We start from the raw sequence: 57,334 nt of genomic DNA, 5'->3' as shown, positions 1-57,334 counted from the left end.
TCAATATCGGCCAGCTTCACGTCGTGCTGAAAGTCCACAAACGCCTTGCCGGGAGTGCTGCCATCTACCTTGGTGATGACGGCCACCGGCACAAGATTGCGACCCCAGAAGTCAGCGTGGCCAAATAGTGCGGGTTCCTTTCCGGTGCTTCCACCAGCTTTGTGGCCCTGCGATAGAGAATCCCTGAGCGATGGGGAACCGACGAGCGAGCCGATGCATGTGAAGGCTCCTTTCTCTGCCGGCGGGAGAAAGGCGTCCAGTTCCTTCTCATATTGTGGCTTTCCAAAGCGCTGGCTCCACAGGTGCAGCGTTGGTGACCAGCCACCGGATACGGTGACGAGATCGCAAGCAATCCGTATGCTCTTGCCTGCTGCTTTACCTTCCAAGGTAACGGGAACAACATGTGCAGCTTTTACGCGTTTGCCACCAACCGCCTTTAAGACTGCATGTCCGAGTCGCAAGTCAATTCCCGCATTCGTCACCTTGTTATTGAGTTGTGCTGGGATTTCCCGACGCAGGTCGCAGATTGTGACCTTCGAACCCGAATTCGCGAGTTCGATGGCAGCGGTATAGGCGCTGTCATTGTTTGTTGCCATGACGATCCGCTCGCCGGCAAGCACAGCATGTCGGTTCAGGTAGCTGCGCACAGCTGAGGTGAGCATGACCCCGGGCAAATCATTGCCGGCGAAAACCATGGGTCGTTCGATCGCTCCGGTCGCCAGGACAACCCGTTTGGTTCGAACAACCCAATAGCGCTGGCGCGGTCTTCCCTCCTCAGGCGCGAGGACATGGTCCTGCACCCGCTCCACAAGGCCGAACACCTCACAGTCATAGGCACCGAACACCGTCGTGCGCGTCAGAACACGAACGTTGGGAAGATCGTCAAGTTCGCCATGGGACTGAGCGAGCCAGGCATCGGTGGGCGCACCGGCCGGTTCGCTGAGAAGCGAACCGCCAAGAGCGTGGTCCTGCTCGACCAGTATGACGTTGTCGCCCTTGCGGCCCGCTGCAAGAGCAGCGGCAATTCCCGCGGGGCCGGCGCCAACGATCAGGACATCGCAGAATGCATTGATCTTCTCATAGTGGTCGGGATCAGGGAGCGTCGTCGCCCGGCCCATGCCGGCCGCCTTTCGGATGAAACCCTCGCAAAACATCCAGAACTTCGTTCCGCTGAAGGGGCCGATGAAAGTCTTGTAGTAGAAGCCTGCGCCGAAGAAGCGGGACATGACCCCGGTGACCGCTCCAATATCGAAGTGGAGACCGGGCCAAGCGTTTTGCGGCGTCGACGTCAGACCGTCGAAGACTTCCACCATCGTCGCCTGTGCATTGGGTTCATGGCGATCATCATCTCGAAGGTGGACGAGAGCGTTTGTCTCTTCGACACCCGCTGCAACTAAACCGCGAGGCCGGTGATATTTGAAGCTGCGCCCGAAAATCTGCTGGCCGCCGGCAAGCAGGGCTGATGCCAAAGTATCGCCGGGATGTGCCGGGAAAGACCGACCGTCAAATTGAACGCCCACCCTGCGAGAGCGATCGATCCGTCCACCGGTCGGGAGGCGCCGCGCTGTCATGCTGCCACTTCACGGGCCAGGGAAGAACCAAACATCTCGTGGGTCAGGGTATCGCGCTCGACCACGATCCATTGCCTGCACCCGGCGACGTGATGCCAGTATTCCTTGTGCGGACCGCGAGGGTTATCGCGGATGAAAACGTAGTCGTGCCAAATCTTAAAATCCGCTTCGTTCAGATCCGGGCGGCGAACGGTTGCGTCTTCGCCGTAAGTGAACTCTGTTTCGTCCCGCAGCCCGCAAACCGGGCAATGAATTCTCAGCATGATTGAACCTCAATGCGCCTTCGGATACGGGCCGGCGCCCGTCTCGTCGATCTGGTACCCACGCTCGAAGCGTTCCAGCGTGAACTCAGCAATGTCTGGGTGCGGTTCTCCCCTGGCGATAGTCCAGGCGAAGCAATATCCGGAGGCGGGTATCGCCTTGAAGCCACCGTAGCACCAGCCGCCGTTCAGCCAAAGCCCCTCAATGGGCATCTTGCCGATGATCGGAGAGCCATCCATTGTCATATCCATGGCGCCCGCCCAATGGCGCAGAAGCCTCAGTCGCGACAGCGACGGCATCAGTGCCTTTGCGCTTTGCAGCGTGTGCTCGATGATCGGGAGCCCACCGCGCTGCGCATATGAATTGAAACCGTCAAGGTCGCCCCCCAGCACGAGCCCGCCCTTGTCAGACTGGCTGATGTAGAAGTGCTCCGCTCCGAAAATGATCACGTGATCAACAAGCGGCTTCAACGGTTCCGTGACAAACGCCTGAAGGACGTGGGTTTCAATCGGCAAACGGAGCCCTGCTTTGGCTGCAAGGTGGCTGGTGTGGCCGGCAACGGCGAGCACCACCTTGTTTGCTCGGATCGAGCCGCGAGTTGTCTCAACCCCGACGATCGTTCCCTCGTCCCAAAGATAGCCAGTTACTTCGCACTGCTGGATAAGATCGACCCCTTGTTTGTCGGCGCCACGCGCGTAGCCCCACGCAACCGCGTCATGGCGCGCGGTGCCAGCACGCCCCTGGAATGCTGCGCCGTATATCGGAAAGCGCGCATTTTCTGAGTAATCCAGGTAAGGGAGCCGCCTCATGACCTCGGAACGATCGAACAGTTCCGCGTCGATGCCGTTGGCGCGCATGATGTTGGTGCGGCGACGCGCGGTGTCTCCTTGCCCCGGTGAGTGGAATAGATAGTAGTAACCACGCCGAGACATCATAACGTTATAGTTCAGTTCCTGGCTTAGGTTCTCCCACAGCTGCATGGAGCGTTCATAGAACATCGTGTTGCCAGGCATCATGTAGTTCGAACGAACAATAGTCGTGTTACGGCCCGTATTGCCGCCGCCTAGCCAACCCTTCTCAAGGACGGCAACGTTTCGTATCCCATGCTCCTTGGCGAGGTAATATGCGGTAGCAAGGCCATGACCGCCGCCACCCACGATGACGACGTCGTAACCTGGCTTCGGGGCCGGGTCGCGCCAAGCGCGCGACCAGTGTTTGTTGCCCGTTAGGCCATTGCGCAGAATCGAGAAGGCGGAATAGTGACTCATGCAACTCCTCGCAATGGTCGGGCTCTTGGCGGATCCCAAAAGTATTTGGCGTGCTGCCTGGGATGCCGTCGGATCGAGTCGCGCCTGACCCTGCCCGAGCGCTTACCGACAGCTCAAGCGAATGAACCAGATTTGCTTGTCAAAAGTCGGTTCCCCGAAGCGTTGGTCTTCAAGATCCTATTCTGGCGCCATGCATAGCGTAAAGCTTCACTTCGCTCATGAATTGCTAGTATTGTGTGGCAGATTGCGGTATTAAAATGGGCAGATTGCGCGGTGAGTGATGCGATGGACGATTTTGATAGGCGGCTAATTGCGCTCCTTCGCCTAGATGGGCGAATGCCGATTGCGGCCCTTGCTGAGAAGCTGCAGGTCTCGAGAGGGACGATACAGAAACGTCTAGATCGGTTGATATCTTCCGGCGCGATACGCGGGTTCACGGTGCGTACTCGACAAGAATTGGACGAGACGGTTTTGCGCGCAATGATGGGCGTAAGGACCACTAGCAAGAAGCCCGCCGCGCTCATTAAGGCCCTCAACGGAATTCCAGAAGTTGTTTCTCTTTATACGACGAATGGGGTCTGGGACTACATCGCCGAACTTCGCGCTGAAAGCCTTGCGGATCTAGACCGTGCACTACGAGAAATACGGAGCATTGACGGAGTTGCCTCGACAGAAACCAGTATTTTGCTTGGGGCAGTATGAACGTTTGTCCGCATCCTTCTTTAGTTGCCCATCGCCTGTTCGCCTGACGTCTAGGGTTCATCCCAGTGCGAGTTACGCCCGTCCCCGACACGACGCGAGCCCGATTCCATCGGTCTACGTCTAGTAATCCGAACGCTTTGCTGGTGCATGCCCTCGACAAAAGCACCCTCTAGGCCGGGGTCTGTGGCTGGCGTGCGCCGCCGCGAAGCGTGACGAGCCCGAATTGCCATCGTCTGTGCCCCCGCCGTGATACCACAGTGCCTATTTCTTCATAGCATTGTGCGCAAGAAATCTGCCATTTGGCTGGCAAACGTTAGCTTTACGCTGCGCATAGGGCAGAGATACATCATGTTAAAGGATTCAGGAGAGCAAACGTGAACGAACCGAGTTCTGTGCGGCATCCCGCTGTTGATATTGCATTCGACAAATCTCCGTTGGCGCCCGCGGATATCGAGCGCATCATCAAGGCGGTTGAGGACCGCTTCGATGAGCAGGTCGAGTTTTTGGCGCAGTTGGTGCGTGCCCCCTCGCTTCGAGGCAATGAAGCTGGTGTTCAAAAAATCGTCTCCACCTCGCTCGAAAAACGTGGCTATGACGTTCACAGCTTCGCGATCGATCCAGATCGCATCGGCAGGGATCCGGCTTTCTCACCGACGAGGTTTGACCTCAAAGACTCTACCATTGTTGTTGGCTCGAGGCGGCCGCCGCGAGAAGGCGGTAGGTCTCTGGCACTCAACGCGCATGTTGATGTTGTGCCGGTCGGCACAAGCGCCCGTTGGAGATATGAGCCGTTCTCGGCCACTCGCGACGGGGACTGGCTCTATGGCCGTGGAGCGGGTGATATGAAAGCTGGCCTGACTGCAAACCTGTTTGCCCTCGATGCGCTGTCGGCCGCAGGCTTCGACCTGAAAGGCCCGGTTCAGTTTCAGTCAGTCATTGAAGAAGAGACCACAGGCAATGGAGCGGCAATGGTTCTCGCGGAGGGTTTCCACGCCGATGCAGTTCTGATTTCGGAGCCGACCGATGAAAAGCTTGTCAGCGCGAATACCGGCGTCATGAAATTTGCTGTCACGGTCCAAGGGGTTCCCGCTCACCCGTTCGAGGTCGCCACCGGCAGGAGCGCAATCGACATCGCAATTCGGACTATCGAACATCTGCGCCAACTCGAACAAGAGTGGATCGCGGAGCGGCCCATATCTCAGCCCGGTTTCGCCGGCGTCGACAACCCAATAGCTTTGACAATCGGCACGATATCGGGAGGCGAGTGGCTCGCCTCGGTACCAAGCGAGTGCCATTTTGAAGGCCGCATTGGCTTCTACCCCGGCGAGATGCCAGAGGCGCGCGCCGTAAGGTTTGAGAATTTCCTCAAAAATACATTTCTGAACGACCCCCAACTGAAGGGATGCCCCGAGCCTGAGATCGAATGGGTAGGCGTCAAGCAGGGTGGGTATGTTCTTGCTCCAGGAAGCGACGCAGAGGCGCTGCTGGCAAAGGCGCACTCCCTCGCTGACAATTCCGAACGGGAACTTCAACGCTTCGTAATGCCTTGCTATCTCGACGCAACAGTCTTTGCGTTGCACGGCGGCATGACCAGCCTGGTTTACGGGCCAGTTGCCGAACACATCCATGCTGTTGATGAGCGAGTGAACTTGCCGTCCCTGTTGCGGGTTACAAAGGCCATCGCTTTGTTTGCCGCAGCCTGGTGTGGAGTGGAGGCCCGAACCGGGCAACTCAAGCCCTAGTACGAGAGCATGTTTCCGACCGAAGTGTTTCGTATCCACGCTTCCTGATCCACCGTACGGCTCGGTCGCAGAGACCAAAATATTCGTCGCAGATGCGGCAGCCCGGGAAGCTACGCTTCTGAGCGCATGGGCTGAGCGATGACGCACACCATCGACGGCAAACAGGTGGCGGCATCCGTTATTGAAGCGGTGGCAAGCAGCTTCTGATCTCGAGCGAACAAAGCTACCTAAAGTCCTAGAAATTCGAAAGAGTTCAAATGACAGCGCAGCGGTATGCCTATCAAGATCTTCTCACCTTCTCCTCGCAGCTTCTGACCCGCGCCGGTCTGCCTCAAGTGCGCGCTGAAGTGGTAGCACGGCAATTTCTTGAAGCCGATCTGCTTGGTTATTCAACTCATGGCGTCCAGCGTCTGCCGAGCAACTGCGATTGGTTGCTGAAGGGAGAGACTAATGCCGACGGCCGACATATTGTGTTGCAAGCGACCCGATCTTGCGAAACTTGGGACGCGGATTTTCTCCCTGGGCCATGGGTCGCTGTTCAGGCGGTCGACCGCGCATGTGAAATGGCCGCCGATAACGGTTTGGGTGCGGTTGTGGTGCGGAGAACGCAGCACGTTGCATGCCTCGCCTCCTATCTCGAGCGCGCGACCGATCGGCACATGATGGTCATAGTCACCGTGAGCACTCCGGCCGAAGCCGTCGTAGCTGCACATGGCGGCCTGACCCCAATCTTTTCGTGCAATCCGTTAGCCGCTGGCATTCCAACTGGGCAAGCACCAATCCTGATTGACACCACCTTGGCGATGTCGGCTCAGGGTCCGATAAACCGAGCCCACCGTCAGGGAACGATCCTGCCCTACCCGATGATCGTGCGGCCGGACGGCGACGTCAGTGCGAATCCGGCCGATTTTGCGGCTGGCGGTGCGATCTTGCCGCTCGGCGGCATCGAGCAGGGTTACAAAGGTACTGGCCTGGCTTTCTTGACAGAGGCGCTGACAGCAGCGCTGGGCGGATATGGGCGGGCCGATGGAGCTGAAACTGGAGAAGCGAACGCCCTCTTAGTCCAGGTTCTCGACCCCGCCCATTTCGCCGGACGCGCAGCCTTCGAACATGAGATGCGATTTCTGGCTGAACGCTGCCGAGCAAGTCGAGTTGCGCCGGGTAGCGATCCGGTGCGCGTTCCAGGTGATCGAGCTCTGATGTTCAAGCGCGATCAGTTGCGGGATGGCGTCCGTCTTCTAGACTTGATCGTCGATGATATTCGCCCATGGGCAGAGCGGTACGATTGCAGCTTTCCGGTGCCGGTTGCCCGGTATGGATGAACAGCTGGGAATCTGATTGCCCTGAATGAGGAGGGTGGCCCTCGGCCCGTGGCTCAGGCGCAGCATCATCAGAGTTGCTGTTACTTTGACGTGCCCAAAGCCGCGCTGCGCGGTTGCTGTTCTTTTCTGCCTAGTAAAGGGGACCCGGCAGAAACCTAATCTTGGCAGGGCGCTCTCCAAAAAAGGTGCGGATCGGCGGTTTGCGCGATGAGATCCTCCGAAAGGTCCGGCTGCAACGCCAGGACTTCGCGAATAGTTTTGCCGGAGGCCAAGACCTCCTTCGCAAGCTCTGCCGCCCGCTCGTAGCCTATGCTCACAGGACCAAGCGGGTCTTTCTCAATGCGCTCAACTGGTGGAGCGTTCGTCACGATGATACCTCGTGTGTAAACCGCATTGTTGCAAGGACTGAGCCGTCCAACTGATGATAGGCCGAACACGGGCCAACTCGTGCACTTCACCAGCCCGCAAATGACGAGATCAAGTCGATCGGAACCTTCCCAGCGGCGACATCTTGAAGAGCTTGACCAATGATAGCGATGCCTTCGTCGGCTTCACTTTTACTCAATGTAAGGGGCGGTGTAAGTTCTAAGACGTTCGAATTCGAGCCGACATAATACAATACGAGCCCAAGCTGAAACGCTCTATAAACGGTAAGAGCCGTTTCGATTTTGGCTGGAGTGCGACGCACACGATCGCTCACAAGCTCAATTCCAATGGCAAGTCCTCTGCCGCGCACGTCACCGACCAACTCCCACGCGTTGGCCCGCTTAGCAAGTGACTCCAACATATGAGAGCCGACCTCTGCAGAATGGCCCACCAGCCTATCCCTTTCGATTGTCTCAAGGACCGCCAATGCTGCCGCCGCGCAGATAGGATTGCCGTGTAACGTCTGGTAAGAAAACGTTGGAGAGTGATTCATGATGGGCTCTGGACCCACGATCGCGGACATGGGTAGGCCTCCGCCCAATCCTTTACCGAAGACCACAATATCTGGCTCGATGCCGGAATGTTCGAAGGCGTGCAGAAGTCCGGTGCGTGCCAGGCCAAACTTGACTTCGTCACACACCAGAAGGATCCCGTGCCGACGACAAAACCGTTCGATCTCGATAAAGAAACCGACAGGCGGAACCAGCAATCCTCCATCGCCCTGGATCGGTTCTATAAAGAAGGCAGCAACTTCTTCTGGCCGGACGTCCGTCGAGAATACCTCGTCCAGATAGAACAGCGTCGCGGCACTTGCAGCTTCCGGATCACCCGCCGCATAGCTGTCCGGATACGGCACCAGGATCAGACCGCCGAATTTCTCCACACCTTTGAGCGCTGGATGACCCGAAACGGCCATGGAGCCGCTGGTGCCACCATGATAGGCGCCCTTGAATGCCAATATTCGGCGGCGTCCGGTGGCTGCGAGAACCATTCGAGCAACTGTTTCATTAGCATCCGAGCCGGAGTGCCCCAACCATACCCTGCCGCGGCAGCGCTCGGGAACTAGCGACAAGAGTTTCTCTGCAAGGAGCACGCTGGGTTCGTTTGCGGACGAAAGGTAGCTTGCACCAGCTTGATCTGCAGCCGCCCGCGTAATTGCCTCGCGTACGGAAGGGTGAGCATGCCCCAAGCTGGCAGCGCCCCAAGATGCCGAAAAATCGAGAAACTGGCGACCATCATCCCCCCGCAAATACGATCCTTTTCCTCCGACAATTGCCTGGGGAAAGAACCGAAGCTGGGCCATGTTCGAGATTGAATTGCTTTCGCGTCGATAAAGATCAATCACGGTCGTCCTTTTCGAAACGGACCGCGGCTGTCCAGAGGCAGCCACGATATACTCGGAACCGCGCTTTGCTTTGGCACCTAAAACAGCATTTCTTCCAAGATCATCTGTACGTCGGCCGGTCGACGTATCAGCTCAACGAATTCCATCGGCTTGTGGTATCGGCGGCCTTGCCAAAGCAGGGAATTGTGGGAATCGCCTTCCCCAAGCTGCACGTCGGTGACGACGCCGATCAAGATACTGTGCGAAAAACCATCGTGGGTGTGGCTAAGTTTGCAATCGAGCGCCATCGGCGCGCCAAGAAGGAGCGGCGCCCCGGTTTTGCCAGCGACCCAATATTTCTTCTCGAATCGATCTGAACCTTTTTGAGATTGAAATCGACGCGCCACATTGGACAGCGCAGGAGATAGCAGATTTACGGCGAAGATGCCGCGCCGTAAAATCGTGTCGTGCGAACTGGCCGACTTGTTGATGCAAACCAGAACAGACGGCGGATCGAAGGATAAACTGCAAACCGCAGTGGCGATGAGACCGCTGGGAAGGCCACCTTCTTCAGTGGTGATGATATTGACGGCCCCGGCGAAACGGCCCATTGCTTCCCTGAAGGCATCGTTCGTGTCCACATCTGTCCTCCGTAGCTATGACTATCTGAACTGATCGCAGACTGAGTTTTCAGAAGCCTGCACTCACCTGGTCAAGCTTCAGCAGCGCCCGGGCGTATATCTCGCGCCCAATGTCGCCATTGATGTAGGCATGTCGCGTGCAGGTCTCTATGTCACGCCAAATCCGCTGGACGGGATTAGTGAGCATGAAAACCGATGCTCCGCCTATGTTCAGCAGCAGGTCTACGGCCTCGCGCACGCGTTTTTGCGCAACCGCCGCGTCAAGTCGGACGCGCGCTCGCTCGAGATCGGTCATGGTCTTACCGTCGCTGACGGAGCGATCGATATCGCTGGCCGCGCGCATGGTATGCAACCGTGCGGAGTCGATAAGGCCACGAGCATCTGCCAGGTTTAGCTGGTAGCTTGGGGACTGCCTCGCATCTGTATACAGGGACGTCACGATGGGCTTGCCGCGTTCAAGGTTCTCCAACGTGAAATCGAACGCTGCCTCCGCCATCCCGATGGCCGCAGAACATATGCCCAATGGAAGCGCGGTTATGAGCGGGGCCCGATAGAGCGGTTCGTCAGAATGGTCCGAGCGACTGAAACCGGTAATCATTTCGCTAATGAGCATCGTCCGGTGCGCCGGTACGAAGATATCTTTGCCCACAAAGGTATTGCTCCCCGTCCCTGCCATCCCGGCGACATGCCATGTGTCTTCAATCGTCAGCTCGGACGTCGGCACCATTGCAAGCCGTACGTCGATCAGAGCCCCGCTGGCATCAAGGACAGGGGAGCCCACGAAGCTCCACTGCGCTTCGAAACACCCGGACGCCCAGGGCCATTTGCCCGTCAACATCCAGCCACCCTCAACCGCAGCGGCCTTACCGGTCGGGGCCCATTGACCGATGATGACCGCGCGAGGATCCGAACTGAAGACATCGTCGCGCGTCTTGTCGGGCATGAGGCCCATCAAAGATGCGCTGCTATTGGCGACCATGGCGAGCCAACCAGCCGCACTGTCGCCGCGGGCCAATTCCTCACAAATTTCGCAGTATGTCTGGATATCAATCTCGTGACCACCGCAGCGGCGCGGCACCAAACCCTGCAAGAATCCCCCGCTTCGCACAGCCGCTGCACTCTCCTGTGCAAGCCGTCTGTTTTTTGCCGATTCCTCAGCATTTGCTCGCAAAAGCGGGCGGAGTGCCCGTGCATTACGCACCAGCTCGGCGCTAGTCAGTGTCAAATCCATCACTGGTTTCCTCCCTTGATCCTACAGGTCGCTACACATTGATAATGTTGCTCAAAGGGCTGAAGCCCATAGCGGCGTCAGTGCTTGCTCGTTTGCCGTCCGTATTTGTTGCATCCGGGCTGATTCCCAGCTTTCTTCAAACGGTGCGTATTCACGAGCGAACACCGCGTAAGGCTGGCAGCAGGCCGTCCGGCTTGACAAGCAACAAAAGGACTACAGCCAGAAGGACAATCGCGTCCCGGTATGGGGCGGTTCCAGTGCTCAGGAACGGTTCTGAACCGACCTCCAACGCCCCGAGCACAAACCCGCCTAGCACGGCTCCCCGCAAAGAGCCCAGTCCACCGATGATCGCAGCGATGAAGGCCTTCAGAACCGGAGTAAAGCCCATGAGCGGATCTACCGAGCCACGCTGCGAAATCCACAATACCGCTGCAATACCGGCAAGAAGGCCCGATATCGCGAAGGACGTCGCAATGACTGTGTTTGCGCGCAAACCAAGCAAACTGACCATGACGAAGTCTTCTGATGCGGCGCGCATGGCAACGCCCAAAGTGGTCTTGCGCAAGAAAATGTCGAGCCCGATCAGCGCTAGTGCCGTCAGAACGATGGATGTCAGTGGAACCATCCCGATTTGAAAGCCTCCGAACGTAAGAGTTCCTGACATCCATTCCGGCAAAGCGACCGCTCTTCCGCGAGCGGAAACTCCGTTCTGAAAAAGAACCTTGCAAATGGTGCTCACGCCAAAGCTTGTAATCATGAGCGTCGTCACGGATGCAGACCGCATAGGACGGAAGGCTATTCGATCCATCAGCACCGCTGAGAGCGCCGCCCCCAGACAGGCCACTAGAAGAACGATTGGCAAAGGCAAGCCAAATGAAAGCGAGAGTACGATAAGGTACCCTGCAATCGTCATCAGTTCGCCGTGTGCAAAATTAATGAGTCCAACGATCGAAAAGACGATCGCCAGCCCTAGTGCCAGGAGAGCGTATATTCCACCCAGGCTAAGAATATTAACCAAGTACTGGACGAATTCCATGACGACCTCCTAGATTGCCAAATATGCCTGCCGCACAAGGTCAGAACTGGCGAGTTCAGATGCGGTACCACTTAGAGCAATACGACCGTTGGCTACCACGTAACCTCGATCGGCCACCGATAGAGCCAACTCCACATTTTGTTCAACGAGCAGAATTGTAAGCCCTTCCTTCCGCAGGTCATCAATCAGCTCGTAGACCCTGTCTATCGTCTGAGGTGCGAGGCCTAAGGAAGGTTCGTCCAGCAGCAAGAGGTTGGGCTGACTCATTAAAGATCGGGCGATCGCCAGCATTTGCTGTTCACCGCCTGACAGGCTCCCAGCCTTTTGATCGATGCGCTCGGCAAGGATGGGAAAGCGGGAAAGCATGCCATCGCGGCGAGCCCGAAGCTTGTCACCTTTCGCGAACGCGGCTCCCCCCAAATGCAGGTTTTCGCCTACTGTAAGATGAGCGAAAACGCGGCGGCCTTCCGGCGTTAGCGATATTCCCTTTCGGCTGATGACGTCAGCGGGCAGTCCGGTGAGTGGCTGTCCTTCCAGAAAGACCTGGCCCTCGGCAGGTGGGATAGAGCCGGCGATGCCGGCAAGAATCGAACTCTTGCCGGCGCCATTAGCGCCAATGAGCGTGACAATTTCTCCATTTCCAACGTTTAGATCGACGCCATGGACAGCCTCGACGGCGCCGTAGCGTATTTTCATTCCCTCGACACGAAGCATTGGCGTTCCTACCAGCTTAAGGATTGGGGATTTCATCCTTCGTTGGTCGATACAGCTTCACAAAGGTCGGCTTCCCGCCTTCGATGCGGATCATCGCAACGTCCCGCAGGGCAACACGCTCGGTACCAGCATACGTCACTTTGCCGAGAACGGTCTCCACATCTTCCAGGCTAGCTAATGCGTCTCTAATCTTTGCCGGCTCGAGCGATCCGGCTTTGCGAGCTGCGGCATCGAGCAATTGTGCCCATTCGTATCCTGCAGCCTCATACGAGGTTTCCGCGTCATGTCCGGTCTCCTCCTTGAAGTGCTTGTTGAATGCTTCCATCCCGCTGCCCGGGGTTGGAAACCCCGCTGAGGACTGGACAACGCCATCGACCACCGAGCCGAGCCCATAAACCGTCGGAGTGCCGATGGCATCCGATTCGATGACCGGAATCTTAACCCCAGCACCGCGCAACTGCTTGATGAAGGCTGGGAAGTCAGGCTCATACGCCGTCGTCATGATAACGTCAGGCTGCGGCGCCAATCCCTTGATTTGAGAGACCACGGCAGAAAAATCCGGCTGCCCCATCGAGTAGGACGCTTCGCCGACAACGCTCCCCCCCTTTTTCTTAAACGTCTCGCCAAAATAGTCCGGGAATTTGGACGTATAGGCGGAGTCTGGCGACTTCAGAAGAAAGGCCGTTTTGTAGCCGGTCTCTGCTGCGTAGCTGGCCAGCGCGGCGGATTGAACCGTGTCAGAAGGATAGGAAATAAACATATAGTCGCCGACAGCAGGTGTCAGGCTGGGCGAACCCGCGAGGTTGAGCATCGGAATGCCCGCTGCCTGTCCGATCTGGCCCGCTGCGATTGAAGGATCCGCATCGCCCGGGGTAATGAGAAACTGAACTCCGTCTTCGATCAATTTTTGGGCTGCGTTCACGGTAGCGGCTGTATCGGAGCGGGTGTCGATGACTTCGAGGGTGACTGTCGCCATGCCCCCGATGCCGCCCTTGGCATTCAAATCCTTGATGCCCAATTTGAAGCCGGCCAGACCAGGTTGATCATAAGGTGCCAGGGCTCCGGTCAGGGCCATTGCAGCCCCGATCTTGTATTCAGCCGCCGAGGAGTATCCCACAGTTGACGAGAGCGCGATCGCGGCGACACCAGCGAGCGCAGTTGCATATCTTAGCTTGTTCATTTTTGAGTTCCCATGTGAGGTTGATCGATGCTTCGTTTTCCGAAGTCTTATCTAGTTGTTCTGTCCGCAACTCCTTCTTCCTTTTGTACCCATTCGATATCCACCATACCAAGCAAGTCAGAGATACGATCTCTAGGACGCGCTGGCCCCAATGACCTGCGCCGCCGAGCCTGGTTCGACCTGAGCTTTTTTCTCGCCCATCCTTTTGCTTCCAAGATAGGCCGAGATCACGGCAGGGTCGGTTCTGACGGCGTCGGCCGTGCCCACGGCGATGCGCTTGCCCCTGTCGATAACGACGATGGTGTCACTCAGCGACATGATGAGGTGCAGGTCGTGCTCAACCACGAGAATGCCTACGCCTGTGTCCTTACGCAGTGCGGCCAACCTGCCCATCAGTTCTTTGGTCTCCGCCGGATTCATCCCCGCCGCAGGCTCATCGAGAAGGAGGAACCGGGGTCCCGTCGCAAGCGCGCGGGCGATTTCTACGAGACGCCTTTGTCCGTACGGAAGACTGCCGGCAAGCCGGTCTCCCAATGTTTCCAGGCCGAAGCGCGCCAGGGCGTCATTGGTGCGCCACACAGCTAGAGCCGTGTCGGTGGCACATGCCTCAGCGGCAACTAGAACGTTCTCCCGAACGGTCATGTCAGCAAACACACGAAGATTTTGGAACGTTCGCGCCAGACCTGCGTGGGCAATTAGATGAGGCTGCCTATTTTCGATCAGGTCCGAGCCAAGCGCCACATGACCTGCACTGGGTCGTAGCTGGCCAGTCAACAGATTGATCAAGGTGCTCTTCCCGGCGCCATTCGGACCGATCAATCCGGTGATAAGCCCGGCTTCCGCTTTGAAGGACACCCCGTCGACCGCCCGCACACCGCCGAAATGCCGAGACAGTTGATTTGCCTCTAAGGCGTGTGCACCCTTTGGTGCCTGAAAATTTCGCGCTCCTGGAAGGAGCTTGTCATCGCGCCCTTTCAAAGGGTCCCATGCGTTTGCAAGCTCCAGTTCCCGGCCACCAACGAGACCAGTCGGCCTGAAAAAGAGAACCAGGATCATGGCCAGCGAGGCGCCAACGAGGGGCATTCCGTACAAGGCTGGAACAGAGAACCCGAGGATATTGCCACCGCCCTCTAGCCCCCTCAAAAGCTCCGTCACTGCGGTGATTATTATCACCCCCACCAGAGCGCCCGAAACAGAACCGACCCCTCCGACGATCAGCATCGAAATCAGTAGAAAACAAGACTCGAAGTAGAAATCCTTGGGGCCGAAGGCACCTAAAAACTGAGCCAACAACGCCCCGGCAATCGACAAAATCGTTCCGCTCAACAGCCATGCCTTAAGTCGCGCATGGCGAACGTCCACGCCCACTGCCGCCGCGGCTACTTCATCTTCTCGCGTGGCTCGGACGGCGCGACCAGTCCTTGTATCCCTAAATGTTCGGGCGACCGCGATCGACAGCGCCGCCACTGATAGAGCAACCACAAGCGTGGTATTTCGAGGCACGCCGTAGAATGTTTGGCTTCCGCGCGTTATATCCTTTGTCGCCACCAGAACCGTGTAGACGATAATCTGCAGTGCCAGAGTGGCGATGGACGCGGCGGAACCCGACAAACGCCGGATAACGAGGCCGCTCACCCCCGCTAAAATCAGTCCGGCGACGGCGGCCGCCACCAACGACGACCAGACTGAAAGACCATAGCCTGCCATCCAGGCCGGGAGGTGAGGAAGTGCTGTCCGTTGAATAGCAGGACTCATCGTGAGAATGCCTGCTGTGTAGGCACCTACCCCCATGAAAGCCGCAGGACCGAATGAAACTATACCTGTGTTGCCGGAAAAAACCTGTAAACCAACGCAGGCGGTAACCACGATTGACATCGATGTCGCGATGCGGGTTCCATTCGCGCCAAACAAAAGACCGGCCAAGATCCCTACCGCTACCAGGATCATGGCCAAAGCCAGCGAATCCATCGTCACAGCCTTGATACGGGAATTGACCATTCCGTCTGCTCCTCTGCGGAACTGCGACTATTGGACAGGTCAACCTTGATGTCAATATCATTACATCAATCTGTCATATGAAAAATTGTGCAGAGGGCGCTACAGCCATGCGGTTGTCGCAAGATTGCTGATCGCTGCCGAAGCCGGGCGCGCAACCCGGCCGAGCAGGGCAATAGCCCCCGAGACCAACCGCAGGGTCCTGATGGATACTGGAGCTATAGTGCAACGAAAGTGGCAAACTCTGCTCTTTTCCATCACGGCCCAATTCCTAAGCCCCTCTCCGTCAGAAATCGGGCATGGCCCACCAGGAAGCTGACCTTCAATCTGCGGGCCATCTCCTCCCTTAGATGCCGCTCCAGCAAAGCTGTCTGCGATCCTCAGTCCATATTGATGAACCGTCCACTTTTCTCCCATCGGAGCTTCTCTCTGAAGAGATATTGACATGCGCCGGGGCCGCAGCTACCGTAACATAGCTTTTGAGCGAGTATGATAGCGGTTGGTCAACTTCCTGCCGCCAACAATTTGTATTTCTGAACGAGCCGTCCAGCATTCGGCTGGTTCCGTAGCCCTCCTCTTAACAATCACGATCGATAAAGGTATTCCGATGCGGTCTTCTGTTATTCCAACTTACGAAAATCGCGTGCTCAGCGCCTTTGAGGGCGAAATCTTGGGAGAAGAATTTTTTCGCGTTCTTGCTGAGCAAGCTGACAGCGATCAATCTCGTGTAAAGTTGCGCAATTTGGCGGCCATCGAGCGGCTCGTTGCAGAGGCGCTTTTGCCAGTTGTTACTCGTTACAATCTTCAACCAAATAGCAAAGTATTGCTTGCTGAAAAGGGACGCGGCGAAACGGTTGAATATGCAGAGCTTAGTTGGACTGAGTTTGCAGTAAAGCTCAAGACGCTATTAGAGCCTTTCGTTCGCGAATTTGAGACCCTGCTTATAGAGGCGCCGGTTGAAGACCGACCCTATATCCAGTTACTCCTTGACCACGAAATCGCGCTTTTCGCGTTCGCTCAGGCGGAAGGTGAAGACTCGATCGATGGTCAGATTCATCTGGACGACTTTCTACAACGGCATAAAGCTCTGCTGCACAACGAAGGCTGAAGCAAATCTTCAGACGCAGTGAGCGCATGCTGTTCGCGTAGCCGGGTTGAGCACATCCTCGATCGGTCCTCCCTCGACTTGGCTGTCGCGTGGTTCGGGCTGCGCTGGCCGCAGCTGGCCTATGGAACGCACCAAAGCCTTCGCGTCGCATCTCTTATATTGCCCGGCAGCGCCCTCTCGATGTGTCACACCCGCCGCAGACCGCCGGAGGGGAACAGGTCGACTTGGTGATGGCCTGGCGACCTGTATGATCCTGCAGGTGGGCTCAAACGGCCGGGGCAACCTATCTTGCCGCTATCTGCCCGACGATTGGACTCGTAAACCAAGCGTCGCGCGCGCCCACTTTGGTGGCTTGCCAACTTGCATTATTCAGACAGCCCACGAACATATTCACAATGAGGAATTTTGTAATATTCTCTTCAGCAAGCTCAGTTGGAGGACACGATGAACGTTAGAGACATGCTGCTGCACGGGACCATTTCGTTGACACCATCAGAGGAGCGGATCGTTCAGGTGCTCCTCACCGACTATCCTGCAGCTGGGCTAGGCACTGCCACGAGTCTGGCAAAGCGCGCCGGTGTCAGTGATCCGACCGTGGTTCGCCTTGCCATGAAGCTCGGGTTCGAAGGCTTCCCTGCCCTCCAACGACGATTACTTGCGGATGTTGAAGCAAGATTGCATTCGCCCTTGCTTATGATGGAAGCCAAACGGCCTGACATGGGGACGGATGGGGAACAAGGAGCTGCGATCGCCTACATGCATTCGGTGGCCAACAACCTCAACAAAGCGCTGACATCAACCCCGTTGGCGTCCTATCAACGGGCAGCCCGGCTAATAATGGATACAAAGGGGAAGGTAGTCCTGCTCGGCGGTCGCTACAGCCGTTTCATCGCGGGCATGTTAGCAGCCTATTTGTTGCAATTTCGGCCGGACGTCATGCATATTGACGCCCTATCGGCGCAAAAGACGGACGTGTTGGTCGACTTGGGAAAGCGCGATCTCTTGATCGTGTTCGACTATCGCCGATATCAGCTGGACGTTGTTGCGTTCGCTCAATTAGCCGCGGCCCGCCGCGTTCGCATTCTTCTGTTCACGGACCCCTGGTTATCGCCCATTTCCGCGTTTTCAGAACTGACGCTGACCTGCCCAATCGAGGTCAATTCGCCCTATGATACGATGGCGTCATCGGTGGCGCAGATCGAGGCCGTTGTCGCTCAAATCCTAGCGTCCATAGAAAAGCGGACGCGCGAACGTATCGAGGAATTGGAGGAGATCCGCCTCCAGGCGAGTGCATCGCTGGACAACGCGCGTCTCCTCGAAGATGAAAGGCCCGATCTGGCATCCACGGCGACCAAATAGCCCGCCATGGATGCAATGCGTTGAGGCTATGCGAAGCGATGCAGTGAGAACTTCCTGAGCAGTTCCTGACGTTGACCCAACGCCCATTTGGCGACGACTTCGCCCATCGCAGGCCCAAGCTTGAAGCCATGCCCGCTCGATCCGGTGATCACGAACGTTCCCTTTGCACCGGGAATCTCGTCAACAATAGGGAGGTGATCCGGGCTCATGTCATATTGACAGGCGTAGCCGGGACGGATGCCCAATTCGGCAATCTCGGGAGAACGGGACATGATATGTTCAATGGCCCAGACCGATTCCTCTTGCGTGATCGTTCGGTCCAATTGGCCGGCGACATTGAGGCGATAGTTCATGCGAGAGTGAGCTTCTTTAAGCTCCTCGTTCTCGACGCCGGTGCCACCGCCACCCCATGTCCCGACCAAAATTGTATTCTCGCCTTCGGGCCGAGCGTAGCAGTTCGTGGTTTCATCGACCCAACAATGCGGAAGTAGCTTCCTTGCGACACCAGGCGCATCCATCACCGCCATGAAGTGACGTTCGATAAACGTCGGCAGGTCTACTCCAAGTTTGGCCACGAGCGCTTTAGACCAGACGCCAGTCGCAAGAATTACGCGACCGGTTGAGATGACGGTGCCGTCACTTAGCGTCGCCCCAGTCGTGTTTCCATTTGTTACTTGAATTTCGGTTACCGAGCGGCCGCCCATAAACTTAACGCCATTCGCGCGAGCTCGATTGACCAATTCGTTGGTCGCGCCGTAGGGGTCGCAGTGTCCCGATTCGTCTTCCCATGCGGCAAAAGTGATCCCCTCCATATTGAAATGGGGGAGGATTGCCTGCGCCTGTTCGCCGGTCAGCCCCTCGATTCGGCTTCCTTCATCGTCGCGGATCCGCTTAACAATCTCGCGATTTACGGGTTCGTGCTGAGGGCCGCAAACCCACATGCAGCCAGACTGATGAAAAGCGCCGGGGAGGTCCTTTAGGATCTCGATTCCGCGCTTTGCGAGCAAAGATAACTCGCGATCACCATAGAATGCGTGGCACACGGCGGATGACGAGCCGGTCGGTCCGGAAGCCGGATGGTCGGACTCGACTTGGATAACGTTCAGCTTTTGGTTCGACAGATAATAGGCTGCTCCCGCACCCGCAATTCCCGCTCCCGCAACGAGTACGTCACAGCTCAATCTTTCGCTCATTTGATGCTCCCTGTTACAAGAAAAAGCCCAACCGGCTACCCTTATCGATGCAACCACTTCCGGTACGGCGGGTGGTGGAGAGCCGGGACAACGGTCGCCACCAGCTGGCGATCAACGTCACCCTAGCATGCCTTCTGCACAAGGATCGCTCTCCCGCCCCTGTAGCAGTTCGCTTAGGCTGACCGAGCAGCGAAATTAATGTGGAAATTTTTTCCTGTCTACATTTAATTGCTACATTTGAAGAAATTATTTCAGGCTGCGACCCTCAACCTTCTCGGCCGCCTCCGACCTTGCGGCTCGCTAAGCAAATCAATCCTCTTCCGATCTATCGCCGACTGGAAGCCTTGTTACCTAGCGCCAACCAGGACGAAACTTTTTCATCGCGCCGAATGAGCGCATCATTGACAAATAATTTTCAGCAACTCATGCTTTGGGGGATAGCATGTTCGTTGCACGCGGAATGGACGCCCAGATCGAGGACATGCTGCCAGCGTACGAAGCACCGGAAACAAAGTGGGGCCCGTTCTGGACACGGCGCCAATGTCGCCGATCGGTCGACAAAGATATCCAATTGTAAAGTTTGGAGGATAAAATGGAAAAAAGAACGGCATATCATTCAATATACGAGAAGCTCGGGGCCCCCATGATTGACTTTGGAGGCTGGAAGGTCGCTTCGCATATAACTTCTACCAACGACGAATATATGATGATCCGTAACAGCGTCGGCTTTGCTGAGTATGATTTCCAGAGCTGTTTTGGGGTGTGCGGACCAGAAGCGTTTCAATTCATACAGGAACTTATTGTAAACGACTTGGCGAAGATTACCCCCGGCGGTACTATCTATTCAAGCATCCTGGACGACAAGGCTAGCCTAATCGATGATGTTATCATTTTTTGGATCAGCGAAGATCGGTTTATAATACACGGCGGTATTACTCGCGACGCTTCACGCAAGTGGATCATGGAAAAGTCCGATGGTCGACAGGTCTGGGTGACGGAATTGTCTAACACGTTCCTTTCCATACAGGGTCCAAAGTCGGTCCATGTACTGCAACAAGCTGTGGACATTGCAGATCTTGAGCACAACCGATTAGTGCAGGTTGATTTCGAGGGCGTTCCAACCACGATTGCACGGGTGGGTTTCTCCGGTGAACTGGGTTACGAGGTCCATTTCGGGCCTGAGTATGCGCACGGCATGTGGGAAAAATTCACTGCCTATTGCGCCAACTATGGTGGTGGCCCCGCCGGACTGATGGCCGCCTTTCCGATCGCGGTTGATAAGGGCTTTCTGTTCGGCGCCGACTTTTATGCCGGTGGTTCCCCTCTTGAATATGGTCTTGGATGGTCGGTAGCTTTTGACAAGGGTTTCTTCCATGGCAGAGATGAGATGTTGCGCCGCAAACAGGCAGGGCTCCGCACCAAACTCGTTGGAATTGAGGCCGCCGCAGCGGAGCCTCAGATAGCGGGAGGTTTGAAACTGACCGACGGCTCCAAGAAGAACGCAGGTGAAACGACGATCGGCTGGATCAGCCCACTGCTCGAACGCAATATCGGACGAGCTTGGGTCAATAGCGAATTCGCCGAGCCTGGCACGGAGTTGGAGGTCCAATCCAATGGCGGTCCTAAAAAGGTGAAAGTCACCGCCAGCTACCGATTCTTCGATCCCAAAGGCGAGCGCGTGAGGGTAAATCCCCGCGAGATGCTCAAGGTTTGATTAGCTCACATAGGTAGCTCTCCGTCGTCCGAGCATGGGGCCTGGCAAAGCAATTATGCTTGCCGGCCCCAGTGCCGCCCTTGCCCTGCGCGCCTCTGGCGCGAATGTCACCCTGCGGCACTGGCTACCGTAGTCGACATCTATAGCCAGCTTCGGAACGGTCCATCCCAAATCGAAGTCGAGCCATTCGACTTGGGTCTTCGGTCGTCTCGCCCTCGTCGGTGAGCCTGTTTTGTGTCCATTGGCGGCTTTGGCTCAACGATGTGACGGACTGAGCGCGTGCCTTTCCTCCCCGATCAGGGTTGCCCGATCGATTAAAAAGTTGACATGTTGACGCACCTCAGGATGATTTGTAATTTCCTCTTCATAAAATTGAGGGAATTGGTTGATGCAATTTCGAGACCTGCTGCTTCAGGGCAACCTATCGCTCACCCCATCGGAGGAGCGCATTGTTCAGGTGCTCCTCACGGATTATCCGACGGCCGGCTTGGGCACCGCAGCAAGCCTGGCCAAGCGTGCTGGGGTCAGCGACCCCACAGTGGTTCGTCTGGCCATAAAGCTCGGCTTTGAGGGTTTCCCCGACTTTCAGCAGCGGTTGCTTGCCGACATCGAAGCGCGATTGCATTCCCCACTGCTTATGATGGGAGCGAAGCGGCCAGAGTTGGGCACTGACGGCGAACAAGGTGCGGCTATTGCCTACATGCATTCGGTTGCCGGGAGCCTCGACAAGGCGTTGACGACCACCCCGCTGGCTACCTATGAGCGCGCAGCCCGACTTGTCATGGATTCCAAAGGTAAGGTGGTCCTTCTCGGTGGACGCTACAGTCGGCACGTCGCCGGAATGTTGGCGAGCTACTTATCGCAATTTCGAACCAATGTTGCCTATATTGAGACCCTGTCCGCCCAGCAGCTGGATCTGTTGGTCGACTTAGGAAAGAGAGACGTTCTGATCGTCTTTGACTACCGCCGTTACCAACGCGACGTGGTCGCATTTGCCGAACAAGCCTCCGCCCGCCACGTTCGCATTCTTCTGTTTACTGATCCATGGGTGTCGCCGATCTCCGATTTAGCGGAAGTTACCCTTTCCTGCCCGATCGAAGTCAGTTCGCCCTATGACACGATGGCACCAGCAGTGGCCCAGATCGAAGCCCTCGTCGCTCAGATTTTTGCAGCCACCGGCGAGCGGACACGGCGCCGGATTGAGGAACTCGAACAAATTCGTCACGAGAGCAATGTGACGCTTAACGCACAAAAATCAGAGCAACGCGGCTTCTCGTCAAAAACTCCAATAGCCGGCGCGAAGGGCATCTTCCCTCCCACCAGGGAGCTATGACTCCCTCACTGGTTCTCTCTGACGCGAGACCGAAGTCCTCAACGAGTCCCACTTCTTTATCCGCTGGCTTGCCTGGGGCCAGTTCGCCTCTGCGACCCGGGTTATGAGCGCCTCGATCAACGCGAACGCGGCAACGTTGCTGTCAAATGCAGTTTCGTTCTCAATATGCAGGGCTATCACTTCTGATGCATATTTCGAGATTGGAGACATCCATCGATCCGTTATAAGGATGATCTTTAGTCCGCAATGCTTGGAAACTCTTTCAGCAAACTCTTCAAGGGAACGTTGGTACCTTCTAAAATCCACAAGGACTAATACATCCTTTTGCCGCATGCGCAGTATATAATCAGGCCACCAGTCGTCTTCAGCGGATACCTGGTAAACACCGGCGCGGATCTGTTTTAAGTGCCTCGATAAGTACTGAGCGACAAGATCGCTGATGCGACCGCCCAATGTGAATATATCCGATTTGGGATCGGAAAGGAGGGAACCCACTCTTTCAAACTGGGCGGCCGTGATCGCTCCGGCAGACGCCCTTAGCAATTCCGTAGATTTTTGGATGAAATTATCAAAAAACTCGTCCGTTATACCACTTGTTGTTGTCCGTAAATCGAGCGGAGACTTCTGCCCTTGCCTTAGCTCCTTGATAAGCTGTTGTTGGAATTCCTGCAGGCCTTGATAGCCGAGTTTACTCACGAAGCGCGAGATAGTGGGAGCAGAGACGTTTGAGGAGGTGGCAATGACCTGGATTGGCTCAAGGCCGGCAAACGGATAATTCGACAGAATTAGCGCAGATAAGCGCCGCTCCGTGGCGGTTAAAGAATCTGCTGCTTTCCTTATCTGCTCCCTTACGGTTTCGCCGGGAATTGTGGTGTCAGTCATATTCTCTCCAAAGCCGGCCACCCCGCCAACCCTCAAGCTCTGCTGTTTTCAGTATGCGGGAGTGAGACCTTGCTAGCAAGCAAGCGCTCCGCCACGGCAATGAGGGCTGCTAGCCGGCACCGGGCGCTAGCGTCCTAGCGGCGTGTTCCACGCCTTGGATTTCGGCAATGAGCTCCCGGGTCGTGACCTGACGACAATACCCCTTAATCGCCCGCAGCGAGCTATCATGGCGTTCCTGGGTATAAGTCAGGCATGCATCTGTAACCTGTGTGACGAGATAGCCCAGGTCACAGGCGTCCCTGATCGCGCCCTCTACACACTGGTCGGTTACCAACCCCGCGAGTACGAGCTGTTTAACACCGAGATTCCGCAGTATGTAATCGATATTTGTGGAAATGAAGACGGAAGATGACGTCTTGGGCAGAACTATCTCATCACCCTGCACGGCTATCTGCTCGATTACCTTTCCATCCCACGAGCCCTTTGGGACATGGAACCCGGTTATCTTGTAGTCGAGAGATCGGTCTCGACCATCGGCGGTCAAGCTCTCGATCGTTGTGTACATTACTTCAATACGCGACTTCCTAAAGGCGGTTTGCAAAGCCTGCATGTTCGGAATGACCCGAGCCTCAAGCTCGCTGAAAAACCAGCCGTACTTTGCTGCAAAATCGGTTTTCGGAAGCCCGGCAAATTCGGCGCCGTCACGGTGAGCACTGAAATTTTGTACATCGATAAAAAGCAAGGCGGATTGCTCCGGCACCAAGGGTACATTGCGAGTAAGGCTCATCTCAGTTCCCATTCAAAAAGTCTTCGATAGATGATGCGACGATGTCGGCCCAACGCTGCTGACCTTCGGCCGTCCGAAGATGATCATTTCGGATCTCAATCAGGCTGTTGTTCAAGCCACGTGCCTCGCAATGCCGCGGCACAAACCAATCAGTCGAGTCGTTGACCTGATAGGGCTCATTCATTCCGACGCTCAAACGCGGATACCTGCGTGTAATAGAGTCTCTCAGGCGCGCTGACGTGTCCGTGTCAAGACGGTACAGGAAACCGATATCCCAGGGGCGCCACACGTTGTTCATGTGAGGGGTGAAACTGTGAACCGATATCGCCACGGTGTGTCGCCCCTCATCCAGACGTCGACTAATTTCTGCGTGAAAAGGCTTGAAAATCTCCGCCACGCGAGCCGTGCGATGGGCAATGTCGACTTCATGATTGCCGGGTATTCTGATCCCATCGCTTATTGTAGGAATGGAATCGAATGCTTCCGGCGGCCTGTTGCAGTCTATGACCAGGCGGCTATAGGGCTGAAAGACAGCAACAGCATCTAACCGCCGGGCCAAAAGCCGTGTCACTTCGGCTGCCCCGATATCCCAACCGACATGATCGTCGATGACCTCGAGAGAAACGCCCAGCTTTCCCAGCGCAGCGGGGATCGCCTGACCCGCATGTTCACACACCAGGAACACAGGACTTGATCCGTCGGGGTTTATGACCTCAAACGGAGCCGGATCGCCCTGCCCTAGCAACCCTAGCGTATCATAACCCTGCTTCATGCCATTATCTGTCCTTCGGGAGATCGACGGGCCTAATGATGCTTGAGCCACCAAGGCAGAGATTTCAAATGACCCCCTGAGGGCCAGATCTCTAGGGAACCCCGCCGCACACTCCCACCGTTCGTTGCATAAAGAGGACGAGATTTTATTTTCAATGTCAACTCAATATTTGTGATTGACAAAAAATTTTCATTCAGGTTTTCTGCGATGAAGGCAACATATCGTTTCGAGGCCGGCCATCCCAGTGGTGAGGTTGCATATGGCCGCGGAGCACTAGCGTAAGTTACCAGATGCTCTCGACCAATTTAAACCTCTCACGATCCCGCTCTGCCGAGCCCAACCTTTTGAAGGACACCAATGATTTCGAACCCGCTCGTCTTCGCAGCTACCTCCGATATCGCTGGGAGAACGCGTGGTAAAGCGTTTCCAGCTTCGGAACTGGATAAGCGCCTGAAGCGTGGAATCGGCTGGACGCCGACGAATGTGATGATTACCTGTTTCGACGCAATCGCGCCAAGCCCATTTGGCTCGCTCGGCGACCTGCTTCTGATCCCTGATCCTGAGACGCGCGTTGAGGTCGACTTCGCCGACGGCGGCCTGGTTGAACGTTTCATGTTGGGGGATATCACCGATCTCGAGAGCCGCCCATGGGATTGTTGTACTCGCTCGATCCTCAAAAGGGCACTTGAACGGCTGCGATCTTGTGGCGGTATCCAGCTTGTGAGCGCGTTCGAGCATGAATTCCAAATGCTCGAGGCCGGCGAGGTTCTTCCCGACGCCTATAGCCTGCGCGGGTTTACGCGGCGGCGGCAGTTCGGTGAGGCTTTAATGTCGGTTCTCGCTCAGGCGGGCCTTACGCCCGATACCTTCATGAAGGAATTTGGGCCAGATCAGTACGAGGTTACCAATGGCCCTGCGCAAGGCCATCGCTCTGCCGACCAAGCGGTAATTCTTCGGGAGTTGACCCGCATGGCAGCGCAACGCTGCGGCGAGCAAGTGACGTTCGCACCCATTTTAGACCCCGGCAGCGTCGGTAACGGCGTTCACATCCATATGAGCTTCCTGGATGAGAATGGCTCCCCGACAACGTACGACGAGAAAGACCCGTTCGGCATGTCCCAAATTACCGGGTCATTCATTGCCGGCGTACTCAGATATCTCGACTCCATCGTTGCGCTGACCGCGCCGTCCGACGTTTCCTATCTGCGATTGACGCCCAACCGCTGGAGCGCGGCATATAACAATCTTGGCTTCCGCGATCGCGAGGCTTCAGTTCGAATCTGCCCCACTACTTCAGCAGACCCGGAGAAGATCGCCAGGCAATATAACTTTGAGTACCGTGCAGCCGATGCCGCCGCCTCGCCACATCTGGCGTTGGCATCGATTCTCCATGCAGGCGCCCAGGGCATCGAAGACGGCCTCTCCGCACCTCAGGTAACGCAGGAGAATTTATCCGTGCTGTCCGAGGCCGAACTGTCTGATCGCGGCTACAAGCGGCTACCACAATCCCTTGAAGAGGCTTTGCAGCGGTTTGAGCAGAACGACGTTGTAACGCGTTGGTTTCCGGCCGGCTTTGCCTCTATTTATTCCGCGCACAAGCGCGCCGAAATCGCGCATCTGGGCGATCGCTCCGTCAAAGAGCGCTGTTCCGCTTATTCAAAAGTGTACTGACAACAAGCAGACACTGCGCGGGAGGCGTAAAATGCTGAAGATGAAGGCACCAAAACGGCTGTTCAGTCTCTATCTAGAGCCTGGATTTTCCCTACAGGCCTTTTCTTCCGCAGCCGAGGCCTTGAGGCTTGCAAACGAAGTGCTTGAATCGGAGTTTTACGCTTGGAGAGTTGTATCTGACGACGGATACCCCGTGAGGTCGAGTTGTGGACCAACGATTTCAGTTGATACGTCGCTCAAGGACGAACGCGGCCTCCTTGGCAAAACGGGCTGGTCCACCTCAGTCGCCGTAATTTGCGGGGGTAGCCACCCACTTGCCACAAATCGAGCCCTGCATGGCTGGTTGCGCGAATGCCGGGCTAGGAAACTGTTGCTGGTCGGCATCGCGAGCGGGGTCTTCAGCATCGCCCAGACGGGTCTAGCGGATGGACGAAGATGTGCAGTGCACTGGGAACAGTTCCCATCATTCGTCGAACAATTTCCCAGTATCGCTGCTGTTCAAGCGGCTTATGAAATCGACGGCGACACGTACTCCTGCTCGGGTGGAGATGCTGCTTTCGACATGTTCGTGCAGTTTGTCAGAGAAGATCATGAGCCCGTTATCGCCAACCAAGTTTGCGAGAAGGCGGCCGCTATGAGGGTCCGCCAACCTGGAGATCGTCAGAGACTACCTCGGCATGCAGGCGCGGCAATTCACCATGACGGCCTGTTGAAGATCATCGAGCAGATGGAGCGGCATCTCGACGAGCCCATTGCGCTCGAAGACATGGCCGCCTCCAGCCGCTTGTCTCGGCGCCAAGTTGAGCGCATTTTTTCGAAACAAATAGGACGTTCGCCTGCGAAATATTATCTTGAGATGAGACTTGAGCGCGCTCATTTGCTTATCTTGAACTCGCAACTTCCAATCGTCGAGATCGCGATGGCCTGTGGTTTCGTCTCGGCCTCCCACTTTTCAAAGGCATATCGTGACCATCATGGGCTGGCTCCGCGTGAAGCTCGCCTGCAAGCCTTGGAACGCCGAAGGAGCGGGTACGGGCTGTTCGCCGCGGCCGCTCCCGCACCATGGCCGAAGGCGAGGTCATCAATCAGTGAAATGGTGCATGCAAAGTGATTCACGTTCCGGAAACTAGCCCGTAGGCAGCAGCTAGTGATCAGACAGCGGCCTCGTTTCTAGCCTCGACCTGGTCGAGCTGAACCCGTTCCTCGACGAACGCGGCCGCACCGCCACGCTCATGGTCGACCTTGCCGCCAGCCTGATGGGCCGCCGCATCATGGACCGCCCGACCCGCAGCCATTCCGGAAGCATTGCATGACCCAGCCTTCCCGCCTTGCCATCGTCCCCTTCGTCAGCGTCGACCGCATGATGAAGCTGGTGCTGACCATCGGCGTCGAGCGGTTCCTGACCGAACTCGCCGCCTATATCGAGGAGGATTTTCGCCGCTGGGAGCTGTTCGACAAGACGCCGCGCATCGCCTCGCACAGCCATGACGGCGTCATCGAGCTGATGCCGACCAGCGACGGCCGCCTCTACGGCTTCAAATATGTCAACGGCCACCCGAAGAACATGCGCGAGGGCCGCCAGACGGTCACCGCCTTCGGTGTGCTCGCCGATGTCGGCTCCGGCTATCCGATGCTGCTCACCGAAATGACGATCCTGACGGCGCGCTACGCACCGCCGCTACCTCCGCCGTCGCCGCCAAATACCTGGCGCCCAAGGGTGCGCGCTCAATGGCCATCATCGGCAACGGCGCCCAGTCCGAATTCCAGGCTGTCGCCTTCAAGGCGCTGCTCGGCATCGACCGGCTGCGGCTTTACGACATCGACCGTTCCGCGTCGGAAAAATGCGCCCGCAACCTCGCCGGCAAGGGTTTCGACATCACCATTTGCACGACGGGCCAAGATGCGGTGGACGCGTCGACATCATCACCACTGTGACCGCCGACAAGCGATGCGCCACCATCCTGACCGACAACATGGTCGGCTCCGGCGTGCACATCAATGCCGTCGGCAGTGACTGCCCGGGCAAGACCGAGCTGCATCGCGACATCCTCCTGCGCTCCGACATTTTTGTGGAGTTTCCGCCGCAGACCCGCATCGAGGGCGAGATTCAGCAGCTCGACGCCGGCCATCCGGTGACCGAGCTGTGGCAGGTGATGACCGGCAAGGCTGAGGGTCGCAAGCCAGGCAAACAGATCACGCTGTTCGATTCCGTCGGCTTCGCGACCGAGGACTTTTCGGCGGTACGCTATGTCCGCGGCCAGCTCCAGTCTCCTTTATGAGGAGCTCGACCTGCTCGCCGATCCCGACGAGCCATGCGACCTGTTCGGTATGCTGCTCCGGGCAGCACTGCAGCCGGCGGCCTAAGGGAGCACGCCAAAGCATCTGGTCGTGCTGTGAGATCCACAAGCCGGATCTCTGGGTCGCTAATTGTCGGCCATGGCTTTGCATCGGTCTGCACTCTGACCGGTTTCTCAAGCTGCAGACTTGCGGTAAATAGACTGGTTTACGATGCAAACGCGGTAGAAACGAAAGTAGACGGTAATGACTGCCGCGAAACTCGACGCGATCGACCTCAAAATCCTCAACGCCATTCAGCGCGACGGGCGCATCACCGAGCTTGCGCTGGCCGACAAGGTCGGATTGTCGCCGACGCCTTGCTGGATGCGGCTGCGAAAGCTGGAAAAGGCCGGCATCGTTTCGGGCTATCACGCCAGGATCGTCATGCGTCTGATCGTCCCGATTGCCACCGTGCTGATGGAGGTGACGCTCACCAACCACCGCCAGGCCGATTTCGACCGCTTCGAGCGCGCCATCCGCGACATCCCCGAGATCGTCGTCTGCTGGTCGGTCGGAGGCGGCGTCGACTACGTGCTGAAGGTGATGGTGCGCGACATCGATGCCTATCAGCGTCTGGTCGACGGCCTGCTCGAACGCGAGATCGGCATCGACCGCTACTTCACTTACATTGTTACCAAGACGGTCAAGGATGAGACTGTTTTGCCGGTCGCCGAGCTGTTGCCGGCGCAATCATAGTGGCCCTTAGAGATCTTCTAGCCGAGGCGTCAATAGAGACCCTGCGGGCCGGCATCCAATCGGCCTCCGTCTGTCCATGTCGAACTGTCTCCCCGTTCAGGCCTCGACCATGTCCGCGGACTTCGCCAGTTCGCACCCATAAGGCGCTCAACCCCCTCGCAGGGCCTGCCGCTCGAGGCCAGACCATACCGGCTTTGCCCCCTATCCGGCGCACTCACTTGTGCGGCATGCAATAGACCCCCTCGGATTCCATCAGTACCGCGCCACCCTTCAACTCGCTCAGGGCGCCGACCCACGCTTCCGAATACGTGCGGCTGGCATCTACGGCCGTCAGCCAAAGAACGCGATTGTCGGCCAGTTCGACCTTAACTTCCTGCTGCAAAGGGCTTGCCTGCACGGTCTGTTGATAGTGGCGTTTAATCCTGACATTGCTGGCTGGAAACTCAGCTTCGTTGCTGCCGTAGTTCAGCACAAATCCGGCGTGGTCCTGAGCCACCGAGCAACTGCCATCACGCTCGCACACGATTTTGGCAGCGGTCCTGCAGTCCCATTTCAGTGAAGCGGGCCACATAGGATTGTCCACACTTGATCGCGGCTTGTCGCTTTGGCCAGCGGCCGTGAACACTGCGCCTGTGTTCATAATCACAGTGGACAGGAGAAGCACCTTGAACACTACAAACCTCACTGAATTGCGGCTCTCCAAGCCTCGTCGTGCGTGATCGCCTGGCTTACGGCATGTTGAGATTGAACCAGCTTTTCTGGCGCACGCCGTTCGCGTCATCATACTCGATGGACCAAGGCTTTCCGCGCATCGGTCGAGAGATGGCGTAGTAGGTGGGGCCATTACCAAGGGAATGCCCTTGATCGTTCCCCGCGGTCTGGATTTTTGCGGTAACCACCTTACCGTCGATTTCGATTTGGACCTGTCGTGATCCGTCTTCACGATTCCCGCCGAGGGCGTTGTTTTTGAAGACGACGGGCAAGGATAGCCTGTCGGCCGCGATGCGGCAGATGTTCCGTTCTTGACCTAAGCCCGGCTGATCGGATTCGGAGCTGCCAGCTGCTTGCCAGCCAGACGGACAATCCTCATACTTCTCAAATCTCGCCGCGCTGGAGTTGGCTTGCGGACAGGTCGGCCAATTAAAACCCGGGGCTTCCATCGCCGCAATCAACTTGTAAATTGGCGGGTGGCACGAGGGGGTACCCTGCCAATCGCCGGAAAGACATAGGAGGACCTGACAGCCCCATTCCGCCGCTTTTGATTGGGATGGAAGAGCTGCGGCGCCCGCGATGGCGACGGCACCCCCCAGTAGGAATTTGAGTATAGTCATAGCCTTTTCCTCGCTGCGGATTTGACAGTTTACTATGGATTATCCGCGCGGAAAAGGACAGGTCGAAAAGGCAGGTTTGTGCGACTACATCGATTTATGAAACGAGACGACGGAGGCGTGGTCAACAACCCGTTGCGCGCCAACATTGCTCTGACGCTTGAGCGGGAAAGAGCCAGACGCGGCCTATCCCATATGCACATGGCCGAATTGTTTCGGACCCCCGAGGGCGAAAAACTCGCCTACCGAACCTATATTCAGACTGTGCGTCAGAAAAATAATGTCACATTGATGACGCTGCAGATCATGGCAAACGGCTTGCAACTGTCTTTTGCATCACTGCTCGCCGGCGGCAAGAAAGTTCCGGAATGGGCGCATCGGTTGGACGACAATGCGATTCGCAAGCGGCTGGCGCACATCATCGATTTTGAGCGACAACGACGTACTTTGCACCGCTATGAGATGGCCGAACTAATCGGCGTGGCGGAGGCGACATTCACGAAACTGGAACGCGCGAGCGGCAATATCAGCGTGGACACGATTGCGGCGATCGCCAAGGCGTTGAAACTTGATCCAGCGACCTTCCTCTTTTCCGAAAAGATCCCGCCTGGCGGAGCCGACATCTAGCCGCCTGACGAGTGTTCCTAAAGGGCCTGTAATACGCCCGCCCCCAGCCGGCGACCGCTCCCATGCCCCTGCCCGTCAGGCCTAGCGGCCGACTTTAGACTAGGACCCCCGCCGCGGCTGTCGAGCCGCTGCTGTCATCGTCGGCTGCTAGCCTGTTGCAGCGGCGGGGATGATAAGGGACTTTAACATGGACGACTGTGCCGGCGTCGGGAATTCTGCTGATGAAGAGCTTCCTCTTGAGGGTCGAAACCATATGAGAACAAGCCGTCAAACCTAGCCCGGTGTGATTGCCGGCGCGTGTAGAGTAGAAGGGTGTCGTGACTTTTGCCGGTGTCACGCCTGCGCCGTTGTCGGCCAATTCCAGGGGTCGGTTCCGGTAGGGGGGCGACCCAGATTCATCACTTTAGTGTCGTGATGCCCACCAGAGAATTTGCTGGTGAACTGACCGGCCAACGCCAAACTCATGCTTGCCGGGCAGACTTGTCAGCACGCGACAGAAACCGCTTCAAGCTCAAACCGGCCAACAAAATGTATGGCGGCATGGCGAGCGAATAATGACCACAGTTTAATTCCAAAATATTTGGCCTAGCTCCGGCGTCCTTCAGCCTCTGCATGAACCTCTCCGATAGCTCTGGCAACACCACTTTGTCTCTCTTAGCCAACACAACGTGAAGACCGAGATCAGGCCGTGCCAAACTATCTGCGTAATTCTCCAAGTTAAGTGGACCCCAAGCCCTTCTGAGCTCGGTCAGCTTAATCGCTGGCTCGAGACTAGCACGTATCAATCGTGTCGCGCGACCCGCCCAAACCATATCCGCTAGACTCCCCGCCGTGAGAAACAACGAGGCTTTCGACACAGCCGAGTCGTGCGCCGCGAGAAGGCCCGCAACCCAGGAGCCTAAGCTCATACCGACAACTGAAATCTCTCGATAGCCTTCGATCTTCAACCAACGTATGAGCTTTCGCCCATCTAACACTGCCTGCCTTACAGATTGAATCGTTCGACCGAGATTAGGGCTAAGCATATAGTCAGCGTGCGCGGAGCCGGGACGGCTGCGCTCGAAGTGATAAGGCATAGCGATCTCGACAACCGTGATGCCACGTTGCGAGAAAAAGTTGGCGATCTGACGATTCCGGAAGGTTGCATTCCAATGGTGAAAAATCACCATCGCCTGATCGAACGACCCGCTTTCTGTGATTTTCGCCGAGACGACATTGTTCTGTTCGATATCAGTAGATATGTCCGATGGAAATTTGAGCCACCCATCTAGCCTTTCAAACCCCTGAACACTCACATTCGGGTCATCGAAAAAGGCTGGATCAGCCACGGCTTGGTCCGCAAGGGCACAGAATTCCTCGATACTTGTTATCTTATCCGCACCTGGAAAGGCGCGTTCCGCGTCAAGGGCGAAATCGGTTGATTTCTTCCCTTCCTCACCGCGTCGCGCCCGCCGCTCATCCCAATGATCAAGCCAACTATGATACACTCTGATTGTTTCCCAACTTAATCGCTTGCCGTCGCCCCAACCCTGGATCAAACAAGCCATATATTGCGAACAGCACTCCAACGCCCAGAAGGATCGAAAAGCCAGCAAATGCATCGATCAGCAAGTAGCTAGCCACGAGTAACGCTACGATCGCTGACATCTTCCACAAAGACATACGAAACCGAGGTTCGACACCTACACGGATGGAGCCGTACAGAAATACAGCACAGGTCGAAATAGCGATAAGAAGGCTACTATAATGGGTCGGCCTACGGTAGCTGATCACGGCGGTCACATCATTTCGCCCATAGAAGGCGGAAGACATATCGCCGACCAACCACGCCACAATATTCTCCCCACGCGATGTCAGGTAAGCACTCTGGAGCTTCATGACTATGGCGATCAGAAGCCCCAAAACAGTACACCGAAAAATCGCACGCATAACCCTGAGGCTGGCTTCATGGAAGCCGTATTGATAATCCACCTCGGGCGAATTACTCGCTGCTTTTCCAATTTTCCAAAGATCATGAATCACTGTATAAAGCAAAATTAGACCTACAAAGAACAGATAAAAACATAGGCACATGTATAGGTAAGCGAGCCCCGTGAACACGATCGCTTCCGGCACCGATATAACTTCAGGGCGCACAATCGCTAACGAGCCCCAGTCCGTCGCATAGCTGCCACCACCTTTGAGCAACGGGATTAAAGACACGCCGATCCACTGAAAAAGACCGGCGAATACCACACAAATCAAAAGAACCGCCCAATATGAATACGAAGAAGCTTGTACGCTGCGCGACCAAGCATCGTCGCTTTCCATCTTGTCGCCCTGCGCTACAAGCTTTGGGCGGCCTTCATCTTTCCAAAAGGTCACCAGCTCTGTCACGAAGGCAAAAAACAGTGGCAAAAATACCATGAAGACGAATGTCCAATTCGCTGTCCAAAGAAACCCAACCTGCTTGACGACGCCATCCGCCCGGCCATATGTCACGCTGTGAATCCCCGTAAGATACGACAAAAACCCAAGAGCGGTGACACCCGCAAACACCGACGCCGGTAAATTCAGGGGAGATCCGCGACTAAAAAACGCCTCCGATTTCCTCGCCAAACTAAAACGCCGGCTCGGCCCCTTGGGGTCAGTATCCCGTGTCAGCACTGCTGGGGAGTCTGTCTCGTCGTCGAAGGTCGCCGTCAGTGCCGTATCTGGAATCTCCTGTGCAACGCTGCTTCCGGCTCTCTTCCATCCTCGTCTCTTGATCGATAGCCGCGATTGCGCCGCACTAAGCTCCATCTGCCATTCGCTAGTCGCGACCGGATCATCGCATCCGAGAATCCTCGCCAGCCAACGAATGTTGGCAGTGCTAATACCCTTCTCGTTCTCTTGAAACCAAAGCTGCACCGTTCGCAGATCGACCCCAACCCGGTTGGAATCAATCTGTGAAATCGCCTCTGCAAGGAGCTCGGGCGTCCATGGGCCGGCAGGAAACCCGTCTTTGCCCAGTAGTCGACCCGCGCCCGCCGCCGCCAATCGTTTGAATAATTCTTTGAAATCACTCCCGTCTCTGGGCGGAGGGAGAAATAACTTTCCGTTCTTAAACAACAGCTTATAGGCTCTAGTTTCGTTCCGCTTCGCTAGGCTTCGTATCTTATCGTGCCTTCGTGCTCAATCAACGCTTTTATCAACTGGATTTGGCCGGCACGGGAGACGATCGATGACTGGTGACCCGCTGGAGAGGCTGCACACGGTTGTTGTGGGGGAGATGTTTCGCAAACCGCCTGCCAAGGCACTGAGCTGCCCGGATCGGTCGCGACCGCATGAGCGAAAAGTAGGGGAAGCCAGGGCTTCGGGAGCCTGAGAAGCAGAGGGATGAAGCCATCCCTATTTTTCTCGCCTCCCCAGGTATCATTTACGAATTGTCATGAGCGTGGAGCCAATCGATGCCCATTCAAGTGGTCTGTAACAACGGAGTGGTGGAAGAGGCCGACGGGGTCCAGAATCTGATCGCGGCGCATCGTCAGGCAGTCGCCATGGTTGAACGTCTCGGCAAGCGATGGATGGGGGCAGAAGGGCCGGACGCGACCCTGACCGGCCGGCGATTGGATTCGGTCATGGCGGAAGAGGTTATCGCGCGTCGGCGCGCGGCCGCTGCGCCGGTGGCCGATGTCGTTGAGATGAAAATGAAGGCAGCTTATTTCTGTCGGTTGTTGGGGAACGACTGGTGCGAGATTGACGTCGACGATATGCGCGCGTTGCTCGGTTCTTTCGCGAAACTGCAGGCCTAGGAGAAGAGCGCTGAAATCCATGAGGCCACGGTATTCCAGGCCGCATAGAGCCCTGCAGGCACCAAGATGATTGCCAAGAACGCCGCGGCTCCGCCAATAGCGCCGTCACCGCGTCCTTCCACGGGATAGTAATATTTGTGCGCCTCATCGTCGTGCTTCATTCTTGTCTCTCCGATCGCTTATTTAGCAGCAGCTGAACAGGGTGCTGAAACGTCGTGCCCCACAAACCTGCACGTTTCATCTTAGCGTTGATTTCCGCGACGAGGTAGTTCTCATTGACGGCTTTGCCCTTTGCTGTCGTTGCGGCAAACGCGTATCCGGTCGCTATGAGCGCGGTGCCGACGTCGATTGTGTCGCCATTCAGCTGCGCACCGCAGACGACAAAGGCCGCCTTGTCGAGGGCGTAGCCGATTGGCTGGCATGTCACCGCCGCGCTATCGAACAGTGCTGCCAGATGCGCCAGCGAGATGTTCCCGCAATCGAGTTTGTTCCCATTTGGCTGTTCAGCCGACGTGCCGCGAAGACATGACTGCACGCCATAGAGGCGGAAAAGATGGTCGCCGTCACGCCAGGTATCTCCAGTCAGCAGTTGAGCCGATTTCGATACCGCGAAGGGCGTTTGCGCAGCAGATTCGGATGCATCCTGGGCCTGTGCCGATGCGCACAAACCAAAAGCGGTCAGCACTGCAAAGCGCGCCTGTTTCATTCCTGGAACTGTCCACCGAGGTCGGCGGAGTGCTCCAGATCGGGGCGCAGCGACTTGCCGTCCTTGTTGCGTCCGATTGCGGCCATGCCGAAGAAAACCATTTCGTCATCGTCGTAGGCGACGTTGTACGGGTCGTTTGTATTGCCCGCACCCACGAGAGAAAAACACGACACGGCGTCGGGTTCCCCCTTCCTGCTCTGCAGCACAAGCGTTTTGCAAAGCACGACAGAAGCACGATGGTTGTAGATTCCTTCTTCATAGTCCTGCGCGGCCTTCGTGCAGTCCCACGCCTGCGTCTTGTAGGTAATCTTTGGATTTGGGCAGGCCGCGAGGCCGCGCAGTCGATAGGCCACGCCGTTGATGACGCGCTCGGTCGCCGACGACGCCTTAACCGGCGAACTGAGGGTCGCCGCGTCGCGCTGAAAGAGCGCGCCTTTCGCATCGTAGCGCTCATAGACGAACACCTTCTCGCCCGGCTTGGCAAACTGGAGCAGGTAGTGTTCCGACGGCTGCGCGAAGGCATTTGGAGCGTCGGCGCCGGCAGCATAAGCCGCGGTGCCCTGGAGCAGCAAAGCCGTGCAAAGGGCAATCTGTTTCATCGAAATCCGTCCCTGCGGTGCATATGGTGTTGACACTTTACTAGGGCTGCGTGTAGCCATAGTAAAGTGTTAAATTTTGGCGACAGTATGAACACTCGAACAGCTCTTCTGCTCACCCTGTGTGCCGCTACAATGCCCTTGGAAGCGCACGGCCGGGATCTGGCATCAGACCGCGTCGCGGTCGCCTTTGCAACGCCGGCGCAAGCCCTTACCTCAGTCGGGGCGCAGAGGCCTGGGGCGTGCAAGACCGGAAACCGTACTGAAGTCGCCGAACTTGTGCGTTCAGTCGCGCTGGACGAAGGCTTCGACGCCGATCTGGCCGAGGCGATCGCATGGGCTGAAAGCGATCTCGGCGCCAATCAGGGTCCGTCCAAGGCCGGAGCCCTTGGGATCATGCAGTTGATGCCGGGCACGGCGGCCGATCTCGGCCTGAGCGACCGTTGCGATACGCAGGCGAATGTTCGGGCTGGCTTGCGCTATCTGAAGTCACTCTATGACGAGTTCCAGGATCCGCTGCTGATGCTGGCGGCATATAACGCCGGGCCCAACAGCGTCTACAAGGCGCAGGGCATTCCGGTGAATCCGGAGACCGCGGAATACATCGTGAAAATCCTCAACCGCTGGAAGTTCGGCGGTGTCGCGAAGAAGCCCGTCCTGACCAAATCCGAAATGCTCGCGGCCGGTCCGCCAGCAAGCGGAGACGCTTGGCAGGAGGGTCATGTCATGGATTTCGGCAACTGAAAGGAGCCAAGGGTGGAATACAGGAAAGCAGGCAAATTTGCTCTGAAACTGGCCTTGGCCTCGGCGGTCGGAATAGCTCTGGCGCCAGCCACCGCATACGCCCAATCGGCGGCGCCAGTCGAAAACGTGCTGGAATGGTTCGTCGGCGTTCTGCAGGGCAACATAGCGCGCTCATTTGCCATCATCGCGGTCTGTTTTCTCGGCTTCCTCGCCATGACGGGACGGCTGGCGTGGATGATGGCTTTTTCCATCATCATTGGCATCGCTCTTATCTTCGGCGCTGCCCAGCTGGTGGACGCGGTTCGCGCGACGGCAGGAGGCAGCTGAGCCATGGACGACGAGGAAGTCTATGTCGAGCCGGTCAGCCTGCCCCTGACACGCCCCCCGATGAAATGGGGGGTGCGCTATGAAGTTTTTGCACTGAACGGCATCCTGGCGGTGATCGGCTTTATCGCCACGAGCAGCTTCATGCTCGGTCTTGGTGTGTTCGGCGTGGTGCATCTGGTCAGCGCATATCTGTGCCAGCGCGATCCCTACATCTTTCATATTTTCGAGCGGCGCGTCTCCAAACGCGGAGCGGTGGCGAACCTCACCTTCTGGGGGGCGAGGAGTTATTCGCCATGAGCCTCGATGCAGACCTGAAATTTGGCCGTGAGCGCCGCCGCGAAAAGCCGGCGGCGATGCACATCCCCTACCTTCGCCATGTCGATGACAATCTGATCGTGACGAAGAGCGGCTTTCTGGTCGGCGCCCTCCAGCTCAGCGGCCTGCCATTCCAGACAATGGACCAGGCCGAGTTGAACAGCCGACTGTTCAACCGCAACACGACGTTCCGCAATCTCTCGACCTCTCGCTTTGCGGTCTACACAACGATCATCCGCCGCCACGTGACGCCGGAGATCGAAGGCGACTTTGACAATCCTTTCGTGGCCGAGCTCGACGCCCGCTACATGGATGAGCTTGGGTCGAAGAACCTTTTCGTCAATGAGGCGTATCTGACGGTCATACGGCGCCCGATGGTCGGCCGGGTCGGCTGGGTGGACAAGGCGCTCAATGCATTCCGCATCAGCACCGCTGGCGAAGAAACCCGCGAAGAGGCAATAGCCGAACTGCATGACATCCTGGACGGGATGGTCAAGGATTTCACCGCTTACGGGGGGCGTCTTCTCGGTGTAGTAAAGCGCCGCGACAGCTTCTTTTCCGAGCCAGCCGAATTTCTAGCGAAAATCCTCGCCGGCGGTGGCGACGTGGAAATGCCTCTGCCGCGCATGTCCCTTGGCGATGTACTGGCGACGCGGCAGCTGTTTTTCGGCAAGTCGGCCCTGGAACTGCGCGGGCCGGACGCAGCCAAGCTCGGCGCCATGGTGTCGATCAAGGAATACCCGCCGTTCACTGCTCCGGGCTCATTGGACGGTCTCTTGCGCCTGCCGCATGAGTTTATTCTGACGCAAAGTTTCGCGATCGAAGACCGTGTCACGGCGATGCGCAGGATCAACACTATCGCGAACCAGGTCGAGGGTTCCGACGAGGCGGGCACGACGGTCGAGGTCTCCGTCCACGACGGTGCCGACAAGCTGGCCGGCGGCGAAGTCGTCTTCGGACAACATCACATGAGCGTCATGGCATTGGCGCCGGACATGACTGGTCTCAATCGTGCGCTGTCCGACATCACGGCCGAACTTTCGCGCATGTCGATCGTGCCGGTCCGCGAGACACTGAACACGGAACTGGCCTTCTGGGCGCAGTTGCCGGGAAATTTCAGCTACATCGCGCGACGTGCGTTGATCTCGTCGCTGAATTTCGCCGGCCTTTTTTCCGGACACAATTTCCCGTCCGGCCAACGTGACCGGCTGCATTGGAAACGGCCCATAGCCTTGCTCGAGACGACCAGCCAGACAGCCTACTATTTCAATTTCCACGTACACGATGTCGGGCACTTCACGGTGTTCGGCCCGACCGGCTCGGGCAAGACCGTGGTGCTGTCGTTCCTGATGGCGCAGGCCATGCGCATCATGCCGCGGCCGCGATGTGTTTATTTCGACTACATGCGCGGCGCGGAGATCTTCGTTCGGGCGCTCGGCGGTCGTTACGAGGTGATGGAACCCTCTCAGCCGACCGGGTTCGCGCCATTGCAGCTTGATGACACGGCGGAAAACCGTTCTTTCCTGGAAGATTTACTCCTCTACATTCTGACGCCGGAAGGCGGCGCGCTTGATGTGGCCGAGATGCGCGTCATCAACGCGGCCGTCGACATGATCTACAAGATACCGCGCGAACAGCGGACCTTCGACCTGCTGCCGGAAGTGCTGCGGGGCTCGCTCATGCCTGGCATGAATGATCTGGCGGCGCGGATACAACCCTGGCTCGACCCGAAGGACAAGGGCTGGCTTTTCAACAATCCCGTCGATCTGGTCGATTTCTCGAAACCCGTTGTCGGGTTCGACATGACGAAGATCCTGGGCGACCGAAAGCTGCGCTCGGCTGCGTTGCTCTACATCTTCCATCGTCTCGAGGACGTCATCGACGGCTCGCCGATCATGCTTTTCCTCGATGAAGGCTGGAAGCTGCTGGACGACGAGGTTTTCGCCGCTTTCATCAATGAGACGCTGAAGACCATTCGTCGCCGCAACGGCGTTGTCGGCTTTGGCACGCAGACAGCAGAAGACGTCGTCAACTCCTCCATCTCGTCGTCACTGATCGAGCAAACGAAGACCAACATTTTCTTCCCCAACCCCAAGGCGAGCAAAGAATCCTACGTGGAGCGCTTCTCGCTGACAGCGAAGGAATTCGAGTTCGTGCGCCGAACCGCGAAGGAAACACGCACCTTCCTCGTCAAGCACGACAGCGACTCGATCGTCGCCAAGCTCGATTTGTCGGCAATGCCCGATCTCATCAAGGTCTTGTCCTCGAACGAAGCCAACAGCAAGGAATGCGCACGGCTCCGGGAGACCTTCGGCGACGAGCCGGAGATGTGGTTGCCCTACTTCTGCGGATGGGAGGACGAGCATGACGAAGCGGCTTAGCAGCTTTTGTCTGGCCGTGGCTCTCGCGACAGCGGAAAGCATGACCGTGGCTGTCGCTCAGATCGCGGTCATCGACGGGCCGAACCTCGACAAGCGGCAAGAGGACGAGCAGCACAGCACGAAGTCAGATGAGTCTAAGAAGGACGAAACCGACAGGAAGAAAAGCGTCGTCTGCACCTATTCGAACAAATACCGCTCGCAGATGTTTCGCCGGTCGCCTGCCGAAGCGTTGCAAGGCGACGCGGGCAACGTGAAGATGATCCGCTATTATGCGCAGAAGTACGGTGTGCCCGAAGGCCTAGCGCTGTCCGTTGCCTATCAGGAATCGCGCTTCGACACATGCGCCGGGAGCCACACCGGCGTCAAAGGCGTCATGCAGCTGACCAAGGGCACTGGCAAGTCCATGGGACTGGACCGCGACGTGAACGAGCAGAATGTCGAAGGCGGCGTCAAATATCTCGGAATGGGCGTGAAGCAATGCGGCGCGACGAGTTACAGCTGTCTCGCCTCCTTCTACAACGGATCGAACGCAGGCGAGCAGAACCAATGGGCCGGCGGCGTCGGCCGCTGGAACAGCTACTTCAACGACTATGTATCGAGCGGCAAGGCTCCCGCCGCCGCGCCGCCACCATTCTCGATCGTAACGGCCGACGGCGCCGGCGGGACGGCTCAGGAAGCGGCTATGAGCACGGTGAGGAAGGCGGCTGGCGGCCTTGATGCAAGCTCATCGCAGATGGGCGCCAACAATGCTGCAATCGACGCGCTGGCGGGCAACGTTGGCCAGGTTACCGAATACAAGGATGCGTGGGAGCTGAACTCGTCGGCTCGTGGGATCAACGCCGATGTCACCAACCAGTACCTCGCCCAGGCGGGGGATTTTACGACGTTGCTGGCCCAACTTCTATCGTTGCAGAATGTTCAGGCATCGCAGTCGTCCAAGCTGGTGCAACAGCCGAACAGCGGCTCTCCAAACCCGTTCTCTTGTGATCCCGCGGAATTGGAGCGGTTGAGGATCGATCGCGGCCGGTGGCTACCATGCGCACTTGAGAACGCGGCGGCAAGCTCGGCCGACAGCAGCTCGATGACCATCACCACCGACCCTGCTGGCGCTGCCAGCGTGATCAATTCTCTACAGCAATAGGAGGCTGAGATGAAAAAATTCGCGATTGCTGCCAGTCTGGCGCTTTGGGCAAGCACGGCCCACGCACAGATTGCCGTCATTGATGGCGCCAATCTCGATGTCGCCCGCAAGAATGCGGACAACACCAACTCCATCATGGATTCGAACAAGGATATCCTGAAAAAGAGCGAGGAGATCCTGCAGGCTCTTAGCGGCAGTCGTGACGGTTCGCTCGGGATCGGACAAATGGGTCTTGGCGGCAACATGTCGATTGCCCAGGCTCCCTCGTTCGGATCGATCCTGAACGGCGGGGCTCTTTCGTTTGGTGGCCTTTCGCCCGAAATCCAGAAAATCGCAGGCGCCGTCATCAATGGGCTCCAGCTGGTGAAGCAGCTCCAGCAGATTGCCGGCAAGGAGACCAGCGCCGTCAACACGGCCTATGGCGGCAGCGTCAATGTGGCCTCGCTGCTAAGCGCATTGACCTCGCAGGCTTCGCAGGGCGTCACCCAGCGCCAACAGTCCCTCCAGTCCGCGAGTGGGCAGATCGGGCAGTCACAGGACGTCAAGGGATCGGTGGACCAGAACACCCGAATGCAGCTGGAAAATGCGCGCGCGGTCAACGAATTGATCGGTGTCCAGAACGGCGCGGTCGCGGCCCTGAATGAGAAGCTGAAGGGGGACCTTCTTCGCCAGAGCCAGGTCCAGAAGATGATGACGCCGCGCAACGTCAATCCGTTCGCGGAATTTGGCAAGAGCGGAGGCTAGCGCTTGTCGAGGCGAGTGCTGCGCATATGCGCTGTAATTGGGCTCGGCGCAGTGCTGTTTGGATGCGCAAATCGCGAACGGAAAGCGCCGTGCGGGCCTTTGGCGTATGCCCGCACCGACGAATGCGGCGCGCTAAAACCGGTCAATTCAACGCCGTTCGCCAGCATCATTGACGAGGATCCATGAACGGTCTCGCCGCAAGCATTCTGGGTGGCATTGACAACATCGGCGAGGACTTCGTCCGCACCGTCTATATGCAGTTGGGCAATGCGATGGGCAACGTCTTCACCCTCATGCTCACCCTCTATATCGTGTGGTGGGGCTATTCGATCCTGAGCGGGCGGGAGTCGATTTCGCCGCTCGAAGCGGCCTATCGCCTCGGTCGCGCCGTCATCATCTATCTGCTGCTGACCGGATGGGGCACATTTTCCGCGACGATCTATCAGCTTGTCCAAAGCATTCCAGATGAGGTCGGCAAGGTCATCGTCGGCGCCGTGTCGCGAGCCACCGGCAATCAGCTCAGCGATCAGGCGGCAATTCCGGCGCTCATCGACAACCTCTACAAAGGGGCCCAGGACGTCGCCAATCAGGTGTATAGCGGATCCTTCTATGACATTTTTGGCGCGCTCTTGTCGCTGCTCGTCCTGCTGTCGGCCATCATCTTCGCAGCGCTTGCCATTGCCGCGATCATCGCCGCCAAGGTGATGTTGTTCATTACGCTCGCCCTGGCGCCGATATGGATCATTCTTTGGCTTTACCGATGGTCCTCGCGCATGAGCGAAGGCTTTCTTTCGCTGACCACCTTCCTGATGATCCAGCAAATCCTGATCTACGGCTTTCTCGGTTTCTACTTCTCGCTCGTCAATGCGGCGCTGAACACCGCCACATCAGGTGGAGCGACTATGGACAGCAAGATGTCGCTGGTGCTGCCCCTGGTGCTGGTGACGATCATCGGGATCTACGTTCTCATGCAGATACCCTCGATTGCTTCCATCCTGAATGGCGGCGGGTATCTCAGCACCGTGGGCGCATTCAACCCTTATAGAAACTTCGGCACAAACGCCGTGCGCTACTCCGGTGCACGATGGGCCGCCGGCCGCGCCGCTCGAGGCGCCCGGCAGCTCGTGGCAAACAGCTTCCGATCCCCGCGAGCAGCCAGGGCGGACGACGCAGCTCGGTCCGCCATCCAGCAAGGTGCGCGCGATAACGCCAGGCCTCTGGCCTAGAACACACGAACGATCATCGATCGCGGCCCTGGATCAGGATGCGTCACGCAAACGAGGCAATAGTAAGTGTCAACTCCATCGGAAACAGCTGCTAACAGCGGCAGCGAGCTCGTCGACAGACGCTATTACAGGGCGGGCGCCACCTGGGAAGACGACACGCACAGGTCAATGCGCCGATCGCGCACATTGGCCTGGATCGTCAGCGGCATTTCAGGGCTGGTTGCTGTGCTTTCGCTGCTGGCGCTCGTGCTGATCCTGCCGCTCCGGCAGTTCGAACCCTACGTTGTCGAGGTCGACAAATCGACGGGCTACCTCGAGATCATGCGCGCGCTGAAGCCCGGAGATTTGTCGCAGAACGAGGCCGTCACGGCGGCCAATCTGGTGCGCTACATCAGGGCCCGCGAAACCTACGATTCCCGTGAACTGAAACAGAATTACGACCTGGCGCAGCTCTACTCCACCGATGCCGCGTCCAAGGATTTGACATGGCTTTATACGCCTGCAAATCCACAATCGCGGGACAAGATTTTTGGCCGCAATGTCACCGTCTCGGTCGAGATCAAATCGGTTTCCCTGCTCAATCGCAACACTGCCTCGGTGCGCTTTGCCACGACGACGCGGCGGGACAATTTATCCACCGCCGACAATTGGGTGGCGGTGATAAAATTCCGCTACACCTCAACACCGCTCAAGAACGAATGGCGTTTCGACAACCCGTTGGGATTTCAGGTTACGGATTACCGCCGCGACCAGGAATCGGCGCCGGCTGCGGGAAGCCTGCAATGAGATGGCGCGTCAGCTTCGCCCTGTCAGCCGCCCTTCTGCTTGGCACGATCCACGGCGCGGCGGCGCGCGATGGCCGCATCCGATATGTCACCTTCAACAATGACGACGTGACGTCGGTGCGTGCAGCTCTTGGCATTTCAACGATGGTCGAACTCAGTCCGACCGAAGTCATCGAAACTGTCTCGGCTGGCGACACGAAAGGCTGGTCGATCATCCCCAAACGCGGATCCAGATTTTTGTTCGTCAAGCCGCTGGAGCGCGATGCTTGGACCAACGTCAACGTGGTCACCAACCGGCGCGTCTATTCCCTGCTGCTGCAGGCAACTGACAATAGCCGCGACCGGGCATCCTTCCAGGTCCGGTTCAAATACCCGGACGAGGATATCAACGCGCGCCTGCTCTCACAGGCCAAGGAGAGCGCCGCCGATCCGGATTTGAAGGACCTGAATTATGCCGACCTCAATTACGACTATGCGTACAAGGGCGACGACAGCTTGAAGCCGCGCACCGTATTCGACGACGGCACCAAGGTGTTTCTGGAGTTCAAGGGTGACATTCCGGCGATTTTCGTGGTCGACGACAAGCGCCATGAGTCGCTGGTCAACGTTCGCACTCAGGGCAAATACACCGTCATCGACAAAGTGGCACGGCAATTCACCCTGCGGGCCGACGGCAAGACGCTCTGCCTCTACAACCGCGCGCGACCCAACGCTCTCGATCCAGTCGAGCAGGTCTACGGTCCAACGAAACTGACAGGTGGTTCCACCCCGTTCGGATCCAACGGAGGGCGGTGATGACGCAGATCGACTATAACCAACTGGACGGCAGCCCGACGGTGGCGCGCCGCGGTGCGGGCGTGGGTACCAGGATCGCCCTGGTCGGCCTCGGCGTGGTGCTCGTAGGCGCGTTGATATGGCTGAACTGGCCTCGAGAGCCAGTATCGCGCGATCTTCGCAGCGATGGCGAGGAAAACTTCAACCCGCCGGAGTTTCGCCCGCCGGCGCTGAACGAGCCGCCGCAGCCTGCCGACGGCACGATCGACCAGATCGTGGTGCCGCCACCGGCCGACGATCAGAAGGGCACGCAACAAGCCGATAATGTCGATCAGACCGTGCAGGAGGGTGCGGATCTCGATGCTCAGCGGCGGGCGCTGGAGGCGCAAATGGCGGCCGAGGAAGCTCGCCGCAAGGCCGAGGCGGAAGAAGCCCGCCGCAAGGCCGCGGCTGAGGACGAGGCTCGTCGCAAGGCTGAGGCCGCCGAGCATGAAAAGGCGGTATGGGAACGCCTGCGCTCGAACCAGATGGTGACGAATGGTGAAACCGGCTCGACGGACGCCGGCGCCCAGGCGGCGCAGGTAGAAATCGCGCCCGACGGTCAAATCATCCCGGTCCCCGGCGCCGACAGTGATCCCAACAAGGCATTCCTGGCGCAGTCTGAGGCAAGCTCTTCCGGGATTGTCAAAGCCAGGGTCTTCCGGCGCACCGATGCTTTGATCGCTGAAGGAACGATCCTTCGCGGCTATTTGGAAACAGCTGTTAACACCGACCTTCCCGGCGCGGTGCGCGCTGTCGTGCGGGAGGATGTGTTCTCGCTCGACGGCAGGCGGATCCTCATTCCGAAGGGGTCGCGCCTGACCGGAGAATACCGCTCGGGGCTTGCGCGCGGACAAAAGCGTGTGTTCATCGTCTGGAATAGGGTCATTCGCTCGGACGGCATTTCCGTCGATATCAAGTCGCCCGGTGCGGATGCACTCGGCCGCGGCGGCATGGGCGGACGTGTCGATACGTACTGGGTTGAACGGTACGGCAACGCCATCATGCTTTCCGTCGTTGGCGGGGTCTCTGAATATCTGTCCTCGCTTGGCGATAAGACCCAGGATGCACAACAGCGCCAGGTGTCCACGACCGATCCCGTGACCGGTGAGACCACGACCGTAACTTATGGTGGCAATGGTTCGCAGCGCGACGCCCGCGGCATCGCGTTCGACAAGTCATCAACCGCCCTGCAGCAACTCGCGCAGGAGGCGTTTCGCGACACGCAGAACATTGCCCCGACAGTCTACGTCGACCAGGGCACATCGGTTGTCGTGCTGGTGCGGCGAGATCTCGATTTCTCGGATTTGTACGCCGATCCCGTTCAGGAAGAAGTCGCACGCCTGAAGGCAGGTGGGCGGCCGAAGACCCCGATCGATCCGACGCCTCTCTACGCGACGCCAAAGGATCATTTTTATCCCGGCTATGGGAGCCCGGTGAAATGAACGCCGTGCATCCCCTGCCCGACCCTTGGGCAAGAGCCCCGGTCCTGCGCGCTCATCTGGAGCCAATATGGTCCTATTTGCACGAAGACTCGGTTTCCGAGATTGCGATCAACAGGCCGGGCGAATTGTTCATCGAACGCCTCGGCGCGAAGGAAATGGAACACGTCGTCAAGCGCGAGGTCACGCCCGGCTGGATCCGCAACATATCGACAGGCGTCGCCTCGGCGACAAATCAGGTCATCAACGAAGAAAAGCCCGTCCTGTCGGCAGCACTACCCTCGGGTGAGCGCATCCAATGCATCTTGCCGCCGGCGGCTCCCGAAGGCGGGGCGATCTCTATCCGCAAGCAGGTCATCATGGACATGAGCCTTGATGCCTATAACGATCTCGGCGCATTCGAGAACACAGCGATGGGCAGCGGCCTGGCGCTGTCAACTGAGGAAAAGCGACTTGTCGAGATGTTGCAGGACACGTCGCCGATGGAGTTTCTGCAGTATGCGGTGCGCAGCCGCGTCTCGATCGTCGTTTCAGGCGGCACGTCGACCGGCAAGACGACGTTCTTGAATGCACTCCTGAAGGAAATCCCGGCTCATGAACGGATCATCACGATCGAAGACACCCGCGAACTGAGACTGCCGGCCCCCAACAACGTCATCCTGATATCCTCGAAGGGCGACCAGGGCCTTGCCAAAGTCTCCGCGCAACAGCTGCTCGAAGCCTCGCTTCGCATGCGACCCGATCGTCTGTTGTTGGGCGAGTTACGCGGCGCTGAAACCTTCGCGTTTCTCCAGGCGATCAACACCGGCCACCCGGGGTCGCTCACCACCGTTCATGCCAATTCCGCCCGGTCCGCCTACGAGCGGCTGGCGCTCATGGTCATGCAGGGCAGTACCGGCCTCTCACGGAGCGAAATCCTCGACTACCTGCGCGAGGTTATTCCGGTGGTCGTCCAGATGGTCCGCACCGAAGGCGGCCGGCGCGGCATCAGTGAGATCAAGTTCACCAAGGCGGAGATGATCTAGCGAGGCCCATCCATGCAGAAAATCGCAACAGCAATTTTCATGGTGCTGATGGCGATGGCCATGGGCGCCCTGCTCTTCACGCTCACCTATGTCGCGACAGATTGGTACCGGACTGGCTCCCACGTCCTGTTTGACCAGCTGAACGCCAATCCCTTGCCGGTTGTTCGTCAGGCCTGGGCTGACGTGACTGCGAGAAATTTTGACCGGGTGCAATACGCCATTGCCGCGGGATTTTTTGGGTTTCTCTTGCCACTGGTCAGCTTGTTTCTCATGCGTCCGAGAAAGCGCAATGACTCTCGCTTCATGACTATGAGCGACATATCGAAAACCGACCTGACGAAAGTGGGCGGCGTCTTCGTCGGTCGAGCTGGCGGCAAGCTCGCCGAAATTCTGTCGCCCAGCCGCGATAAGCGCTCCGGCAAAATCCACTTAACGCAGCGCAAGCTGGTCGGCGGCAAGAAATTGTGGATTGATGGCGATGATGTCGGCGGCTTCGTGATAGGGCCACCGCGCTCCGGTAAAGGCACGTCTCTCATCATCCCGAACGCCTTGACCTGGCCGCATTCGCTCGTGGTTCTCGATCTGCGGGGCGAGACCTATGCCGCGACCGCCGGCTACCGTTCGACCATCAGCCGCGTGGTGCGTTTCGCGCCGGCTGATCCGAACGGCAATACCGCATGCTACAATCCGATGGACTTCATCTCGCTGGACTCGGCCCAGCGCGACATCGACCTTCGCAACATCGCCGCGGCGCTGTTTCCGCGTCCCCCTTCGAACGCGGATCCCTATTGGGTCAACGATGCCCGCCTCCTTTTTACCGGCATCGCGTCCTTCGTCATGGAATCGCCTGCGATCCCGAATGAGAAGAAGACCTTCGCCACGATCCTTGAGATCATGAACGGTGCCGAGCACCCGCTCTTGGAGTTCATCGGCTCGCTGCGCGAGGATCGCCGCCGCGAATGCTCACATTTCACGCTGCAAACCCTGCTGCCATATTTCGAGATGTCTGAGCGGCAGTTTTCCGGAATCTACGCCGGCGTCCGCACCGGCATGGCCCCCTTTCTCAACGAGCGTCTGATGCGTGCCACGTCGCGCAGCACGTTCGATATTCGCAAGCTCAAGCGTGATCGGATTTCTCTTTATCTCGACGTTCGGCGCGAGCAGATTACGTCGCTTGGACCGTTGTTCAACGTCCTGATCACGCAGATGATGAACTTCATGTCGGAAACTATGCCGCGTCCGGACGAGCATCCGGTGCTTGTGCTGCTCGACGAGTTGCAGAACCTTGGCAAGCTTGAGAATGTGACCGAAATGGCGAGCGTGCTCGGCGGCAACGGTGTTTCGATGTGGTTTTTCGTGCAGTCACTGAAGGCCGTAGACGAGATCTATCGCCAGGAAGGGCGCAAGACGCTCATCAACGCTGCTCGCGTGCAGATCTTTTTCGGTGCGCAGGACGCGGACGATCTGCGCTACGTTTCCGAGCAGCTCGGCGAAACGTCGGACGTGCAAAAGGACGTGACGCGGACCAAGGCAACGCTGTTCGACACTTATTACACGCGCTCGGAGCACCGCAAGGAAGTGCGGCGGCCCCTGATGCGGCCGGATGAAATCCGTACGCTCGACAAGAACAAGGTCATCATATTGCCGCGTGGTGAACTGCCGATCCTCGGCACCCGCAATTTCTATTTCGCCGACGGCCACCTCGCCAAACGCGCGTTCATGCCCCTGCCCGGCTCTGTCGAGGGTTCGCGCTCGAAAAGACCTGCGTTGGGCGCTTCCGCGGCAGTTCCATCTCCTTCGCTCCCGACGATTGTGCCGACGGCACCGGCGTATCGCTCGGGCCTCTTGCAAAAGCGCCTGCGGCGCGGCGCGACATTTGCCGCGAAAGCAGGCCGCATTGCACCGCCTCCAGGCCGGCGCGCAAGAGCAAAAGAACGACTGAAAGCGACAGACGCTGAAGCTGTGCCAGCCTATGCCGCCGTGGATTTTTCCGCTTTGGCCGCCAAAGCGGTGACAACACGCATAGCGCCCGCCAAAGAAGCGGCGGTTGCGGCGATCCTGAACAAGGTTAGTTCTCTGCGCGCCAACGCATCCGACACCGAGACTTTCGATCGAAATTTCAGCATCGTCGAAGAAGCTTTGCCTGATGTAGTCGATGGGTAGGCCAACATTAGGAAGCCGGCCGTGAAGATTGCGGCCGATTCGGCGGTATGAATCCTACACGCTCCTCCGGCTGGGCCGTATCGCCGGCAAACCACTGGTAGTGGGTGAGGTCTGCAACGTCGCCGGGAGGCTCCTTGTTCTCGATGATGATCACCTGGAGTCCAGCCTCCAGCGTGGTTAGCGATTTCCAAAATGCCTGTTCGATACCGGGACTCACGGGACCATCGCCCGCAGCGTTCGCCCTTCCTTTTTTGTAGCTGGTCAGCGGCGAGTCGATGATGACGACACCAGGATGCGGGCGGTCATTGCGGTGACAATACCGCAGGAGTCCAATAGTGAAGGCGGAATGGAGCACGGCGCGTACACCCTTGCCGTGCGACTGACGGGCCTGGCCATCAACGATGATGTCGTATTCTTTCTGATCAAACTCGACGCGTCCCTCGCCCTGCCAGCTCCATTCCTTGAGCACCGCCTCTATCTCGGCGCAGAGCTTTCGGAGGGCTGAGGATGGAAGCTGCTCCCAGTCGCTCTTCGCGGCTTTGCCGCTAGAAGCTCGTTCTATTTCCTCCTTCATCGCACGCAAGCTTCCGGCTTGATCGGCGTCATTTCGGAACGATTCAAGCTCGACGCGTCTGGCGATGAGTTTTTCCAGACGCCCGGCGGCATCTTGGAGCGTGGGTGAAATAACCGTGGCGATCCTCTGATCGATCCGTGTCAACGAACGGGAAGAGTCTGCCCTCTCTCGGTCCCGCTGCCCTCGGAGTTCTTTCAGAGTCAAGATGGCCGCTGAAAGGTCTTTCTTGTGGCCAAGAATCTTGGCCGCCTCGGCCTTTGCAGAGCTATAGACAGTAGTGGCAGCTTCCTGCGCCGCGTGCGCGTGCTCATGGGTCATGGGCTGATCGCATAGCGGACACGTCACGACCTGCAGGCCATCAAAGAAATGCGCGCCCTCCGCTATGAAGTCGAGGCGCTCGAGATCGGAGCCATAACGTCCGTCGAGCAGACGGTAGCGATCCAGCAGTTCGTCTATGGCCAGGAGCTGGGATTCGGCCCGCTGCAGCGTGGCTGTGGCTTCCTGCCGCTCGACATGCAGGGCGGCCCTTTCTCCTGTCGTTTCAGACAGCGTGCCCGACAGAGCAGCGATCGACTCCTCGACTTTCTCGATCGATGTTTCATCACTGTTGGCGCGCTGTCCAATACGCCGTTCGAGGGGCTCGAGCAGATCCGTGATGACGCCGAGCCGCGCGGCTGTCTTCGCTCTGACGATCTCGCTTTTCTCGGCGGCAATGATCCCCTGATCATCCTTGCCTGTCAGCATATACGCCAGCATGCGCTTGCGCGGAGTGATGTCGAATCCGCCTCTGCCCAGAACCGGCGACAACTCGTCGATCACGGAGATCTCATCGATCAGGAAAATCGGGATGAATAGCCGAAAGGTCAGTCGCTGTGTTTCGCCACGATCATTCTTGCGAAGCTCCGCTTCGCCTATACCAGCAAAGGCAAACAGCACGGATGTGACGTCGCGCGCGCCGCTCTTGCTGTTCGCCCGCTTGGCAGCAAGTTTTGTCCCCGGCGCGGTAATGTCGTCGACTCGGCATTCGTGGGAAGCCATGTCTCCGCCCGAAAGGTGGCGCTCAAGTGTAAGCACTGCACCTGCCGTGTTCTCGAACTCGACGAAAAGGTTTGCGTACAGCTCGCTCTCGGGAATGCGCTTTCTCATCTCGTCGGCACCGAAAATATAGTCTAGGCAGTGCCGCAGATAACTCTTTCCCGTGTCGGACTCGCCAGCCACGATGTTCCCGCCAGGGGCGAACGTAACGACGGCGTCCTCGACGCCCTTTCCCCTCAACACAATCTTGCGGATCTGGAGCATGGCTAGAACTCTAGGTCGTTGAGGGCGGTCAGGCGGTCAAACTCAGCGCCCCAACGTCCGATGTTATCAGTCATGAAAGCCATTAGGTCGGCATCGTTGGACATGCCGAAGCGTTCGACAATCCATACGGAGCGCCGACGAAGGGAGACTGCATAGCTCGACTTCATCAGCGCAATGAAGGCGCTGGTCAGGTCGGTTGCGCGGTACATGATACCGGCAACATCAAAGGTCTTTTCCAACAGCTCGCGCGAGAACATCTGGTTGAGTCCTGCATGAACGATGTCCCGCTTCACAAGCAGCTCACTGCCGCGGAACGGAACGGCAGGATGCAGGCTGTCAGGGCCGCCGGGTACGTCGCCGGAATGCACAAGCAGATAGTCATAGGACACGAGACGCTGAAGGTCAGAAGGCCTCCCGTTGGCAGCGTCGAGCACAAACAGCATTCTCAGGCCACATTCGAGGGGCGTGTTGAACGGACGCGGGTGGCGTTCCGGCTCGCCAGTGTGCGCCGTCATGGATTACACCAATCGACGCGATTCTCGTTCGCCATCTGATGACACATGCCTTCGCGGTCATTCGCCCGGACGTGGGGTTCGAGTATGTGGCCGCCTAGTTGAAGCTGCTGGGCAGCCTTAACCGTACCTGCGAGACGCTGCAGGCCCGTGAGCGAGGGCTCATTGTAGTTGTGGTAGAGGCCGTCGCAGAACTCGTCGAGCAGGGTGTCAAAGAAGGCCGCATCCGCCATCTGATCCCGTGCAAGTTCTTTCAATCCTTCCGCGCAGTAGAATGTAATCCTAGAACGATCAAACAATCTTTGTAACGCATCCACGTGTGCAAAGTCGGAGACATGCGCCACGGACGTACCGAGATTCTGTCCGATTGCCTTGTAGAGTTTGGTGACATATCCGGTTTCGACGGCCGCGACGGATGACGGTGGTTCAGGGGGGATTGGACGATCGATCAGCGGCAGGCCGAACACCGCCAAGTGATAGCGTGTCTTGGCGTGTTCGGCGATGAGGTCGAGCGGCTGCTTGGCACGGAAGATGCTGAAGTCGAATGCAGCGATGTGCGCTTTGAGCTCGTCGGTCAGTTCGATCTTCTTCGTGCTTGTGATTTTCTCCGCACAGTACTGATTCCAGTGGTCGAGGACGAAGGCCTTCAGCTTTTTAGGATCGTCGAGAAGGTCCTGGAACGGTGAGGTGACACCTTTGTGGGTCACGAACCAGTACTCTTCGGGAGGGAAGTAGTCGCCGATCGAGGTGTAGTAGAGCACCTTGCCGATCTCTTCGACTGCAGTCCCCGCGCCAAGCCCGGCTCCATAGTGCTTACATTGGTATAGCCGCCAGCGGCGCGGGACTGCGGCCGACGGGTCGAACCAGACGATGACGTCGCGACCCTTGTCCCCGGCACCGCCCCGCTGCTGCACTTCAACGACCCCGGGAATCTTGGTCGCGAGATAATCGGATGCCCATTCGAGGGTTAGGCGCTCAAACTCTGCTGCGCTGAACTGGGCAAGGCGATCAAGTGGCTTAACCGGCAGGCCCGCGCCGACTCCCAGAAGGCGAGCATTTGCGTTCGGCCATGGTGTTGGCACCCTCAGAGCCGAAAGTGTTGAGTCGGCCAGTCTGACCTCAGTCTTGCCCACATTCCCCCCGGTAGTTTGCAAGAATCATGATGCATTGATTTGTCACAGACTTCCACCGGTTACTAGCGCGAAAGCCCAAAGACGATTGCCTGATTTCGCAAAGAAACTCTCGACCTAGACGGGCCGCTTGGGATTTCTTGCGCGCCGATCACGGTCGTTGTCGCTGATCGCTTCTGGTTCGCGGACAACCCCGTGGCGTTGGCACCAGTGATGTCAGCTTTAAGAAGGTGGCAGCGGTCGTGGAACGACCGAGATGAGGCGGTGCATTACTGCCATACAGCCTGATCGTTCGCGAGGACGCTAGGTTGGCCCTTGCTCAACGCTCGTAGTCGTTCTCGTTTGAGCGCTGGGTCTTGCGGTCCTGCTCTTCAGCCTGCTGAGCCTTCTGCTTTTTGGCATCCTTCTGGTTGGCTCTCTCCTGCTCGGTGCCGGTGCGCGGCTGCTCCGGCTGGCGGGGATCGTCCCGAGTTGGAAGGTCTCGCCCTCGCGCCTCGCGCTCGGGGATCGGCTCGCCACTGCCACCACCACGACGCTGTTGCTGCCGCTCGAATTGCAGCCGCGCCAGACGGTCGTGCATCTTGTCGTTGACCTCTTCACGATACTGTTCGAACTGTCCTTGATGCGCCGGCGGCAGCGTCTCGCGCATGTTGTCGAGAGCCTGATTGACGCGGGCCATCTGACGCCGCATTTCCAATGGGGTTTGCGCCATGTTCAAATCTCCTATCAGTGCATTCAATTCTCTCATACCGGGATGGGACAGGAAAGACTTCTGCCCCGATTGATCAACTCCGCGACCCGCGGCAGGACCTGGCTGCCCCTCCCCTGTTCGATCGCGACGGAACTGCAGAAAATTGTTGCCGATTGACTCCGCTGCTGTGAGAGCCTGACCGACCACGCCCGCGGTCCGCATCGTCGTCACAGTCTTTTGCCATGCGGCAGCGATTGCATCGCCGTTCACGACAAGGGATTGCCCATCGATACGGCGTTGCCGCTTGGCCTCCACCCGCTCGACGGTCCTGGCGCTGACCTGATAGCGCGGATCGCTCTGGGCGCGGTTGTAGGCTCCGGCGTGCTCCTTCGTGAAGGGCCGCGTCATCGCATGATCCATGCGACGCGTCGCCACCATCGCAATGCCGTTCTCGCGTGCTTTCTCCGCAAAAGCCTCGCGCCAGGCGACCAGATCTGGCTTGTAGAATTTCAGTCGCTCGCCGTCGGCTGACCGTGCCTGCACCATCGCATGGATATGGACGTGCTTGGTGTCCTTGTGATGCGCCAGAACGAACTTGTATCCCGGCGCTCGCTCCTCGAGCACGGCGCGCGCCGCAGCCATGACGGCGATGGCATCGGTCCCGGCTCTTGCCGAGAAAAGCAGGTGATAGGCATTGCGGCGCTCGCGCCCCGAAAACTGCGGGCGCCATTGTTCATAGACCGAAGCCGCCGCCTTCGTGGAATTCTTCGCCCCGGGCACAGGCTCGCCGTTTGCGTGGCGGACCTGGCTGTGGTTGCGGATGAACTTCTGCAGGAAATATTTCGCCTTGGGTTCACGGCTGACGGCCGCCGTTACCTCTGCCTTGGCTACCACCCCCGCGGCGCCCATGGCCTCGAACAACCGCGCCTCGATCTTGTCGAGAGCCTTGCTGCGCGAATTCTCCCGACCACCGGCAAGCGCCTTGGCGAGCGGTCCTGCCCGCTCATCGGTGTGCGCGTAAACCTGCACCGTTTGTCCGTCCTGTGCATAGATGAACGGTTTTGCGCCGAAGGCCTTGTTCAAGGCCTCGCTCAATGCGGCGTCGGTGACCTCGCCGGCGAGTTCGAAACGAACCTCCAAAAAATTGGTGTTTTCCAGGGGCGGTTCGAACGTCTGGCAAAACGTCTCCAGGAACGCCTTTCGTGCGCCGCCTGTCGCAATAACCTGTCCATCTTCGTCGAAGATATCGATGTCGTGCTTCTCGCCTTTTTCGTCCTCGCGCTTGCCGATGTAATTAAGCAGCCGAGCGGCGGCTTCCTTGGTCGACGGAGGATTCGGCATGACCTTGAACACAGCAGGCTGCGCGCCCGCTGCATAGCCTGCCCGTGCCGCGACGGCCCGCGCCTGATAGGTGACCCGCGCCGCCCGTCCTGTACCGCTCGCGCGACCCGCACCACGGCCGCCGCCGCCGCCGCGCCGCTTCCAGTCTTCCTCCTCCTCTTCCGGCCGGAAACCGGCGAGCGTGGCGCCATAGACCATGATCGGCGCGCTAGCGGCATTGGGGAAGGTCGCAGCCACGGCGGACTTCGGAGTCTTGCCGGAGACGGAGCCCCCCGCCACTCCTCTCCCTCCCGGCGAAGAACGAGCGGCGTTCCTGCCGCCCCCTAGCGTCGAGCCGCCTTGTGCTTGCCCGAAGCGTCCGCCGCCACCCGTCCGCTCATAACTTTTCATCGCCCGGAATTCGCTCGCCTCGCGTCGGGCGCTCGTCGCAGACTTGTCGTCATCCAGCTCCTCACGCTCCACGCCGGCAGCGCCCCGCAGATAGCGTTCGATTTCGGCCGCGTAGCCAGCAAGCCGGCCGCTCATGGAGTGGCCTCCCTCGCCTTGCGGGAGCCGCCAGTCATCGCCTTCAGTTCCTCGCGGAACTGCCGCACCAGGTCGCCGACCGCGATCAACGCCTGCTCAAGATCCTCATCATGGGCAACACGGCCGTCGTTCATGGCGCGCACGGCCTGATTGAAATTGATGCCGACGCGCCGCAGCTGATCGGTCATGTCCACGATCGCCGGCCGCAACGCCTCTGAGGCGACAGGCAGACGTCCGGCCTCAGCCCGCACCAGACGCCGGATGACCTCACTGACGGTTGCGCCCTCCCGCTCCGCAATGGCTTTGAGGCTGGCCAACTCGTCAGCCGAAAACCGGATGTGCGTCACCTCGCCATAGCGTCGTGACGCGCTCTTCTCCGCTGCTTTCTGGGCGTCTGCATCCATCTCTCAAGCCCGCTTGCGGGCGCTAAGGCCCGATAGGGCCGCGCCGCCTATTTTGTGTGTATCACAAAATAGGCTATCCTGCCAATAAAAACAGTGAGGAGAAAAGAAAATATGGTCGCGTGTTCTCACCAGCCCAGTTATCGGCGGCGGCAGCGCGGGCGATATGTTCACATCGTGATTTGATGCAATGTGTCTATGATGCGTTGGCGACTTGTTTCCATGTTAACATGGAAACATCGGCCTTCTGATGGGAAGCCGGAAAGCGTAGTCGGAAATGCGCAGTCGATGGGCCACCGGACCTTCTTTTCTGACGAAACCAACTACGCAAAAACTGCATCTTTAGCGAGCCCTTATCTGTGCGCGCCTGGGTTGCCAGACCAGGCTTCCCCGTGGACTATGTCATGATGTTTCGACCGTGATTTTGTTTCATGTGTCCATGATGACTTGTCTCCATGCTAACATGGAGACAAGGAGACAAAACCCAGAGGGAGGCCCCATGATCATCTCCGCTGCGATCCCCAAGGGCGGTACTGGCAAATCGACGATGCTGCGTGCCCTCGCATCCGTCGCGCTGCATAGAGGCTATTCGGTCACTCTCATCGACGGCGACCGGCGGCAGAACATGAACCGCTGGTTCCAGATGCTGGGCGAAGCTGGCAATCGTCCTGACAGGCTCCAGATGGTGAGCGCGATGACCCCGCAGGAAATCCTTCGCGCGGCAGCCACTCACAACGGGGAACGCTCGGTCGTCTTGATCGATACGGAAGGCACCACGAATGACAACCTCATGGCCGGGCTCTTCGCGGCTGATATTGTCGTCGTGCCGGTCTATTTTGCCTTAGACGATGTGACCGCCGCCATCCAGATCACCGACCACTACATTCCGCTGGCGGTCGAGAGCCGGGGTAGACCTCTGCCMGCGATATTCGTGCTGACCAAGCAGACCATCATCGACGGCAGGGCGCGAGCCCTGAGCGAACTGCGCGCCATCATCCAGGCCAACGGCACGCCCATTGCAGAACACGTCCTGCACAATCGCGTTGCCTACCGCGACCTTCAGACGGGGCAGACCCTTTACAGCCCCGAGGTGCCTGACGCGAAGGCGGTTGCCGAGAGCGAAGGGGTCTTTGACGACCTTCTGCAAAGCTTGATCGAAGCCACAAGGAACGCGGCATGAGTGAAGAAACCGCGCCGAAACCCGGTGACGACAAGAAAGCCCGCATGATGAAGACGATTTCCACGCARCCGCCGGCGCTGCCGAGCATGTTCATCACACCGAAGGTCGAGACGCCAGGGACCAAGGAGCAAGCTCAGCCACAGGTGCAGGTACCGACACAGCCGTCGCCGGCAGTCGGGCCCGATTTCCGCAAGCTTCTGCGGCAGGGTCAGAAAAAGGACCCCATCGCCGGAAAGAAGATTCGCGAGGAGGAGATGATCCGCTGCGGCTACTACCTGAC

At 57.9% G+C, this 57,334-nt stretch carries 54 protein-coding genes and 2 pseudogenes (1 of these 56 cut by a window edge); 28 read left to right on the top strand and 28 right to left on the bottom strand.

Annotation, left to right across the window (positions count from 1 at the left end; all coding sequences use genetic code 11):
• The 3 genes in view from AC1D05_RS32810 to AC1D05_RS32800 are tightly spaced (at most 9 nt apart) and all read right to left on the bottom strand, a layout consistent with a single transcriptional unit that may run on beyond the window.
• Positions 1-1,571: the 5' portion of a sarcosine oxidase subunit alpha family protein gene (locus AC1D05_RS32810; protein ID WP_477446728.1), read on the bottom strand. Its footprint begins 1,393 nt before the window's first position; only the first 1,571 of its 2,964 coding nucleotides appear in the window; the start codon lies at positions 1,569-1,571; its stop codon lies beyond the left edge, outside the window.
• Complete coding sequence (locus AC1D05_RS32805) at positions 1,568-1,834, bottom strand: sarcosine oxidase subunit delta (RefSeq protein ID WP_477446726.1); 267 nt, start codon at positions 1,832-1,834, stop codon at positions 1,568-1,570. Before AC1D05_RS32805 ends, AC1D05_RS32810 begins: the two co-directional genes overlap by 4 nt.
• 9 nt (positions 1,835-1,843) lie before the next feature.
• The gene (locus tag AC1D05_RS32800) at positions 1,844-3,100 is read right to left on the bottom strand and encodes a sarcosine oxidase subunit beta family protein (protein ID WP_477446724.1); all 1,257 of its coding nucleotides are present in this window, start codon (positions 3,098-3,100) and stop codon (positions 1,844-1,846) included.
• A 285-nt stretch (positions 3,101-3,385) separates the two neighbouring features.
• On the opposite strand from AC1D05_RS32800, the gene AC1D05_RS32795 reads away from it, so the two are divergent.
• From AC1D05_RS32795 to AC1D05_RS32785, 3 genes are all read left to right on the top strand, one after another.
• Positions 3,386-3,802, top strand: coding sequence for an Lrp/AsnC family transcriptional regulator (locus AC1D05_RS32795; RefSeq protein ID WP_477446722.1), 417 nt, complete (start codon positions 3,386-3,388; stop codon positions 3,800-3,802).
• A gap of 374 nt (positions 3,803-4,176) precedes the next feature.
• A complete protein-coding gene (locus AC1D05_RS32790) occupies positions 4,177-5,544 on the top strand; it encodes an ArgE/DapE family deacylase (protein WP_477446720.1) in 1,368 nt (455 codons plus the stop codon).
• Between the two features lie 257 nt (positions 5,545-5,801).
• Complete coding sequence (locus tag AC1D05_RS32785) at positions 5,802-6,866, top strand: Ldh family oxidoreductase (protein ID WP_477446718.1); 1,065 nt, start codon at positions 5,802-5,804, stop codon at positions 6,864-6,866.
• Positions 6,867-7,021: 155 nt separating this feature from the next.
• Here the strand turns inward: AC1D05_RS32785 and AC1D05_RS32780 are convergent, their stop codons facing one another.
• From AC1D05_RS32780 to AC1D05_RS32745, 8 genes are all read right to left on the bottom strand, one after another.
• Positions 7,022-7,183 carry a hypothetical protein gene (locus tag AC1D05_RS32780; protein ID WP_477446745.1) on the bottom strand — a complete coding sequence of 54 codons (162 nt, stop codon included), beginning with the start codon at positions 7,181-7,183 and terminating at the stop codon, positions 7,022-7,024.
• Positions 7,184-7,320: 137 nt separating this feature from the next.
• On the bottom strand, positions 7,321-8,637 hold the full coding sequence (locus AC1D05_RS32775; RefSeq protein ID WP_477446716.1) for an aspartate aminotransferase family protein: 1,317 nt from the start codon (positions 8,635-8,637) through the stop codon (positions 7,321-7,323).
• Between the two features lie 77 nt (positions 8,638-8,714).
• Positions 8,715-9,257: a flavin reductase family protein gene (locus tag AC1D05_RS32770; RefSeq protein ID WP_477446714.1), complete on the bottom strand. Its 543-nt coding sequence runs from the start codon at positions 9,255-9,257 to the stop codon at positions 8,715-8,717.
• A gap of 49 nt (positions 9,258-9,306) precedes the next feature.
• Entirely contained in the window at positions 9,307-10,488 is a 1,182-nt protein-coding gene (locus AC1D05_RS32765) for an acyl-CoA dehydrogenase family protein (RefSeq protein WP_477446712.1), read from the bottom strand.
• Positions 10,489-10,639: 151 nt separating this feature from the next.
• On the bottom strand, positions 10,640-11,524 hold the full coding sequence (locus AC1D05_RS32760) for a branched-chain amino acid ABC transporter permease (protein WP_477446710.1): 885 nt from the start codon (positions 11,522-11,524) through the stop codon (positions 10,640-10,642).
• Between the two features lie 9 nt (positions 11,525-11,533).
• Positions 11,534-12,238, bottom strand: coding sequence for an ABC transporter ATP-binding protein (locus tag AC1D05_RS32755; RefSeq protein WP_477446708.1), 705 nt, complete (start codon positions 12,236-12,238; stop codon positions 11,534-11,536).
• Between the two features lie 16 nt (positions 12,239-12,254).
• On the bottom strand, positions 12,255-13,418 hold the full coding sequence (locus tag AC1D05_RS32750) for an ABC transporter substrate-binding protein (protein WP_477446706.1): 1,164 nt from the start codon (positions 13,416-13,418) through the stop codon (positions 12,255-12,257).
• Positions 13,419-13,550: 132 nt separating this feature from the next.
• Positions 13,551-15,416, bottom strand: coding sequence for a branched-chain amino acid ABC transporter ATP-binding protein/permease (locus AC1D05_RS32745; RefSeq protein ID WP_477446704.1), 1,866 nt, complete (start codon positions 15,414-15,416; stop codon positions 13,551-13,553).
• A gap of 496 nt (positions 15,417-15,912) precedes the next feature.
• Between AC1D05_RS32745 and AC1D05_RS32740 the strand changes: the two genes are divergently transcribed.
• Both AC1D05_RS32740 and AC1D05_RS32735 read left to right on the top strand, forming a co-directional pair.
• The gene (locus AC1D05_RS32740) at positions 15,913-16,521 is read left to right on the top strand and encodes a hypothetical protein (RefSeq protein ID WP_477446702.1); all 609 of its coding nucleotides are present in this window, start codon (positions 15,913-15,915) and stop codon (positions 16,519-16,521) included.
• 444 nt (positions 16,522-16,965) lie between these two features.
• Positions 16,966-17,880, top strand: coding sequence for a MurR/RpiR family transcriptional regulator (locus tag AC1D05_RS32735; RefSeq protein WP_477446700.1), 915 nt, complete (start codon positions 16,966-16,968; stop codon positions 17,878-17,880).
• 26 nt (positions 17,881-17,906) lie between these two features.
• Here the strand turns inward: AC1D05_RS32735 and AC1D05_RS32730 are convergent, their stop codons facing one another.
• The gene (locus tag AC1D05_RS32730) at positions 17,907-19,073 is read right to left on the bottom strand and encodes an NAD(P)/FAD-dependent oxidoreductase (protein ID WP_477446698.1); all 1,167 of its coding nucleotides are present in this window, start codon (positions 19,071-19,073) and stop codon (positions 17,907-17,909) included.
• Positions 19,074-19,665: 592 nt separating this feature from the next.
• On the opposite strand from AC1D05_RS32730, the gene AC1D05_RS32725 reads away from it, so the two are divergent.
• Together AC1D05_RS32725 and AC1D05_RS32720 are read left to right on the top strand one after the other, a co-directional pair.
• Complete coding sequence (locus AC1D05_RS32725; RefSeq protein ID WP_477446696.1) at positions 19,666-20,787, top strand: aminomethyl transferase family protein; 1,122 nt, start codon at positions 19,666-19,668, stop codon at positions 20,785-20,787.
• A 388-nt stretch (positions 20,788-21,175) separates the two neighbouring features.
• Complete coding sequence (locus tag AC1D05_RS32720; protein WP_477446694.1) at positions 21,176-22,120, top strand: MurR/RpiR family transcriptional regulator; 945 nt, start codon at positions 21,176-21,178, stop codon at positions 22,118-22,120.
• Here AC1D05_RS32720 and AC1D05_RS32715 read toward each other — a convergent pair.
• From AC1D05_RS32715 to AC1D05_RS32705, 3 genes are all read right to left on the bottom strand, one after another.
• On the bottom strand, positions 22,115-23,002 hold the full coding sequence (locus AC1D05_RS32715) for a MurR/RpiR family transcriptional regulator (protein WP_477446692.1): 888 nt from the start codon (positions 23,000-23,002) through the stop codon (positions 22,115-22,117). The two genes, AC1D05_RS32720 and AC1D05_RS32715, sit on opposite strands and share 6 nt — an antisense overlap.
• Before the next feature lie 109 nt (positions 23,003-23,111).
• Positions 23,112-23,801: a cysteine hydrolase family protein gene (locus AC1D05_RS32710; RefSeq protein ID WP_477446690.1), complete on the bottom strand. Its 690-nt coding sequence runs from the start codon at positions 23,799-23,801 to the stop codon at positions 23,112-23,114.
• Positions 23,791-24,561 carry an N-formylglutamate amidohydrolase gene (locus tag AC1D05_RS32705; RefSeq protein ID WP_477446688.1) on the bottom strand — a complete coding sequence of 257 codons (771 nt, stop codon included), beginning with the start codon at positions 24,559-24,561 and terminating at the stop codon, positions 23,791-23,793. Before AC1D05_RS32705 ends, AC1D05_RS32710 begins: the two co-directional genes overlap by 11 nt.
• 357 nt (positions 24,562-24,918) lie before the next feature.
• On the opposite strand from AC1D05_RS32705, the gene AC1D05_RS32700 reads away from it, so the two are divergent.
• The 5 genes and pseudogenes from AC1D05_RS32700 (at position 24,919) to AC1D05_RS32680 (ending at position 29,265) form a co-directional block, all read left to right on the top strand.
• Entirely contained in the window at positions 24,919-26,232 is a 1,314-nt protein-coding gene (locus tag AC1D05_RS32700; RefSeq protein WP_477446686.1) for a glutamine synthetase family protein, read from the top strand.
• Between the two features lie 31 nt (positions 26,233-26,263).
• A complete protein-coding gene (locus tag AC1D05_RS32695; RefSeq protein ID WP_477446684.1) occupies positions 26,264-27,343 on the top strand; it encodes a GlxA family transcriptional regulator in 1,080 nt (359 codons plus the stop codon).
• Positions 27,344-27,386: 43 nt separating this feature from the next.
• Positions 27,387-27,545: pseudogene (locus AC1D05_RS32690) on the top strand (arginase family protein); the annotation flags it as partial.
• Positions 27,542-28,596 (top strand): annotated as a pseudogene (locus AC1D05_RS32685) (ornithine cyclodeaminase). The pseudogenes AC1D05_RS32690 and AC1D05_RS32685, both read left to right, overlap by 4 nt.
• A gap of 177 nt (positions 28,597-28,773) precedes the next feature.
• Positions 28,774-29,265 carry an Lrp/AsnC family transcriptional regulator gene (locus AC1D05_RS32680; protein ID WP_477446682.1) on the top strand — a complete coding sequence of 164 codons (492 nt, stop codon included), beginning with the start codon at positions 28,774-28,776 and terminating at the stop codon, positions 29,263-29,265.
• Positions 29,266-29,479: 214 nt separating this feature from the next.
• Here AC1D05_RS32680 and AC1D05_RS32675 read toward each other — a convergent pair whose 3' ends face one another.
• The gene (locus tag AC1D05_RS32675) at positions 29,480-29,938 is read right to left on the bottom strand and encodes a hypothetical protein (RefSeq protein ID WP_477446680.1); all 459 of its coding nucleotides are present in this window, start codon (positions 29,936-29,938) and stop codon (positions 29,480-29,482) included.
• 55 nt (positions 29,939-29,993) lie between these two features.
• Positions 29,994-30,596, bottom strand: a complete 603-nt coding sequence (locus AC1D05_RS32670) for a hypothetical protein (protein WP_477446678.1) — start codon at positions 30,594-30,596, stop codon at positions 29,994-29,996.
• A 117-nt stretch (positions 30,597-30,713) separates the two neighbouring features.
• On the opposite strand from AC1D05_RS32670, the gene AC1D05_RS32665 reads away from it, so the two are divergent.
• Positions 30,714-31,220 (top strand): helix-turn-helix domain-containing protein, encoded by a 507-nt coding sequence (locus tag AC1D05_RS32665; RefSeq protein ID WP_477446676.1) that lies wholly within the window; start codon positions 30,714-30,716, stop codon positions 31,218-31,220.
• 94 nt (positions 31,221-31,314) lie between these two features.
• Here the strand turns inward: AC1D05_RS32665 and AC1D05_RS32660 are convergent, their stop codons facing one another.
• The 3 genes from AC1D05_RS32660 to AC1D05_RS32650 form a co-directional block, all read right to left on the bottom strand.
• Positions 31,315-31,578: an ATP-binding protein gene (locus AC1D05_RS32660; protein ID WP_348628983.1), complete on the bottom strand. Its 264-nt coding sequence runs from the start codon at positions 31,576-31,578 to the stop codon at positions 31,315-31,317.
• 103 nt (positions 31,579-31,681) lie between these two features.
• Positions 31,682-32,707, bottom strand: a complete 1,026-nt coding sequence (locus tag AC1D05_RS32655) for an RcgR family putative quorum lactone hydrolase (protein WP_095776125.1) — start codon at positions 32,705-32,707, stop codon at positions 31,682-31,684.
• The gene (locus AC1D05_RS32650) at positions 32,697-34,310 is read right to left on the bottom strand and encodes an RcgA family putative transporter (RefSeq protein ID WP_477446673.1); all 1,614 of its coding nucleotides are present in this window, start codon (positions 34,308-34,310) and stop codon (positions 32,697-32,699) included. The genes AC1D05_RS32655 and AC1D05_RS32650 overlap by 11 nt, the downstream gene beginning before the upstream one ends.
• Before the next feature lie 338 nt (positions 34,311-34,648).
• Between AC1D05_RS32650 and AC1D05_RS32645 the strand changes: the two genes are divergently transcribed.
• On the top strand, positions 34,649-34,993 hold the full coding sequence (locus tag AC1D05_RS32645) for a hypothetical protein (RefSeq protein ID WP_477446671.1): 345 nt from the start codon (positions 34,649-34,651) through the stop codon (positions 34,991-34,993).
• Here AC1D05_RS32645 and AC1D05_RS32640 read toward each other — a convergent pair.
• From AC1D05_RS32640 to AC1D05_RS32630, 3 genes are read right to left on the bottom strand one after another with little or no spacing between them, the layout of a single operon-like run.
• Positions 34,990-35,154 carry a hypothetical protein gene (locus tag AC1D05_RS32640; protein ID WP_164753924.1) on the bottom strand — a complete coding sequence of 55 codons (165 nt, stop codon included), beginning with the start codon at positions 35,152-35,154 and terminating at the stop codon, positions 34,990-34,992. The two genes, AC1D05_RS32645 and AC1D05_RS32640, sit on opposite strands and share 4 nt — an antisense overlap.
• Positions 35,151-35,699: a thermonuclease family protein gene (locus AC1D05_RS32635; protein WP_477446669.1), complete on the bottom strand. Its 549-nt coding sequence runs from the start codon at positions 35,697-35,699 to the stop codon at positions 35,151-35,153. The genes AC1D05_RS32640 and AC1D05_RS32635 overlap by 4 nt, the downstream gene beginning before the upstream one ends.
• Complete coding sequence (locus tag AC1D05_RS32630) at positions 35,696-36,298, bottom strand: hypothetical protein (protein WP_095776129.1); 603 nt, start codon at positions 36,296-36,298, stop codon at positions 35,696-35,698. Before AC1D05_RS32630 ends, AC1D05_RS32635 begins: the two co-directional genes overlap by 4 nt.
• Positions 36,299-36,385: 87 nt before the next feature.
• Between AC1D05_RS32630 and AC1D05_RS32625 the strand changes: the two genes are divergently transcribed.
• From AC1D05_RS32625 to AC1D05_RS32570, 12 genes are all read left to right on the top strand, one after another.
• Positions 36,386-37,039, top strand: a complete 654-nt coding sequence (locus AC1D05_RS32625) for a lytic transglycosylase domain-containing protein (protein ID WP_477446667.1) — start codon at positions 36,386-36,388, stop codon at positions 37,037-37,039.
• A 12-nt stretch (positions 37,040-37,051) separates the two neighbouring features.
• Positions 37,052-37,366 (top strand): TrbC/VirB2 family type IV secretion system protein, encoded by a 315-nt coding sequence (locus tag AC1D05_RS32620; protein WP_023720448.1) that lies wholly within the window; start codon positions 37,052-37,054, stop codon positions 37,364-37,366.
• Between the two features lie 3 nt (positions 37,367-37,369).
• On the top strand, positions 37,370-37,663 hold the full coding sequence (locus AC1D05_RS32615; protein WP_006339854.1) for a VirB3 family type IV secretion system protein: 294 nt from the start codon (positions 37,370-37,372) through the stop codon (positions 37,661-37,663).
• Positions 37,660-40,062 carry a VirB4 family type IV secretion/conjugal transfer ATPase gene (locus tag AC1D05_RS32610; protein ID WP_477446665.1) on the top strand — a complete coding sequence of 801 codons (2,403 nt, stop codon included), beginning with the start codon at positions 37,660-37,662 and terminating at the stop codon, positions 40,060-40,062. Before AC1D05_RS32615 ends, AC1D05_RS32610 begins: the two co-directional genes overlap by 4 nt.
• On the top strand, positions 40,046-41,203 hold the full coding sequence (locus AC1D05_RS32605; RefSeq protein ID WP_477446663.1) for a transglycosylase SLT domain-containing protein: 1,158 nt from the start codon (positions 40,046-40,048) through the stop codon (positions 41,201-41,203). Before AC1D05_RS32610 ends, AC1D05_RS32605 begins: the two co-directional genes overlap by 17 nt.
• Before the next feature lie 9 nt (positions 41,204-41,212).
• Positions 41,213-41,947 (top strand): type IV secretion system protein, encoded by a 735-nt coding sequence (locus tag AC1D05_RS32600; protein ID WP_095776133.1) that lies wholly within the window; start codon positions 41,213-41,215, stop codon positions 41,945-41,947.
• Between the two features lie 182 nt (positions 41,948-42,129).
• Positions 42,130-43,173 carry a TrbL/VirB6 family protein gene (locus tag AC1D05_RS32595; RefSeq protein WP_477446661.1) on the top strand — a complete coding sequence of 348 codons (1,044 nt, stop codon included), beginning with the start codon at positions 42,130-42,132 and terminating at the stop codon, positions 43,171-43,173.
• A gap of 66 nt (positions 43,174-43,239) precedes the next feature.
• Positions 43,240-43,959 (top strand): VirB8 family type IV secretion system protein, encoded by a 720-nt coding sequence (locus AC1D05_RS32590; RefSeq protein ID WP_477446659.1) that lies wholly within the window; start codon positions 43,240-43,242, stop codon positions 43,957-43,959.
• Positions 43,956-44,753, top strand: a complete 798-nt coding sequence (locus AC1D05_RS32585; RefSeq protein WP_477446657.1) for a TrbG/VirB9 family P-type conjugative transfer protein — start codon at positions 43,956-43,958, stop codon at positions 44,751-44,753. The genes AC1D05_RS32590 and AC1D05_RS32585 overlap by 4 nt, the downstream gene beginning before the upstream one ends.
• Positions 44,753-46,216, top strand: coding sequence for a type IV secretion system protein VirB10 (gene virB10, locus AC1D05_RS32580; RefSeq protein WP_477446655.1), 1,464 nt, complete (start codon positions 44,753-44,755; stop codon positions 46,214-46,216). The genes AC1D05_RS32585 and virB10 overlap by 1 nt, the downstream gene beginning before the upstream one ends.
• Entirely contained in the window at positions 46,213-47,238 is a 1,026-nt protein-coding gene (virB11, locus tag AC1D05_RS32575; RefSeq protein WP_477446653.1) for a P-type DNA transfer ATPase VirB11, read from the top strand. The genes virB10 and virB11 overlap by 4 nt, the downstream gene beginning before the upstream one ends.
• Before the next feature lie 12 nt (positions 47,239-47,250).
• Positions 47,251-49,401 carry a type IV secretory system conjugative DNA transfer family protein gene (locus tag AC1D05_RS32570; RefSeq protein WP_477446651.1) on the top strand — a complete coding sequence of 717 codons (2,151 nt, stop codon included), beginning with the start codon at positions 47,251-47,253 and terminating at the stop codon, positions 49,399-49,401.
• Positions 49,402-49,408: 7 nt separating this feature from the next.
• Here the strand turns inward: AC1D05_RS32570 and AC1D05_RS32565 are convergent, their stop codons facing one another.
• The 5 genes from AC1D05_RS32565 to AC1D05_RS32545 all read right to left on the bottom strand — a co-directional run bounded on the left by AC1D05_RS32565 (position 49,409) and on the right by AC1D05_RS32545 (position 55,877).
• Complete coding sequence (locus AC1D05_RS32565; RefSeq protein WP_477446649.1) at positions 49,409-51,274, bottom strand: hypothetical protein; 1,866 nt, start codon at positions 51,272-51,274, stop codon at positions 49,409-49,411.
• Positions 51,275-51,276: 2 nt separating this feature from the next.
• Positions 51,277-51,789, bottom strand: coding sequence for an ABC-three component system middle component 2 (locus AC1D05_RS32560; RefSeq protein WP_477446647.1), 513 nt, complete (start codon positions 51,787-51,789; stop codon positions 51,277-51,279).
• Positions 51,786-52,919 (bottom strand): ABC-three component system protein, encoded by a 1,134-nt coding sequence (locus tag AC1D05_RS32555; protein WP_477446645.1) that lies wholly within the window; start codon positions 52,917-52,919, stop codon positions 51,786-51,788. Before AC1D05_RS32555 ends, AC1D05_RS32560 begins: the two co-directional genes overlap by 4 nt.
• 316 nt (positions 52,920-53,235) lie before the next feature.
• Positions 53,236-55,473, bottom strand: coding sequence for a relaxase/mobilization nuclease domain-containing protein (locus tag AC1D05_RS32550; RefSeq protein ID WP_477446643.1), 2,238 nt, complete (start codon positions 55,471-55,473; stop codon positions 53,236-53,238).
• Positions 55,470-55,877, bottom strand: a complete 408-nt coding sequence (locus tag AC1D05_RS32545) for a plasmid mobilization protein (protein ID WP_477446641.1) — start codon at positions 55,875-55,877, stop codon at positions 55,470-55,472. Before AC1D05_RS32545 ends, AC1D05_RS32550 begins: the two co-directional genes overlap by 4 nt.
• A gap of 496 nt (positions 55,878-56,373) precedes the next feature.
• On the opposite strand from AC1D05_RS32545, the gene AC1D05_RS32540 reads away from it, so the two are divergent.
• Positions 56,374-57,054, top strand: a complete 681-nt coding sequence (locus tag AC1D05_RS32540) for a nucleotide-binding protein (RefSeq protein ID WP_477446639.1) — start codon at positions 56,374-56,376, stop codon at positions 57,052-57,054.
• The coding region (locus AC1D05_RS32535; RefSeq protein ID WP_477446637.1) for a hypothetical protein at positions 57,051-57,334 on the top strand (284 nt) is incomplete at its 3' end. The genes AC1D05_RS32540 and AC1D05_RS32535, both read left to right, overlap by 4 nt.

The sequence above is a fragment of the Mesorhizobium sp. P2_E9 genome, assembly GCF_056403815.1.
This window is presented reverse-complemented; position numbering and strand designations above follow the sequence as displayed.

What these genes read in the sequence shown, in the direction of transcription:
- AC1D05_RS32805 (WP_477446726.1), bottom strand. Translation starts at nt 1,834, where the DNA reads ATGCTGAGAATTCATTGCCCGGTTTGCGGGCTGCGGGACGAAACAGAG.
- AC1D05_RS32800 (WP_477446724.1), bottom strand. Translation starts at nt 3,100, where the DNA reads ATGAGTCACTATTCCGCCTTCTCGATTCTGCGCAATGGCCTAACGGGC.
- AC1D05_RS32795 (WP_477446722.1), top strand. Translation starts at nt 3,386, where the DNA reads ATGGACGATTTTGATAGGCGGCTAATTGCGCTCCTTCGCCTAGATGGG.
- AC1D05_RS32785 (WP_477446718.1), top strand. Translation starts at nt 5,802, where the DNA reads ATGACAGCGCAGCGGTATGCCTATCAAGATCTTCTCACCTTCTCCTCG.
- AC1D05_RS32765 (WP_477446712.1), bottom strand. Translation starts at nt 10,488, where the DNA reads ATGGATTTGACACTGACTAGCGCCGAGCTGGTGCGTAATGCACGGGCA.
- AC1D05_RS32760 (WP_477446710.1), bottom strand. Translation starts at nt 11,524, where the DNA reads ATGGAATTCGTCCAGTACTTGGTTAATATTCTTAGCCTGGGTGGAATA.
- AC1D05_RS32755 (WP_477446708.1), bottom strand. Translation starts at nt 12,238, where the DNA reads ATGCTTCGTGTCGAGGGAATGAAAATACGCTACGGCGCCGTCGAGGCT.
- AC1D05_RS32750 (WP_477446706.1), bottom strand. Translation starts at nt 13,418, where the DNA reads ATGAACAAGCTAAGATATGCAACTGCGCTCGCTGGTGTCGCCGCGATC.
- AC1D05_RS32745 (WP_477446704.1), bottom strand. Translation starts at nt 15,416, where the DNA reads ATGGTCAATTCCCGTATCAAGGCTGTGACGATGGATTCGCTGGCTTTG.
- AC1D05_RS32735 (WP_477446700.1), top strand. Translation starts at nt 16,966, where the DNA reads ATGAACGTTAGAGACATGCTGCTGCACGGGACCATTTCGTTGACACCA.
- AC1D05_RS32730 (WP_477446698.1), bottom strand. Translation starts at nt 19,073, where the DNA reads ATGAGCGAAAGATTGAGCTGTGACGTACTCGTTGCGGGAGCGGGAATT.
- AC1D05_RS32725 (WP_477446696.1), top strand. Translation starts at nt 19,666, where the DNA reads ATGGAAAAAAGAACGGCATATCATTCAATATACGAGAAGCTCGGGGCC.
- AC1D05_RS32720 (WP_477446694.1), top strand. Translation starts at nt 21,176, where the DNA reads ATGCAATTTCGAGACCTGCTGCTTCAGGGCAACCTATCGCTCACCCCA.
- AC1D05_RS32715 (WP_477446692.1), bottom strand. Translation starts at nt 23,002, where the DNA reads ATGACTGACACCACAATTCCCGGCGAAACCGTAAGGGAGCAGATAAGG.
- AC1D05_RS32710 (WP_477446690.1), bottom strand. Translation starts at nt 23,801, where the DNA reads ATGGGAACTGAGATGAGCCTTACTCGCAATGTACCCTTGGTGCCGGAG.
- AC1D05_RS32705 (WP_477446688.1), bottom strand. Translation starts at nt 24,561, where the DNA reads ATGAAGCAGGGTTATGATACGCTAGGGTTGCTAGGGCAGGGCGATCCG.
- AC1D05_RS32700 (WP_477446686.1), top strand. Translation starts at nt 24,919, where the DNA reads ATGATTTCGAACCCGCTCGTCTTCGCAGCTACCTCCGATATCGCTGGG.
- AC1D05_RS32695 (WP_477446684.1), top strand. Translation starts at nt 26,264, where the DNA reads ATGCTGAAGATGAAGGCACCAAAACGGCTGTTCAGTCTCTATCTAGAG.
- AC1D05_RS32680 (WP_477446682.1), top strand. Translation starts at nt 28,774, where the DNA reads ATGACTGCCGCGAAACTCGACGCGATCGACCTCAAAATCCTCAACGCC.
- AC1D05_RS32670 (WP_477446678.1), bottom strand. Translation starts at nt 30,596, where the DNA reads ATGACTATACTCAAATTCCTACTGGGGGGTGCCGTCGCCATCGCGGGC.
- AC1D05_RS32645 (WP_477446671.1), top strand. Translation starts at nt 34,649, where the DNA reads ATGCCCATTCAAGTGGTCTGTAACAACGGAGTGGTGGAAGAGGCCGAC.
- AC1D05_RS32640 (WP_164753924.1), bottom strand. Translation starts at nt 35,154, where the DNA reads ATGAAGCACGACGATGAGGCGCACAAATATTACTATCCCGTGGAAGGA.
- AC1D05_RS32635 (WP_477446669.1), bottom strand. Translation starts at nt 35,699, where the DNA reads ATGAAACAGGCGCGCTTTGCAGTGCTGACCGCTTTTGGTTTGTGCGCA.
- AC1D05_RS32630 (WP_095776129.1), bottom strand. Translation starts at nt 36,298, where the DNA reads ATGAAACAGATTGCCCTTTGCACGGCTTTGCTGCTCCAGGGCACCGCG.
- AC1D05_RS32625 (WP_477446667.1), top strand. Translation starts at nt 36,386, where the DNA reads ATGAACACTCGAACAGCTCTTCTGCTCACCCTGTGTGCCGCTACAATG.
- AC1D05_RS32615 (WP_006339854.1), top strand. Translation starts at nt 37,370, where the DNA reads ATGGACGACGAGGAAGTCTATGTCGAGCCGGTCAGCCTGCCCCTGACA.
- AC1D05_RS32610 (WP_477446665.1), top strand. Translation starts at nt 37,660, where the DNA reads ATGAGCCTCGATGCAGACCTGAAATTTGGCCGTGAGCGCCGCCGCGAA.
- AC1D05_RS32605 (WP_477446663.1), top strand. Translation starts at nt 40,046, where the DNA reads ATGACGAAGCGGCTTAGCAGCTTTTGTCTGGCCGTGGCTCTCGCGACA.
- AC1D05_RS32600 (WP_095776133.1), top strand. Translation starts at nt 41,213, where the DNA reads ATGAAAAAATTCGCGATTGCTGCCAGTCTGGCGCTTTGGGCAAGCACG.
- AC1D05_RS32595 (WP_477446661.1), top strand. Translation starts at nt 42,130, where the DNA reads ATGAACGGTCTCGCCGCAAGCATTCTGGGTGGCATTGACAACATCGGC.
- AC1D05_RS32585 (WP_477446657.1), top strand. Translation starts at nt 43,956, where the DNA reads ATGAGATGGCGCGTCAGCTTCGCCCTGTCAGCCGCCCTTCTGCTTGGC.
- virB10 (WP_477446655.1), top strand. Translation starts at nt 44,753, where the DNA reads ATGACGCAGATCGACTATAACCAACTGGACGGCAGCCCGACGGTGGCG.
- virB11 (WP_477446653.1), top strand. Translation starts at nt 46,213, where the DNA reads ATGAACGCCGTGCATCCCCTGCCCGACCCTTGGGCAAGAGCCCCGGTC.
- AC1D05_RS32570 (WP_477446651.1), top strand. Translation starts at nt 47,251, where the DNA reads ATGCAGAAAATCGCAACAGCAATTTTCATGGTGCTGATGGCGATGGCC.
- AC1D05_RS32565 (WP_477446649.1), bottom strand. Translation starts at nt 51,274, where the DNA reads ATGCTCCAGATCCGCAAGATTGTGTTGAGGGGAAAGGGCGTCGAGGAC.
- AC1D05_RS32560 (WP_477446647.1), bottom strand. Translation starts at nt 51,789, where the DNA reads ATGACGGCGCACACTGGCGAGCCGGAACGCCACCCGCGTCCGTTCAAC.
- AC1D05_RS32550 (WP_477446643.1), bottom strand. Translation starts at nt 55,473, where the DNA reads ATGAGCGGCCGGCTTGCTGGCTACGCGGCCGAAATCGAACGCTATCTG.
- AC1D05_RS32545 (WP_477446641.1), bottom strand. Translation starts at nt 55,877, where the DNA reads ATGGATGCAGACGCCCAGAAAGCAGCGGAGAAGAGCGCGTCACGACGC.